Origin of the sequence: Janthinobacterium sp. AD80, assembly GCF_002878455.1 — a bacterium.
Taxonomy (GTDB): Bacteria; Pseudomonadota; Gammaproteobacteria; order Burkholderiales; family Burkholderiaceae_D; genus Janthinobacterium.
This window is the reverse complement of record NZ_NRDQ01000011.1, coordinates 1-57,671: the sequence shown is the minus strand read 5'-3', so window position 1 is coordinate 57,671 and position 57,671 is coordinate 1. Positions and strand designations below refer to the sequence as shown.

Annotated in this window: 37 protein-coding genes, 1 tRNA gene, 1 pseudogene and 1 riboswitch (1 of these 40 running past the window's edge); of the genes and pseudogenes, 23 read left to right on the top strand and 16 right to left on the bottom strand. The window is 61.9% G+C overall.

Features of this window, described 5'->3' with window-relative positions; all coding sequences use genetic code 11:
* The 4 genes in view from JaAD80_RS03040 to JaAD80_RS03025 are tightly spaced (at most 30 nt apart) and all read right to left on the bottom strand, a layout consistent with a single transcriptional unit that may run on beyond the window.
* Positions 1-340, bottom strand: the beginning of a protein-coding gene (locus JaAD80_RS03040; protein WP_102292813.1) for an ABC transporter permease. It extends 896 nt beyond the left edge of the window; 340 of the gene's 1,236 nt are visible here — the first part of the coding sequence; it begins with the start codon at positions 338-340; the stop codon falls past the left edge of the window.
* A 29-nt stretch (positions 341-369) separates the two neighbouring features.
* Positions 370-1,680: an ABC transporter permease gene (locus tag JaAD80_RS03035; RefSeq protein ID WP_102292812.1), complete on the bottom strand. Its 1,311-nt coding sequence runs from the start codon at positions 1,678-1,680 to the stop codon at positions 370-372.
* A 10-nt stretch (positions 1,681-1,690) separates the two neighbouring features.
* Positions 1,691-2,419, bottom strand: a complete 729-nt coding sequence (locus JaAD80_RS03030) for an ABC transporter ATP-binding protein (RefSeq protein ID WP_102292811.1) — start codon at positions 2,417-2,419, stop codon at positions 1,691-1,693.
* Positions 2,420-2,449: 30 nt separating this feature from the next.
* A complete protein-coding gene (locus JaAD80_RS03025) occupies positions 2,450-3,718 on the bottom strand; it encodes an efflux RND transporter periplasmic adaptor subunit (RefSeq protein ID WP_102292820.1) in 1,269 nt (422 codons plus the stop codon).
* Positions 3,719-3,936: 218 nt separating this feature from the next.
* Between JaAD80_RS03025 and JaAD80_RS03020 the strand changes: the two genes are divergently transcribed.
* Positions 3,937-5,553, top strand: a complete 1,617-nt coding sequence (locus JaAD80_RS03020) for a DNA mismatch repair protein MutS (RefSeq protein WP_102292819.1) — start codon at positions 3,937-3,939, stop codon at positions 5,551-5,553.
* 9 nt (positions 5,554-5,562) lie between these two features.
* Here JaAD80_RS03020 and JaAD80_RS03015 read toward each other — a convergent pair whose 3' ends face one another.
* Complete coding sequence (locus JaAD80_RS03015) at positions 5,563-7,488, bottom strand: phosphoethanolamine transferase (RefSeq protein WP_180979270.1); 1,926 nt, start codon at positions 7,486-7,488, stop codon at positions 5,563-5,565.
* An 18-nt stretch (positions 7,489-7,506) separates the two neighbouring features.
* Here JaAD80_RS03015 and JaAD80_RS30515 point away from each other — a divergent pair, with 18 nt between their 5' ends.
* The 16 genes from JaAD80_RS30515 to JaAD80_RS02940 all read left to right on the top strand — a co-directional run bounded on the left by JaAD80_RS30515 (position 7,507) and on the right by JaAD80_RS02940 (position 27,269).
* Positions 7,507-7,677: a hypothetical protein gene (locus JaAD80_RS30515; RefSeq protein WP_180979269.1), complete on the top strand. Its 171-nt coding sequence runs from the start codon at positions 7,507-7,509 to the stop codon at positions 7,675-7,677.
* Between the two features lie 225 nt (positions 7,678-7,902).
* Complete coding sequence (gene rpsL / locus JaAD80_RS03010; protein ID WP_010394376.1) at positions 7,903-8,286, top strand: 30S ribosomal protein S12; 384 nt, start codon at positions 7,903-7,905, stop codon at positions 8,284-8,286.
* A 152-nt stretch (positions 8,287-8,438) separates the two neighbouring features.
* Entirely contained in the window at positions 8,439-8,909 is a 471-nt protein-coding gene (gene rpsG, locus JaAD80_RS03005) for a 30S ribosomal protein S7 (protein ID WP_010394377.1), read from the top strand.
* Positions 8,910-9,017: 108 nt separating this feature from the next.
* Positions 9,018-11,123, top strand: a complete 2,106-nt coding sequence (gene fusA / locus JaAD80_RS03000; RefSeq protein ID WP_102292810.1) for an elongation factor G — start codon at positions 9,018-9,020, stop codon at positions 11,121-11,123.
* A 72-nt stretch (positions 11,124-11,195) separates the two neighbouring features.
* On the top strand, positions 11,196-12,386 hold the full coding sequence (tuf, locus tag JaAD80_RS02995; protein WP_077398776.1) for an elongation factor Tu: 1,191 nt from the start codon (positions 11,196-11,198) through the stop codon (positions 12,384-12,386).
* A 66-nt stretch (positions 12,387-12,452) separates the two neighbouring features.
* Positions 12,453-12,528 (top strand) — tRNA-Trp (locus tag JaAD80_RS02990).
* 32 nt (positions 12,529-12,560) lie between these two features.
* Positions 12,561-12,944: a preprotein translocase subunit SecE gene (secE, locus tag JaAD80_RS02985; protein WP_010394308.1), complete on the top strand. Its 384-nt coding sequence runs from the start codon at positions 12,561-12,563 to the stop codon at positions 12,942-12,944.
* A complete protein-coding gene (gene nusG / locus JaAD80_RS02980) occupies positions 12,944-13,570 on the top strand; it encodes a transcription termination/antitermination protein NusG (protein WP_092719293.1) in 627 nt (208 codons plus the stop codon). Before secE ends, nusG begins: the two co-directional genes overlap by 1 nt.
* A 219-nt stretch (positions 13,571-13,789) precedes the next feature.
* A complete protein-coding gene (gene rplK / locus JaAD80_RS02975) occupies positions 13,790-14,224 on the top strand; it encodes a 50S ribosomal protein L11 (RefSeq protein ID WP_034753131.1) in 435 nt (144 codons plus the stop codon).
* Entirely contained in the window at positions 14,224-14,919 is a 696-nt protein-coding gene (rplA, locus tag JaAD80_RS02970; RefSeq protein WP_034753134.1) for a 50S ribosomal protein L1, read from the top strand. The genes rplK and rplA overlap by 1 nt, the downstream gene beginning before the upstream one ends.
* Positions 14,920-15,237: 318 nt before the next feature.
* Entirely contained in the window at positions 15,238-15,777 is a 540-nt protein-coding gene (rplJ, locus tag JaAD80_RS02965; RefSeq protein ID WP_034753621.1) for a 50S ribosomal protein L10, read from the top strand.
* 67 nt (positions 15,778-15,844) lie between these two features.
* Positions 15,845-16,216, top strand: a complete 372-nt coding sequence (gene rplL, locus JaAD80_RS02960; protein WP_070223390.1) for a 50S ribosomal protein L7/L12 — start codon at positions 15,845-15,847, stop codon at positions 16,214-16,216.
* Positions 16,217-16,460: 244 nt separating this feature from the next.
* Complete coding sequence (rpoB, locus tag JaAD80_RS02955) at positions 16,461-20,567, top strand: DNA-directed RNA polymerase subunit beta (protein ID WP_102292809.1); 4,107 nt, start codon at positions 16,461-16,463, stop codon at positions 20,565-20,567.
* Positions 20,568-20,676: 109 nt separating this feature from the next.
* Complete coding sequence (rpoC, locus tag JaAD80_RS02950; protein WP_102292808.1) at positions 20,677-24,918, top strand: DNA-directed RNA polymerase subunit beta'; 4,242 nt, start codon at positions 20,677-20,679, stop codon at positions 24,916-24,918.
* A 798-nt stretch (positions 24,919-25,716) separates the two neighbouring features.
* Complete coding sequence (locus JaAD80_RS02945) at positions 25,717-26,349, top strand: transcriptional regulator (RefSeq protein WP_102292807.1); 633 nt, start codon at positions 25,717-25,719, stop codon at positions 26,347-26,349.
* Positions 26,350-26,429: 80 nt separating this feature from the next.
* A complete protein-coding gene (locus JaAD80_RS02940) occupies positions 26,430-27,269 on the top strand; it encodes an HDOD domain-containing protein (RefSeq protein WP_102292817.1) in 840 nt (279 codons plus the stop codon).
* A 70-nt stretch (positions 27,270-27,339) separates the two neighbouring features.
* Here the strand turns inward: JaAD80_RS02940 and JaAD80_RS02935 are convergent, their stop codons facing one another.
* The 6 genes from JaAD80_RS02935 to JaAD80_RS02910 all read right to left on the bottom strand — a co-directional run bounded on the left by JaAD80_RS02935 (position 27,340) and on the right by JaAD80_RS02910 (position 34,449).
* Positions 27,340-28,515, bottom strand: a complete 1,176-nt coding sequence (locus tag JaAD80_RS02935; protein ID WP_102292806.1) for a zinc-dependent alcohol dehydrogenase — start codon at positions 28,513-28,515, stop codon at positions 27,340-27,342.
* Complete coding sequence (locus JaAD80_RS02930; protein ID WP_102292805.1) at positions 28,512-29,636, bottom strand: SRPBCC family protein; 1,125 nt, start codon at positions 29,634-29,636, stop codon at positions 28,512-28,514. Before JaAD80_RS02930 ends, JaAD80_RS02935 begins: the two co-directional genes overlap by 4 nt.
* Before the next feature lie 194 nt (positions 29,637-29,830).
* Entirely contained in the window at positions 29,831-31,660 is a 1,830-nt protein-coding gene (locus tag JaAD80_RS02925) for a DUF885 family protein (RefSeq protein WP_102292804.1), read from the bottom strand.
* Between the two features lie 134 nt (positions 31,661-31,794).
* Entirely contained in the window at positions 31,795-32,799 is a 1,005-nt protein-coding gene (locus JaAD80_RS02920) for a M48 family metallopeptidase (protein WP_180979268.1), read from the bottom strand.
* Positions 32,800-32,889: 90 nt separating this feature from the next.
* Positions 32,890-34,056 (bottom strand): HPP family protein, encoded by a 1,167-nt coding sequence (locus JaAD80_RS02915; RefSeq protein WP_102292802.1) that lies wholly within the window; start codon positions 34,054-34,056, stop codon positions 32,890-32,892.
* A gap of 96 nt (positions 34,057-34,152) precedes the next feature.
* Positions 34,153-34,449, bottom strand: a complete 297-nt coding sequence (locus tag JaAD80_RS02910; RefSeq protein ID WP_180979267.1) for a DUF3349 domain-containing protein — start codon at positions 34,447-34,449, stop codon at positions 34,153-34,155.
* A 148-nt stretch (positions 34,450-34,597) separates the two neighbouring features.
* On the opposite strand from JaAD80_RS02910, the gene JaAD80_RS02905 reads away from it, so the two are divergent.
* Positions 34,598-35,107, top strand: a complete 510-nt coding sequence (locus JaAD80_RS02905; RefSeq protein WP_219726773.1) for a co-chaperone YbbN — start codon at positions 34,598-34,600, stop codon at positions 35,105-35,107.
* A gap of 18 nt (positions 35,108-35,125) precedes the next feature.
* Here the strand turns inward: JaAD80_RS02905 and JaAD80_RS02900 are convergent, their stop codons facing one another.
* On the bottom strand, positions 35,126-37,114 hold the full coding sequence (locus JaAD80_RS02900) for a methyl-accepting chemotaxis protein (RefSeq protein WP_102292800.1): 1,989 nt from the start codon (positions 37,112-37,114) through the stop codon (positions 35,126-35,128).
* 191 nt (positions 37,115-37,305) lie between these two features.
* On the bottom strand, positions 37,306-37,803 hold the full coding sequence (locus tag JaAD80_RS02895; RefSeq protein ID WP_070223410.1) for an Lrp/AsnC family transcriptional regulator: 498 nt from the start codon (positions 37,801-37,803) through the stop codon (positions 37,306-37,308).
* Between the two features lie 153 nt (positions 37,804-37,956).
* On the opposite strand from JaAD80_RS02895, the gene JaAD80_RS02890 reads away from it, so the two are divergent.
* Both JaAD80_RS02890 and JaAD80_RS02885 read left to right on the top strand, forming a co-directional pair.
* Positions 37,957-39,996, top strand: a complete 2,040-nt coding sequence (locus JaAD80_RS02890; protein WP_102292799.1) for an aminotransferase class V-fold PLP-dependent enzyme — start codon at positions 37,957-37,959, stop codon at positions 39,994-39,996.
* Between the two features lie 405 nt (positions 39,997-40,401).
* Positions 40,402-49,029 carry a GH36-type glycosyl hydrolase domain-containing protein gene (locus JaAD80_RS02885; RefSeq protein WP_374755219.1) on the top strand — a complete coding sequence of 2,876 codons (8,628 nt, stop codon included), beginning with the start codon at positions 40,402-40,404 and terminating at the stop codon, positions 49,027-49,029.
* Here the strand turns inward: JaAD80_RS02885 and JaAD80_RS02880 are convergent.
* Positions 49,015-49,296, bottom strand: a complete 282-nt coding sequence (locus tag JaAD80_RS02880) for a hypothetical protein (RefSeq protein WP_102292798.1) — start codon at positions 49,294-49,296, stop codon at positions 49,015-49,017. The two genes, JaAD80_RS02885 and JaAD80_RS02880, sit on opposite strands and share 15 nt — an antisense overlap.
* A gap of 112 nt (positions 49,297-49,408) precedes the next feature.
* A complete protein-coding gene (locus JaAD80_RS02875) occupies positions 49,409-49,984 on the bottom strand; it encodes a TMEM165/GDT1 family protein (protein ID WP_102292797.1) in 576 nt (191 codons plus the stop codon).
* A gap of 9 nt (positions 49,985-49,993) precedes the next feature.
* A riboswitch (yybP-ykoY riboswitch) is annotated at positions 49,994-50,175 on the bottom strand.
* Between the two features lie 146 nt (positions 50,176-50,321).
* On the opposite strand from JaAD80_RS02875, the pseudogene JaAD80_RS02870 reads away from it, so the two are divergent.
* The 3 genes and pseudogenes from JaAD80_RS02870 to JaAD80_RS02860 all read left to right on the top strand — a co-directional run bounded on the left by JaAD80_RS02870 (position 50,322) and on the right by JaAD80_RS02860 (position 56,372).
* Positions 50,322-52,729: pseudogene (locus tag JaAD80_RS02870) on the top strand (M1 family metallopeptidase).
* A 118-nt stretch (positions 52,730-52,847) separates the two neighbouring features.
* Positions 52,848-54,707 (top strand): M1 family metallopeptidase, encoded by a 1,860-nt coding sequence (locus JaAD80_RS02865; RefSeq protein ID WP_102292796.1) that lies wholly within the window; start codon positions 52,848-52,850, stop codon positions 54,705-54,707.
* A gap of 21 nt (positions 54,708-54,728) precedes the next feature.
* A complete protein-coding gene (locus JaAD80_RS02860; protein ID WP_102292795.1) occupies positions 54,729-56,372 on the top strand; it encodes a serine hydrolase in 1,644 nt (547 codons plus the stop codon).
* A 537-nt stretch (positions 56,373-56,909) separates the two neighbouring features.
* Here the strand turns inward: JaAD80_RS02860 and JaAD80_RS02855 are convergent.
* The gene (locus JaAD80_RS02855) at positions 56,910-57,671 is read right to left on the bottom strand and encodes a class I SAM-dependent methyltransferase (RefSeq protein WP_102292794.1); all 762 of its coding nucleotides are present in this window, start codon (positions 57,669-57,671) and stop codon (positions 56,910-56,912) included.

Genomic DNA, 57,671 nt, shown 5'->3' with positions numbered 1-57,671 from the left:
GGCTGGCGGCGAAGCCGCTGTTGCTGCCGTTGCGCGACAGCGGCACCTGGCTCACCTGCGCCACGGAGACGACGCCGGGCACGGCGCGCGCGGCGGCGGCCAGGCGTTTTTGCAGGGCCAGTTCTTCATTGTGGCCGAGCGGGCGCAGGTTGCGCGCCAGCAGGTGGAAGACGTCGCCCTCGGCCGCCACGCCGCTGGGGCGTGCCGCCACTTCCTGGCGCACGTTGACGATATGCAGGGCATTGGCCAGGATGGCCAGGCTCAGGGCCACTTGCACGGCAACCAGGATGGCGCCGGTTTTGCTGCGCATCAGCGCAGACAGGATGGGTCGGATTTCCATGGTGTCCTATTCGTGTGCGGTGTGTGCGGTCATTGGGATTTGAGCTGGATGGCCGGCGTCACCTGGCAGGCGCGCCAGGTCGGCAGCAAGCCGGCCAGGATGGCGGCGGCGACCGAAATGACGAAGGTCATGGCCAGCATCACCCAATCCATGTGCGCGGCGACGGTCAGCTGTTTCGACTGCATGCCGATGAGTGCCAGCGCGCCGAAGGACAGCAGCAGGCCCAGCACGCCGCCGGCCAGGCCGATGACGGTCGTCTCGATGAGGAACTGGCGGAAGATGTCGCCGCGCGAGGCGCCCAGCGCGCGGCGGATGCCCACCTCGGAAGCGCGCACGGAAAACTTCGCCAGCAGCAGGCCGATGGTGTTGACCAGGCACAGGGCCAGGAAACCGAAGGCCAGCCAGGCCGACAGCTTGTTGTCGTTGCCAACCACGCGCAGGTGCGCCAGCCATTCATCGATGGTAAACAGCTTGTTCGGCGCGGCCCGTTTCAGGCGGCCCAGCTTGCGCTGTTCCTGTGCGTAGCTGTCCAGGTAATTCTGCAGTTCGCCGCGCTGGCCATCGCTGGCCATCTCGAACCAGAACTGCATCCACGTGCATTCCGAATCGAGCGTGCCCTGGAATCCCGGTTCGCGGTTGCCGCTGCAATTCATGCTGCCGTTGTGGCCCGTCTGGTGGCGGATGGCGCTGCTGAACGGGATGAAATAACTGTCTTCGCTGCCGAAGGCGCCGCTGCCGATGATGCGGTGGATGCGCGGCACGGGATCCCATTTGTCGAGCACGCCCGTGATCTGGTACTGGAAGCCCATGAAGGTCATGCGCTGGCCAACCGGGTTGCTGTCGCCATACAGTTTTTCCGCCAGCTTGCGCGACAGGACGATGACGTCGGCGCCGGCCGCATCGTCGGCCGCGCTCCATGGCTGGCCGTACAGGAACGGCGTCTCGAACATGGGGAAGAAGTCGCGGTAGGCGGCGATGCCCTGCGAACTGAAGGCGCCGATATCCTTGCGCTCCGGTTCGATGGCGCCGCTCACGCCGTACATGACGCTGCGGCGCTCGCCGATTTTGCTGTTCTGGAAGTTGACGGCATCGCGGTAGCTGAGCTGCTTGTCGCCTGACTCGTTGCCCGGCGTGTAGCCGGTGAGCGAGCCGTTGTCGACCAGCGGCACGAACATGCGGCCATTTTTGTGCGGCAGCGGATTGCCCGACATGACGTGCAGGATGGTCAGGGTCGAAATGCTGGCGGCCACGCCGATGGCCAGGGTCAGCACCATCAGCGCCGTCAGGGCAGGGTTGCGGCGCAGGCTGCGCAGGCCAAGCAGGAAGTAGTACTGGAGCATGGATCTGTCCTCAGGCGGTGGCGGTGTGGCTGCCGGCCTTGGCCGGGCTGCTGGCCAGCGACGGCTCCTTGTGCACCAGGTCCGAGACCTGGCCATCGATGATGTGCACGTTGCGCTGGCTGCGCAGCGCCAGTTCCGGATCGTGGGTGACCATCAGGATGGTGGTGCCTTGCGCATTGATTTCTTCCAGCAGTTCCATCACGCCGCGCGCCATCTGCGTATCGAGGTTGCCGGTCGGTTCATCGGCCAGCAGCAGCTTGGGCGAGCCGGCCAGCGCGCGCGCGATCGCCACGCGCTGCTGCTGGCCGCCCGACAGCTCGGCCGGGTAGTGCTTCATGCGCGAGGCCAGGCCCACCTTGGCCAGCGCATCCTCGATGCGTTCGCGCCGCTCGGCGCTGTTGTAGCCGCGGTAGCGCAGGGGCACGTCGACATTGTCGAACAGCGACAGGTCGGGAATCAGGTTGAAGCCCTGGAAGATGAAACCGAGTTTTTCATTGCGCAGGCGCGAGCGGGCATTGTCGTTCATGCCTTTCACGTTGACGCCGTCGAGGATGTATTCGCCATCCGTGAATTCTTCCAGCAGGCCGGCGATGTTCAGGAAGCTCGTCTTGCCGGAGCCGGACGGCCCCGTGACGGTGACGAATTCGCCCTGCTTGACGTGGATCTCGAAGCCGCGCAGCGCGTGCGTTTCGATCATGTGGGTGCGGTAGACTTTGTTCAGGTTTTGCATGCGCAGCATGGCGTGCCTCTTTCTGGGATGGGATGCGGTTTATTGATTGATGGAGACGCGGGCGGCGTTGTCAAACGCTTCCGTACCGGCGACAACGACCTTGTCGCCCAGCTTCAGGCCACCGAGAATTTCCACCGACGAGACACTCGTGGCGCCCATCTTGATGGGCGTGCGGATGGCCACGCCATCGCGCACGACGTAGGCGAAACGGCCGCCGTCGGCTTCGACGAAGGGACCGCGCGCCAGCATCAGCACATTCGGTTTTTCATCGATCAGCAGGCGCGCCGTGACGCGCTGGTTCTGGCGCAGTCCGGCCGGCTGTTCGCCATTGAAGCGCACGCGCGCCAGCACCTGGTTCTTCACCACTTCCGGCGACAGCGCCGACAGCTTGCCGGTCGCCCTGATGGCGCCCGTCTCGATCTCCGCGCCCATGCCCAGGCCGATGTCGGCCACATACGTTTCCGGCACTTCCAGCTCCACTTCCAGCTGCGACAGGTCAACCAGGGTCATCAGCGCCGTATTGGCTTGCACCACGCTGCGATTGGCCACCGACAGGGTGCCGATGAAACCGTTCACGGGCGCGCGCACGGTCAGTTCGTCGACGCGGCGCTGGGCATTGTCGCGGCTCAGGCGCTGGCGTTCCAGTTCATTCGCCTTGGTCTTCAGCGCCAGGGTCACGTCCTCGCTTTCCAGACCTGCCGCCTGCGAGGCGTGCTTGCTGCGGATCTCGGCGGAATTCAAGGCATCCTTGGCCTTCTGGTAGTCGATCTTGGCGATGATGCCCACCTGCGCCACGCTCTCGTAGCGCTCCAGGGTGCGCTGCGCGGACAGGCGCTCGATCTCCGCCGTGTCCGCTTCGCGGCGCGCCAGCAGCTTCTGTTTCTTGGCCAGGATCTGCTGGCGCGCCACTTCCGCCTCCAGTTGCTGCACGCTTGACTGTTCGCGTTTCAGCGCATCGGACAGGTCCGGCGATTCCAGCACGGCGAGGATGTCGCCTTTCTTCACCGTGTCGCCCGCCTTGGCTTTCAAGGTGACGGTGGCCACCGTGGTGGAATACAGGGTGGGGCTGATGGCGGCCACCACGCGGCCATTCACGGCGGCGTCGCGGATCAGGGTGCCGCGCGTGACGTCGGCGATGCGCAAACGGCTGGCGTTGACGGAGTGTTCGCTGTTGCGCCAGCCGGCAAACACGGCGACGGCGCCGCCGATGACGATGACGGCACCGGCCAGCAGCAGGGCGCGTTTCTTGTGGCGCTGGCCCGGTGGCGCGCTCACTACGGCATCTTGGGAAGAAGTATCGCGGATCATGGTGGACATTTCGTGGACAATGGTTTTTTCAATGCACGATCCATGCCAATGCATAAGCCTTTGATTGGCAAGGAGAAAAAATCGCGTGTCCGGCTGTCCGGGGTGTCCGCGCCGGCCAGCGGGTGTCCGCGCGCGTCCTGCGGACAGGACAGGCGCAGGGATCTTGATAATCTGGCAATCGTCCTGATCTGTTGCCCGCAGTGATGGCGCGCGGCGCCATGCTGCTCACTTTCTGGAGCATGATGCCTGCCTCGCCCTTCAAACAGAGCCCGTTCGCCACGCAAAAACGCTGGCTGCGCCAGTTCGCCAGCCTGCCCGAGCCGGCCGAATTCGATTATCCGTTCGCCCCCAGCGACATCGCCATGCTGCAGCAGGTCGAAGGTGGCGCGCGCCAGCTCGATGGCCAGACGTGGGACGAAATGCTGCTCGACGACTACCATGCGCAGCTGGGCGAGCAGACCAGCATCCTCGGTCAGCAGCGCCTGCACCAGCGTCTGGCCAGCGGCACGGCGAACCCCGCGTCACGCGCGCGCATCGCGGCCCTGCTGGCCGCGCCGGGACAGCAGGCGGCGCTCGAACAGGCCATGCTGCCGCTGCGCACGGTCGACATGGAAGTGGCGGCGCTGCTGTGCGGCGCCGCACCCGCCGCAGTGCCCTGGTGGAGCCGCTGGCTGCTGCTGCCCACCTTGGCGTTGCTGGTGGCGCTGCTGGCCGCATGGCTGGTCGCGCCGCAGGCATGGGCCGTCGTGGTGCCTGTCTGGCTGTTCCTGATGGGGCTGCAGATGCGTTTTCATGAGCGCTGCAAGCCGTGGGAGCGCAGCGTGTTTACCCTGCAGCGCATACTGCTGGTGCATGGCCGCCTGGCCGCGCTCGACATGCCATTCACGGCGGCGCTGTGCGAAGGCGGCCGTGCGGCAGGCGCGATCAACCGCCAGATCACGCCGCTGCGCTGGATCAAGATGGTGCCAATGCTGAGTGAATATGACGACTGGCTCATGCTGGGCAATATCCGCCGCTATTTTCATAGCCTGCGCGTGGTGCGGCGCGAGCGCGCCTTCCTGCGCCAGAGCTTTTTGCTGCTGGCCGACCTGGAAGCGGACCTGGCCCTGGCGCGCCACCTGCGCGGCCGCGCGCAGTTCTGCTGGGCACAGGAAGCGGGCGCGCGGCAACTGTCGTTCGAGGCGATGGTGCACCCGCTGCTGGGCGGCGCCGTGCCGCTGTCCCTGCGCCTCGATGGCCGCGGCGCCTTCATCTCGGGACAGAATGCGATCGGCAAGAGCACCTTGCTGCGCGGCGTGGGCCTGAACCTGGTCAGCGCGCGCGCCTTCGGCTTTTGCTATGCGCAGGCGGCCAGCGTGCCGATGGCGCCGCTGTATTCAAGCATGCAGAACGAGGATACGCTCGATGGCGGCGAAAGTTTATATATCGCCGAACTGCGGCGCGCGCGCGAACTGCTGGCGCTGGCCGAGGACGGCACGCCGGCATTGTTCCTGATCGACGAGATTTTCCGTGGCACCAACCACCTCGAATCGGTGGCGGCAGCGGCGGCCGTGCTGCACAGCCTGGCGGCGCGGCACCTGGTGATCGTGTCCTCGCACAACCTGGTGCTGGGCCCCTTGCTGGAAGACTGCCTGGCGCCCTGGTGCGTGCGCCGCGACGCCGATGGCGCGCTGCTGCTGGCGCCCGGCGTGCTGCAGGCCACCAACGGCATCGCCCTGCTGGCGCAGCGGGGCTTTGATGCCGGCATCGCGGACAAGGCCGGGCGCGTCTTTGACTGGCTCAGCACCCACATGGCGCAGCCGGCCGATTGCGCGGGGGTGCTGGAGCGGGCTTGAGGGCAGCGCTTATTTGTCCTGCTTTTCCGGCGTGCTCTTGTCGATCACTTCGCGGCAGTCGCCGCGGATGATGGCGTTGTCGTAGTTGGTCCAGCCGTAGCTGTCGACGTAGCGCTTGTGCTGCTTGAAGCGCGGGCTGGCGATGCTCCATTCCGGCTGTTCGCCGGCGAAGCGGATGTCGCCCAGGTCAAGCAGGGTGTGGAACATGTTTTCCGTCGACAGGCGCGCCTTCTGATGGCGCTGCAGCTGCGCCACCTTGTCCGGGTAATGCTGCTGGAACTGCGGCGAATACCAGACAAAGGCGGGCACGTGGAACTCGAACTGCGTGTTATGCCCGTGGAAGGCCAGGCGGCAGGTGCCGTCGTACAGGGTCTGGCCGTGGTCGGCCACGTAGACGAGAGAACTGCGCAGGGCCATGCGCTGGCCATCGTCCTTCAGGATGCCGATCACGTTCGACAGGAACCAGTCCGTGTACAGGATCGAGCTGTCATAGCTGTTGTTGAGCTGCGGCTTGATGGCCGTATCCGTGTAGACGGGCTTGTCGACGCCGAACAGCGAGGGCTGCCATTTGTCGAACGCTTTCGGATAGCGCTGGCTGTAGTTCCAGTGGCTACCCAGGGTGTGCAGCACGATGAGCTTTTTCGGCGCCGGATCGGCCAGCGCGTTTTTCAGCGGGTCGAACAGGATCTGGTCGAAGTTCGAATTGTTGGTAAAGCCGCCCAGGTTCAGGAACTGCACCACGTCCGCTTCCTTGGCAAACACGGAAACGGGCGTGTCGAACTGGCCGAACGAGATCTGGTTCGACAGCCAGTAGGTCTTGAAGCCCGCCTCCTTGTAGGCCGTCAGGAAGGATTTTTCCGAAAAACCATCCTTCAGGCTTTGCGTGGCCGGCTTGCGCGAGATGATCACCGGCACGGACAAACGCGTGGCGGAAACGGCCGTGATGACGTCGGCCAGCGGCACCAGGTTGCTTTCCTGTTTCAGTAGGGGATTCGTGTCGCGCTCGTAGCCATTCAGGCTCCAGCGGTCGTAGCGCGACGATTCGCCGATCACCATCACCACCACTTCCGGCTGGGTATCGGGATTTTGCTGGTGCGCGCCGAAACGGAAAGTGCTGCTTTTCTGGCCCAGTTCGGCCAGGTATTTGCGTTCCTTGTAAAAGTCCAGGCCGCGCGCCATCAGGCCGAAGGGCCAGGCATTGCTGATGGTCTCGAAGGTGTAGGGCAGGCGTGCCCAGTGGGGCAGGCTGGGCCAGCCCAGGCCCGTCTCGTCGGCGCCGGCGATGCTGGCGTTTTCCGGCTTGCTGCTTTCCTCGTCTTCCTCGGCTGACTCGTCGTCGGCCGCGCTGGCGTCGCCGAAGCCGGAGGCGCCCGCCTTGGCGCTGGCCGCCGGCTTGTTGGCCTTGGCGGACGCGGCGGCGCTATGCAGGACCTTGGCGTCGAAACCGAATTCATAGCCATAGCCCCAGAAAGCGCCCAGCATCAGCAGCAGCGCGAAGGCGGCCGGGCGCGTCTTGCCGCGCCAGTCCAGGTCGCGCGTGCGCGTGGCCGCATGCCAGCTCAGGGCGCACCAGGCGATGACGCCCAGCATCACGGCGCCCATCAGCCAGACCTTCTGGCCCAGAAACTCCATCGCTTCCTTGGGGCTGGTTTCCACGATGATGCCCAGGTGGTGCGTGGAAATGCCCTGGCCATAGAAGATGAACAGGTAGATTTCCGTCGGCAGGGCGAGGAAGGCCGGTAGCAGCAGCCAGTGGAAATACGCGGGCCGCTTGAAGACGCACCAGACGGCCAGCCAGGCCAGCAGTTCGAACGTCAGCATCTGCCATGGATGCTCGAGCGGACGCCCCAGCAGCGCGGGAAGGAAGGGCACGGCCGTCAGCAGGGCGTAGGTCAGCAGCAGGAACAGATTGGCGGGACGGAGCAAGGGGCGCATAAGGGAGGGCAGCGAAAAATGTCCGCTATTATCATTCCTTTTGTCATCTTGTGGTCATACAAGAGCGGCCCCGGCAGCGGCGTGTCTGCAGAGAAAGAGTTTCAAATCGGCAAGTGGGTGATGACCGTGTCAGCGGGAAAAATTAGCCAAAACGCCACAAAATGGGCGGATCTTTGCCTTTTTTTATAGCAAAAAGCCGTAAACTGATTGACCCCCTGTAACACAAGGTCTAAACTAGCGAGTTCTCGATTTTATTCTGCACATCGTTTACGTGTTACTTGGCATTTCATGGCCGCTCCTAATCGAGTGGCTGCGGGCGCCGCCGGTGCGCAGCAGATGAAAGCGGGACGAGGTTTTAGTCGCCGGGCATCTTGCCCGGGTTATTAATCGTAGTTTTTTGTTGGATTTATAACGATGCCAACCATCAATCAATTGATTCGCAATCCACGCGTCGCTTTGACCGTGAAGAGCAAATCGCCGGCGCTGGAAAACAGCCCGCAAAAGCGTGGCGTCTGCACACGTGTTTACACCACGACTCCAAAGAAGCCAAACTCGGCTCTGCGTAAAGTCGCTAAAGTTCGCCTGACCAATGGTTTCGAAGTCATTTCGTACATTGGCGGTGAAGGCCATAACCTGCAAGAGCATAGTGTTGTGCTGTTGCGCGGCGGCCGCGTCAAGGATTTGCCGGGTGTGCGTTACCACATGGTTCGCGGTGCCCTGGATACCCAAGGCGTTAAAGACCGTAAGCAATCGCGTTCGAAGTACGGTACCAAGCGCGCTAAAGCAGGCAAGAAGTAATAAGTTGTACGCAGCAAACCCAAGTTTCGCTCAGTGGCAACTAGCTAAGTGAATGTAGTCGACCGCATCTGGTCGAGTAAGTGGAGGACTATGATGGTCGTCCGCGAGTGTGCGAAGAACGCGCGCTCAACTGAAGATTGAAAGGAATTGATATGCCACGTCGTCGTGAAGTACCCAAGCGCGAAATTTTGCCAGATCCAAAATTCGGCAACACTGATGTCGCTAAATTTGTAAACGTGCTGATGCTGTCCGGTAAGAAATCGGTTGCAGAAAACATCATCTACGGTGCCTTCGAGCACATCGCAGCAAAATCGGGCAAAGATCCGCTCGAAGTTTTTGCTACCGCAATCAACAACGCCAAGCCGTTGGTTGAGGTGAAATCCCGTCGCGTCGGTGGTGCAAACTACCAGGTGCCGGTCGAAGTTCGCCCAGTCCGTCGTATGGCCCTGTCCATGCGTTGGTTGCGTGAAGCTGCTAACAAGCGCAGCGAAAAATCGATGCCACAACGCCTCGGCGGTGAGCTGATGGAAGCGGCTGAAAGCCGCGGCGGCGCGATGAAAAAACGCGACGAAGTCCATCGTATGGCTGAAGCGAACAAAGCGTTCTCGCATTTCCGCTTCTAATATAAAGCCAGCTACCGCAAGGCGGCTGTCAAGCATCTGTTGTTCGAGGCCGGGCTCATTTTTGCAAAAAAATGCTGCTCGGTTTTGTCCATTCATTTAGGATTAATTATGGCCCGCAAGACCCCCATTGAGCGCTATCGTAATATCGGTATCTCCGCTCACATCGATGCAGGTAAGACGACCACGACCGAGCGCGTCCTGTTCTACACAGGCGTGAACCACAAGCTGGGCGAAGTCCATGATGGCGCTGCCACCACCGACTGGATGGCACAAGAGCAAGAGCGCGGTATCACGATTACCTCGGCTGCTGTTACGTGCTTCTGGAAAGGCATGGCTAACAACTTCCCAGCTCACCACATCAACATCATCGACACCCCAGGCCACGTTGACTTCACCATTGAAGTGGAACGTTCGATGCGTGTTCTGGATGGCGCTTGCATGGTTTACTGTGCAGTCGGCGGCGTGCAGCCACAATCGGAAACGGTATGGCGTCAGGCTAACAAGTATAAAGTGCCACGTCTGGCCTTCGTCAACAAGATGGACCGTACCGGCGCCAACTTCTTCAAGGTTTACGATCAGATGCGTTCGCGCCTGAAAGCTAACCCGGTGCCTATCCAGATGCCTATCGGCGCTGAAGACGTGTTCACCGGTGTTATCGATCTGGTCAAGATGAAGGCCGTCATTTGGGACGACGCTTCGCAAGGCATGAAGTTCGAATACGAAGACATTCCTGCACACCTGGCCGCTGATGCTGCCAAGTGGCGCGAGAACATGGTTGAAGCCGCTGCTGAAGCGTCGGAAGACCTGATGAACAAGTACCTGGAAGAAGGCGACCTGTCGGAAGACGAGATCAAGGCTGCCCTGCGTCAGCGTACCATCGCCAGCGAAATCGTTCCAATGTTGTGCGGTACCGCCTTTAAAAACAAGGGCGTGCAAGCCATGCTGGACGCGGTCATCGAGTACCTGCCATCGCCAGTGGACATTCCACCAGTCCCAGGTCTGGACGAAGATGAGCAGCCAGTCGAGCGTAAAGCTGACGACAACGAGAAATTCTCGGCGCTGGCATTCAAGATCGCAACCGATCCGTTCGTGGGTCAGCTGTGCTTCATCCGTTGCTACTCGGGTACCCTGAATTCGGGCGACTCGGTGTTGAACTCCGTGAAGCAGAAGAAAGAGCGTATCGGCCGTATCGTGCAGATGCAAGCGAACGAACGCGAAGAAATCAAGGAAATGCGCGCTGGCGACATCGCCGCTGTTGTGGGTCTGAAAGACACCACCACCGGCGATACGCTTTGCGACGACAAGGCAAGCGTGGTTCTGGAGCGCATGGTCTTCCCTGAGCCAGTGATTTCGCAAGCGGTTGAGCCAAAAACCAAGGCCGACCAGGAAAAAATGGGCCTGGCGCTGAACCGTCTGGCAGCAGAAGATCCATCGTTCCGCGTGCGTACCGATGAAGAATCGGGCCAGACCATCATCGCCGGTATGGGCGAGTTGCATCTGGACATCATCGTTGACCGCATGAAGCGCGAATTCAACGTTGAAGCCACCGTCGGCAAGCCACAAGTGGCTTACCGCGAAACGATCCGTAAAGTGTGCGAAGAGTCGGAAGGCAAATTCGTCAAGCAATCGGGTGGTCGTGGTCAATACGGTCACGTGGTTCTGAAGATCGAACCGCAAGAACCAGGCAAGGGCTTTGAATTCGTTGACGCGATCAAGGGCGGTACCGTTCCTCGCGAATACATCCCTGCAGTTGAAAAAGGTGTGCGCGACACGCTGACTTCGGGCGTGATGGCTGGCTACCCAGTCGTTGACGTGAAAGTCACGCTGTTCTTCGGTTCGTACCATGATGTTGACTCGAACGAAAATGCATTCCGCATGGCCGCTTCGATGGCATTCAAAGATGGCTGCCGCAAAGCATCGCCAGTCATCCTGGAGCCAATGATGGCCGTGGAAGTGGAAACGCCGGAAGACTACGCCGGTACCGTGATGGGCGATCTGTCGTCGCGTCGCGGCATGGTGCAAGGTATGGATGAAATTGCTGGCGGTGGCGGCAAGATCATCAAGGCCGAAGTACCGCTGTCGGAAATGTTCGGCTACGCTACATCGTTGCGTTCCTCGACCCAAGGTCGTGCGACTTACACGATGGAATTCAAGCACTATGCTGAAGCACCTAAGCATGTGACTGAAGCGATCGTAAGCTCGAAAGCTAAGTAATAGAAGTTCCGGGCCGGCTTTCACGAGAATGCCGGTCCCTACATTTAAATCATTGTTCTAAGGAAGAATAAAATGGCAAAAGGTAAATTCGAACGGACCAAGCCGCACGTCAACGTCGGCACCATCGGCCACGTCGACCACGGTAAAACCACGCTGACCGCTGCAATCGCAACGGTTCTGTCGAAGAAATTCGGCGGCGAAGCTAAAGCATACGACCAGATCGATGCAGCTCCAGAAGAAAAAGCGCGCGGTATCACGATCAACACCGCCCACGTCGAGTACGAAACGGAAACCCGTCACTACGCTCACGTTGACTGCCCAGGCCACGCCGACTACATCAAGAACATGATTACCGGTGCCGCGCAGATGGACGGCGCGATCCTGGTATGCTCCGCAGCTGACGGCCCAATGCCACAGACCCGCGAACACATCCTGCTGGCCCGCCAAGTTGGCGTTCCATACATCATCGTGTTCCTGAACAAGTGCGACCTGGTCGACGACGCAGAGCTGCTGGAACTGGTTGAAATGGAAGTGCGCGAGCTGTTGTCGAAGTACGAATTCCCAGGCGACGACCTGCCAATCATCAAAGGTTCGGCACGTATGGCGCTGGAAGGCAAAGAAGGCGAAATGGGCGTTGACGCAGTGCTGCGTCTGGCCGATGCGCTGGATGCTTACATCCCAACGCCAGAGCGCGCTGTTGACGGTGCATTCCTGATGCCAGTGGAAGACGTGTTCTCGATCTCGGGTCGCGGTACCGTTGTTACCGGTCGTATCGAGCGCGGCATTGTTAAAGTCGGCGAAGAGATCGAAATCGTTGGTATCACCGATACCGTCAAAACGACTTGCACCGGCGTGGAAATGTTCCGCAAGCTGCTGGACCAAGGTCAAGCTGGCGACAACGTTGGTCTGCTGCTGCGCGGCACCAAGCGTGAAGACGTGCAACGTGGTCAAGTTCTGGCGAAGCCAGGCTCGATCAAGCCACACGCCCACTTCACCGGCGAGATCTATGTTCTGTCGAAAGACGAAGGCGGCCGTCATACGCCATTCTTCAACAACTACCGTCCACAGTTCTACTTCCGCACGACGGACGTAACTGGTTCGATCGAGTTGCCAGCAGACAAAGAAATGGTCATGCCAGGCGATAACGTGTCGATCACCGTCAAGCTGATCAACCCGATCGCGATGGAAGAAGGTCTGCGCTTCGCTATCCGCGAAGGCGGCCGTACCGTTGGCGCCGGCGTGGTTGCAAAAATCATCGCATAAGGAAATGTTATGCTTCCACCCGGGGCGTCCTGGGTGGTAGAATAGCACTCCTCGAAAGTTTTACGTAGGGACGTAGCTCAATTGGCAGAGCGTCGGTCTCCAAAACCGAAGGTTGGGGGTTCGATGCCCTCCGTCCCTGCCACCGTCAAGGTGCAGGGCACCGAAAGTAGAAAAATGTCAAATCAATCCGTGCAAACCGTTAGCACGTCGAGTGACAAGATAAAAGTCGCGCTGGCAATAGTGGCTGCGATTGCAGGAGTAGTCGGGTTTTATTACCTGGCAGGCCAACCAGCTCTGGTGCGTGCAAGCGCGCTTGTGGCTGGTTTGGTTATTGCTGTTGCGCTCTTGTATGTCTCGACGACCGGCCGTGAATTTCTCAATTTCGCCAAAGAAGCTGTGCGCGAAACCAAGAAAGTCGTTTGGCCGACCCGCAAAGAAGCCACGCAGATCACTGCGATCGTGTTTGCCTTTGTGCTGGTCATGGCGATTTTCCTGTGGGGTACGGATAAATTGCTCGAGTTTTTGTTGTATGACGTAATTCTTGGTTGGAAAAAATAATGAGCGAAAATGTGCATGATGAAGCGGCGGACGAATCCGTTCCGGGCGACGCTCCGGCAGCGGATACTGGTGCAGCGCTGAGCGTGCCAGTGAGCAGCAAGCGCTGGTATGTCGTGCATGCTTATTCCGGCATGGAAAAAAGCGTCATGCGCGCACTGACCGAGCGCATCGAGCGCGCGGGCATGCAAGACCAGTTCGGCCAGATCCTCGTGCCGATCGAAGAAGTAGTTGAAGTCAAGAATGGTGTGAAGTCCGTCACCGAACGTCGTTTCTATCCTGGCTATGTGCTGGTGGAAATGGAAATGACGGACGAGAGCTGGCACTTGGTCAAGAATACCAGCAAGGTTACCGGCTTCATCGGTGGCAAATCGAACAAGCCGACGCCGATCTCCGCGCGCGAAATCGATGCCATCATGCGCCAGATGCAGGAAGGTGTTGAAAAGCCCCGTCCGAAGACCTTGTACGAAGTGGGCGAGCAAGTGCGCATCAAGGATGGTCCGTTCACCGATTTCAACGGCAATGTCGAAGAAGTCAACTACGAGAAATCCAAAGTACGCGTCTCGGTCACCATCTTCGGCCGCGCTACCCCGGTAGAGCTCGAATTCGGCCAGGTCGAAAAAGTTTAAAGACGGTTCACAAAACCGTAGCGAGCGGATGTGAGTTGTGGCTGAGAAGCGGAACTGTGCGAATGCACAGTGAGCATCGGAAGCTGCAAATCGCCCCGCGCAGCAGGTTTGAAAGCGCCACCAGGAGCGTTGCGGTAGTCTCAGCAGAATCCGGTCAGAGGAGCCCCGCCAGGGTAGGATCGGCGGGGCGCTACTACTCAATCCAAGATAGGAGCCATCATGGCAAAGAAAATCATTGGTTTTATCAAGCTGCAAGTGCCAGCTGGTAAAGCAAACCCATCCCCACCAATCGGTCCAGCTCTGGGTCAACGTGGTCTGAACATCATGGAATTCTGCAAGGCCTTCAATGCACAGACCCAAGGTCTGGAGCCAGGCATGCCAATTCCTGTCGTGATCACCGCGTTCGCTGACAAGTCCTTCACTTTCGTGATGAAGACGCCTCCAGCAACCTACCTGATCAAAAAAGCTGCTGCGATCACCAAAGGTTCGCCGAAGCCACATACCGACAAAGTCGGTACGCTGACCCGCGCACAAGCTGAAGAAATCGCTAAATTGAAAACCCCTGATCTGACCGCTGCCGACATGGATGCTGCTGTACGCACCATCGCTGGTTCCGCTCGTTCGATTGGTATCACGGTGGAAGGTGTTGTATAATGGCTAAGTTATCCAAACGTATCAAGGCTTTGAAAGCCAAAGTCGACCGTACCAAAGTGTACGCTTTCGACAACGCTGTCGCTCTGATCAAAGAGTGCGCAACGGCCAAGTTCAATGAATCGATCGACGTATCGGTACAACTGGGCGTAGATCCTAAGAAATCCGACCAAGTGGTGCGCGGCTCCGTCGTGCTGCCAGCTGGTACCGGCAAAACCGTACGCGTGGCAGTGTTCGCGTCGGGCGAAAAAGCGGAAGCGGCTAAAGCTGCTGGCGCCGACATCGTTGGTATGGAAGACCTGGCTGAGCAGATCAAAGCCGGCGACATGCCTTTCGACATCGTTATCGCTTCGCCAGATACCATGCGTATCGTTGGTACCCTGGGTCAGATCCTGGGCCCACGCGGCATGATGCCTAACCCGAAAGTTGGCACTGTTACTCCTGACGTCGCTACCGCCGTGAAAAACGCGAAAGCCGGTCAAGTTCAGTACCGTACCGACAAATCCGGTATCATCCACGCTACCATCGGCCGTAAATCGTTCGCTGACGCAGATCTGAAGTCGAATCTGGTCGCACTGATCGACGCGCTGAACAAAGCCAAGCCAGCATCGAGCAAAGGCGTGTACCTGCGCAAAGTTTCGCTGTCGTCGACCATGGGCGCTGGCGTCCGTGTTGACCAGGCTAGCCTGGCAGCTTAAGTAAAGAATCAAGTCCCGCGCGCCTTCGGGCGCTGCGGGCGCATCTTTGGGCTGTTTGCCCGGTGTTCGCACCAGGCAGGCAGACAATCAAAGACCGTTGGGCCGACTGCGATCGCACATGCAGAAGGTTAATAGGCTGGCCGGCAACGGCCAGTGCCCAACGCAGATGGTGTACCCGAACAAGTTTTGTAGTCCTCATGCTGCGTGAATGTATCCGCTCAGTTTAGTACTTCTTGACTTCGGACGCCGTGTTCGAACCGATGCAAGGCGCTCAACCACTCGGTTGTGATTGCCGAACATCATTTAAGGAGGTTGACCGTGAGTCTCAATCTGAATGACAAAAAGGCCGTCGTCGCCGAAGTTTCCGCACAAGTAGCAAATGCGCAAACGATCGTCGTGGCCGAATATCGTGGCATCCAGGTTGGTCACTTGACGCAACTGCGTGCTAAAGCGCGTGCCCAAGGCGTGTACCTGCGTGTGTTGAAAAACACTCTGGCTCGTCGCTCCGTTGAAGGTACCGCATTCGCCAGCCTGGCAGATGCCATGACCGGCCCGTTGATCTACTCGATCTCGGCCGATGCCGTTGCAGCAGCTAAAGTCATTGCTGACTTCGCTAAAACCAACGACAAACTGGTCATCAAAGCAGGTAACTACGCAGGCAAGCCGCTGGATACAGCTGCTGTCACCGCGTTGGCGAGCATTCCTAGCCGTGAAGTCCTCATTTCGCAGTTGTTGGGCGTTATGCTGGCTCCGGTTTCGGGCTTTGCACGTGGTCTGGCTGCCCTGGCAGCGAAAAAAGGCGAAGGCGCCGAAGCTCCTGCAGAAGCAGCAGCAGAAGAAGCCCCAGCAGCCGCTTAATTGCGCGCGCTTTTTTCTCTCAGTACCAATCTGATGTAACTAACGTAATAAATTTAGGAGTTTCAAAATGGCAATTAGCAAAGACGATATCCTGGAAGCAGTTAGCGCCATGTCCGTAATGGACCTGAACGACCTGGTTAAAGCATTCGAAGAAAAATTCGGCGTGTCCGCAGCAGCAATGGCTTCGGCCGGTCCTGCAGCTGGCCCAGCAGCAGCTGCTGAAGAGCAAACCGAGTTCAACGTTGTGCTGGACACCTTCGGCGCAAACAAAGTTGGCGTCATTAAAGCAGTTCGCGAAATCACCGGCCTGGGCTTGAAAGAAGCTAAAGACCTGGTCGATGGCGCACCAAAAACTGTGAAAGAAGCAGTGTCGAAAGCTGACGCTGAAGCTGCAGTTAAGAAACTGGTTGAAGCCGGCGCAACCGCTTCGATGAAGTAATATCTGTACTGGCGTCAGTTAGCGCCCGAGTCAAAGTCTGAGGTTTCCCCTCGCAAGGGGGGAAATCCGACTTTGGCTCCTTTGTCGTCTGCATCGTATTTGTCATGTAGTTGTAGCAGCAGTTTTTATTCGATTCAAGCCGGAAAGCAGAGCCTTGAGGTTTCGTCTGTGTCACACGCAGCGGTGCAAACGAACACTTGCAAAACCTGAATTTTCTATCCTTTCTGTCACTCACGGAGTGTCCATGCACTACTCATTTACTGAGAAGAAACGCATTCGCAAATCATTCGCGAAGCGCGCCAACGTTCACCACGTTCCGTTCCTGCTGGCGACCCAGCTCGAGTCTTATCATAGCTTCTTGCAAGAGGACATAGCACCGTCCGGCCGCAAGAATGATGGCCTGCAGTCGGCTTTCACCTCGATTTTCCCTATCGTTTCGCACAATGGTTTTGCGCGTCTCGAATTCTTGTCGTACGTTCTGGGCGATCCTGCCTTTGACGTCAAAGAATGTCAACAACGTGGCCTGACGTTCGCGTCGCCGCTGCGCGCGAAAGTGCGCCTGGTGATCCTGGACAAGGAATCGCCAACCAAGCCCGTCGTCAAAGAGATGAAGGAACAGGAAGTCTACATGGGCGAATTGCCGCTCATGACGACCACCGGTTCGTTCGTGATCAACGGCACGGAGCGCGTGATCGTTTCCCAGTTGCACCGTTCGCCTGGCGTGTTCTTCGAGCACGACCGCGGCAAGACTCACTCGTCCGGTAAACTGCTGTTCTCCGCGCGTATCATTCCTTACCGCGGTTCGTGGCTGGACTTCGAGTTCGACCCGAAAGACATCCTGTTCTTCCGCGTCGACCGCCGCCGCAAGATGCCAGTGACGATCCTGCTCAAAGCCATCGGCATGTCGCATGAGCAAATCCTGGCGAACTTCTTCGTCTTCGACAATTTCAACCTGCGCTCCGAAGGCGCGGAGATGGAATTCGTCTCCGAGCGTCTGCGCGGCGAAGTGGCGCGTTTCGACATCGTCGACAAGTCGGGCAAGACCCTGGTGCTGAAAGACAAGCGTATCAACGCCAAGCACGTGCGTGATATCGAAGCTGCCGGCATCAAGCACATTTCCGTACCGGAAGACTACCTGCTGGGCCGCGTATTGGCGAAGAATATCGTCGATGGCGACACCGGTGAAGTCGTCGCTTCCGCGAACGATGAGCTGACGGAAGATCTGTTGGGCCGCCTGCGCGATGCCAACATTTCCGAAATCCAGACCTTGTACACGAACGACCTGGATCAGGGCGCCTACATCTCGCAAACCCTGCGTATCGACGACACCGCCGATCAGATGGCTGCGAAAGTGGCGATCTACCGCATGATGCGTCCAGGCGAGCCGCCAACGGAAGACTCCGTTGAAGCGCTGTTCAATGGCCTGTTCTACAACTCGGACCGCTACGACCTGTCGGCCGTGGGCCGCATGAAGTTCAACCGCCGCATTGGCCGCGATGAACTGACGGGCGCCATGACCCTGTCGAACGAAGACGTGCTGGCCGTGATCAAGATCCTGGTGGAACTGCGCAATGGCCGCGGCGAAGTCGACGATATCGATCACCTGGGTAACCGTCGCGTACGTTGCGTGGGCGAACTGGCAGAGAATCAATTCCGCGCCGGCCTGGTGCGTGTTGAGCGCGCCGTCAAGGAACGCCTCGGCCAAGCCGAAGCGGACAACCTGATGCCGCACGACCTGATCAACTCGAAGCCGATTTCGGCCGCGATTCGCGAGTTCTTCGGTTCGTCCCAGCTGTCGCAGTTCATGGACCAAACCAATCCTCTGTCGGAAATTACCCACAAGCGCCGCGTATCGGCTCTGGGACCCGGCGGTCTGACACGCGAACGCGCCGGCTTTGAAGTGCGCGACGTGCATCCGACCCACTACGGCCGCGTCTGCCCGATCGAGACACCGGAAGGTCCGAACATTGGTCTGATCAACTCGCTGGCTCTGTATGCCCGCCTGAATGAATACGGCTTCCTGGAAACCCCGTACCGCAAGGTCGAAGGTTCCAAGATTACCGATCAGATCGACTACCTGTCCGCCATCGAAGAAGGCCGCTATATCATCGCTCAGGCGAATGCGACCATCAACGACGCCGGCATGCTGTCCGATGAACTGGTCTCGGCCCGTGAAGCCGGCGAAACCATCCTGGTATCCCCAGAGCGCATCCAGTACATGGACGTGGCGCCGGGCCAGATCGTTTCCGTCGCTGCCTCGCTGATTCCGTTCCTCGAACACGATGATGCGAACCGTGCATTGATGGGCGCCAACATGCAACGCCAGGCTGTGCCTTGCTTGCGTCCGGAAAAAGCGCTGGTCGGTACCGGTATCGAACGCACCGTTGCGGTCGACTCGGGCACCACCGTGCAAGCCTTGCGTGGCGGTATCGTCGATTACATCGATGCGGGCCGTGTCGTGATTCGCGTCAACGATGACGAAGCGCAAGCTGGTGAAGTGGGCGTCGACATCTACAACCTGATCAAGTACACCCGTTCGAACCAGAACACCAACATCAACCAGCGTCCTATCGTGCAAGTGGGCGACCGTGTTGCCAAGCGCGACGTGATCGCCGACGGCGCATCGACCGACCTGGGTGAATTGGCGCTGGGCCAGAACATGACCGTGGCCTTCATGCCATGGAATGGTCTGAACTTCGAAGATTCGATCCTGATCTCGGAAAACGTCGTCAAGGACGACCGCTACACCTCGATTCACATCGAAGAGTTGTCGGTGGTGGCTCGTGACACGAAACTGGGCGCGGAAGAAATTACGCGCGACATCTCGAACCTGGCTGAAAACCAGCTGGCTCGTCTGGATGAATCCGGTATCGTCTACATCGGTGCCGAAGTGCAAGCCGGCGACACCCTGGTTGGTAAAGTGACGCCGAAGGGCGAAACCCAGCTGACCCCGGAAGAGAAGCTGCTGCGCGCGATTTTCGGCGAAAAAGCTTCGGACGTGAAAGACACGTCGCTGCGCGTGCCTTCGGGCATGATCGGTACCGTGATCGACGTGCAAGTCTTCACCCGTGAAGGCATTGTGCGCGACAAGCGTGCCCAGCAAATTATCGATGACGAACTGAAACGCTTCCGTCTGGATCTGAACGACCAGATGCGTATCGTCGAAGGCGATGCCTTCCAGCGTCTGGAAAAAATGCTGATCGGCAAAGTTGTCAACGGCGGCCCTAAAAAGCTGGCCAAAGGCGCCAAGATCACCAAGGAATACCTGGCCGATCTGGATAAATACCACTGGTTCGACATCCGCCCTGCGGACGACGATGCAGCGGTAGCGCTGGAAGCGATCAAGGAATCGATCAACGAGAAGCGTCACCAGTTCGATCTGGCCTTCGAAGAGAAGCGCAAGAAACTGACGCAAGGCGACGAGCTGCAACCAGGCGTGCAAAAAATGGTCAAGGTGTACCTGGCCGTGAAACGCCGCCTGCAGTCGGGCGACAAGATGGCAGGTCGCCACGGTAACAAGGGTGTGGTTTCCCGTATTGTTCCTGTGGAAGACATGCCATACATGGCCGACGGCACGCCAGCCGACGTTGTGCTGAACCCGCTGGGCGTTCCTTCGCGGATGAACGTTGGTCAGATTCTCGAGACTCACTTGGGCTGGGCTGCCAAGGGTCTGGGTATCCGCATCGGCGAAATGCTGAAGGCGCAAACCAAGGTCGAGCAAGTGCGCAAGTACCTGACGACGATCTACAACGACAACGGCCGTGCCGAAGAGCTGGATAACTTCGACGACGAAGAGATCATGAAGCTGGCGGAAAACCTGAAAAAAGGTGTTCCATTCGCTACGCCAGTGTTCGACGGTGCCAATGAAGAAGAGATTCGCCGCATGCTGGACTTGGCGTATCCGGACGACATCGCCAAGAACCTGGGCATGACCGCTTCGAAGAACCAGGTGACCATGTATGACGGTCGCACCGGTGAAGCGTTCGAGCGCAAGGTCACTGTCGGCGTCATGCACATGCTGAAACTGCATCACTTGGTCGATGACAAGATGCATGCGCGTTCGACCGGTCCTTACTCGCTGGTAACGCAGCAGCCACTGGGCGGTAAAGCCCAGTTCGGTGGCCAGCGTTTCGGTGAGATGGAAGTCTGGGCACTGGAAGCGTATGGCGCGTCGTATGTCTTGCAAGAGATGTTGACGGTCAAGTCCGATGACGTGAATGGCCGTACCAAAGTGTACGAGAACCTCGTCAAGGGCGACCACGTGATCGACGCCGGCATGCCGGAATCGTTCAACGTGCTGGTCAAGGAAATCCGTTCGCTGGGTATCGATATCGACCTCGAACGCAACTAAAAGACAGCCATCTGTCATTTGGTGTGAGTAGTACAAAGCCCGGCTGGGAAACCATGCCGGGCAATGTAGTCTCAGGAATATAGAAATTTAATCACCTCTGGAGTGATACATGAAAGCACTGCTCGATCTATTCAAGCAAGTACAGACCAACGAGACCTTCGATGCAATCAAGATCGGTCTCGCTTCGCCTGAGAAAATCCGTTCGTGGTCCTACGGCGAAGTCAAAAAGCCGGAAACCATCAACTACCGTACCTTCAAGCCTGAACGCGATGGCCTGTTCTGCGCCAAGATCTTTGGCCCGATCAAGGACTACGAATGCCTGTGCGGCAAGTACAAGCGCCTGAAACACCGCGGCGTGATCTGCGAAAAGTGCGGCGTCGAAGTGACGCTGGCCAAAGTGCGCCGCGAGCGCATGGGCCACATCGAGCTGGCTTCGCCTACCGCGCACATCTGGTTCCTGAAATCGCTGCCGTCGCGTCTGGGCATGGTCCTGGACATGACCCTGCGGGACATCGAACGCGTGCTGTACTTTGAAGCATACGTCGTGACCGATCCAGGCATGACCCCGCTGAAGAAGTGCCAGATCATGTCGGAAGACGACTACGCCGCCAAGTACGAAGAGTACGGCGACGACTTCACCGCCTTCATGGGCGCCGAAGGTATCCGTGAACTGCTGCGCTCGATCGACATCCACCGCGATGCCGAAACCCTGCGCGTGGAACTGAAGGAATCGAAATCCGAAGCGAAGATCAAGAAATACGCCAAGCGCCTGAAAGTGCTGGAGGCGTTCCAACGTTCGGGCATCAAGCCTGACTGGATGATCATGGAAGTGCTGCCAGTGCTGCCGCCGGAACTGCGTCCGCTGGTACCGCTGGATGGCGGCCGTTTCGCGACCTCGGATCTGAACGATCTGTATCGCCGCGTCATCAACCGTAACAACCGTCTGAAACGCCTGATGGAGCTGCGCGCTCCAGAGATCATCACGCGCAACGAAAAGCGCATGCTGCAAGAAGCGGTCGATTCGCTGCTGGACAACGGCCGTCGCGGCAAAGCGATGACCGGCGCCAACAAGCGTCCGCTGAAGTCCTTGGCAGAGATGATCAAAGGTAAAGGCGGCCGTTTCCGTCAAAACTTGCTGGGCAAACGCGTCGATTACTCCGGTCGTTCGGTCATCGTCGTGGGCCCGCAATTGAAACTGCATCAGTGCGGCTTGCCGAAACTGATGGCGCTGGAACTGTTCAAGCCATTCATTTTCAATAAACTGGAACTGATGGGCCTGGCAACGACGATCAAGGCCGCTAAAAAGCTGGTCGAGATTCAAGAGCCGGTCGTGTGGGACATCCTGGAAGACGTGATCCGTGAACATCCGATCATGTTGAACCGCGCACCTACCTTGCACCGTCTGGGTATCCAGGCGTTCGAGCCAGTGCTGATTGAAGGCAAGGCCATCCAGCTGCATCCGCTCGTTTGCGCCGCATTCAACGCCGACTTTGACGGTGACCAAATGGCGGTCCACGTTCCTCTGTCGATCGAAGCGCAGATGGAAGCACGCACCCTGATGCTGGCATCGAACAACATCCTGTTCCCATCGAACGGCGAACCGTCGATCGTGCCTTCGCAGGATATCGTGCTGGGTCTGTATTACGCGACCCGCGAAGCGATCAATGCGAAGAACGAAGGGATGATGTTCCCTGACGTATCGGAAGTGATCCGCGCCTACGACAACAAGGAAGTCGAACTGACGACCCGCGTTACCGTGCGTATTACCGAGTACCCGAAAAACGCCGAAACGGGCGAATTCGAGAAGACGGTAACGCGTTACGAAACGACGATCGGCCGTGCGATCCTGTCGGAAATTCTGCCTAAAGGCCTGCCGTTCTCCGTCCTGAACCGCGCGCTGAAAAAGAAAGAAATTTCCAAGCTGATCAACACGTCGTTCCGCAAGTGCGGCCTGCGCGCCACCGTGGTGTTCGCAGACAAACTGATGCAATCGGGTTTCCGCCTGGCGACACGCGCCGGTATCTCGATCTGCGTCGACGACATGCTGGTACCTCCTCAAAAAGTCACCCTGATCGCGACGGCCGAATCGGAAGTCAAGCAGATCGAACAGCAATACGCTTCGGGTCTGGTGACCGCCGGCGAACGTTACAACAAGGTCGTCGATATCTGGGGCAAGACCTCCGATGAAGTCGGCAAGGCCATGATGGACCAGCTGAAAGTCGAAGACGTGATCCGCCGCGATGGCACCAAGTCGACGCAAGAATCGTTCAACGCCATTTACATGATGGCCGACTCCGGCGCGCGCGGTTCCGCAGCCCAGATTCGCCAGTTGGCCGGTATGCGTGGTCTGATGGCCAAACCGGATGGCTCGATTATCGAAACGCCGATTACCGCGAACTTCCGCGAAGGTCTGAACGTTTTGCAGTACTTCATTTCGACCCACGGTGCACGTAAAGGTCTGGCCGATACGGCGCTGAAAACGGCGAACTCCGGTTACCTGACGCGTCGTCTGGTGGACGTGACGCAAGATCTGGTGGTGATTGAGGACGATTGCGGCACCATGAACGGTACCGTCATGAAGGCCCTGGTTGAAGGTGGTGAAGTCATCGAACCGTTGCGTGACCGTATCCTCGGCCGCGTGGTGGTGCATGACGTCGTCAATCCTGAAACCCAGGAAACCCTGTATGACGCCGGTACCCTGATGGACGAAGACATGGTCGAAGAGATCGAGCGTCTGTCCATCGATGAAGTCAAGGTCCGTACGCCACTGACTTGCGACACGCGCTTCGGCCTGTGCGCCAAGTGCTATGGCCGCGACCTGGGCCGCGGCATGCTGGTCAACGCCGGCGAAGCCGTCGGTGTGGTGGCAGCGCAGTCGATTGGTGAGCCGGGTACCCAGCTGACCATGCGTACCTTCCACATTGGTGGTGCGGCATCGCGTGCGGCAGTGGCATCGTCGGTGGAAGCCAAGTCGAACGGTACCATCCGCTTCACGGCAACCATGCGTTACGTGACGAACGGCAAGGGCGCGCAAATCGTCATTTCCCGTTCCGGCGAAGTGCTGATTACCGACGACCATGGCCGTGAGCGTGAGCGTCATAAAGTACCGTACGGTGCGACCCTGATCGTCAAGGACGGCATGGTCATCAAGGCCGGTACGGCCCTGGCAACGTGGGATCCGCTGACCCGTCCGATCATTACCGAATACGCCGGTCAAGTGCGTTTCGAGAACGTCGAAGAAGGCGTCACCGTAGCCCGTCAGGTCGACGAAGTGACCGGTCTGTCCACCCTGGTGGCGATCGATGCGAAACGTCGCGGTTCGCTGACCAAGACCCTGCGTCCGCAAGTCAAGCTGATCAACGACGCGAACGAAGAAGTCAAGATCGCCGGCACCGAACACTCGGTGGCGATCGGCTTCCAGGTCGGCGCGCTGATCATGGTCAAGGACGGTCAACAGGTATCGGTGGGTGAAGTGCTGGCACGTATCCCGACCGAATCGCAAAAAACGCGCGATATTACCGGTGGTCTGCCACGCGTTGCGGAACTGTTCGAAGCGCGCTCGCCGAAAGATGCCGGTATGCTGGCGGAAGTCACGGGTACGGTTGCGTTCGGTAAAGAAACCAAGGGCAAGCAGCGTCTGGAAATCACGGACATGGACGGCAACAAGCATGAGTTCCTGATTACCAAGGACAAACAAGTGCTGGTGCATGACGGCCAAGTCGTGAACAAGGGCGAGATGATCGTGGACGGCCCGGCCGATCCGCAAGACATCCTGCGCCTGCTGGGTATCGAAGCGCTGGCACGCTACATCGTTGACGAAGTGCAGGACGTGTACCGTCTGCAAGGCGTGAAGATCAATGACAAGCACATCGAAGTGATCGTGCGTCAGATGCTGCGCCGTGTTCAGATCGTCAATGCCGGCGACACCAACTACATCGTTGGCGAGCAGGTAGAGCGTTCGGAACTGCTGGACGAGAACGATCGCGTGACGTCGGAGAACAAGATTCCTGCGACCTACGAGAACGTCTTGCTGGGTATTACCAAGGCATCGCTGTCGACCGATTCGTTCATCTCGGCCGCATCGTTCCAGGAAACCACCCGCGTGCTGACCGAAGCGGCGATCATGGGCAAGCGCGATGGTCTGCGCGGCCTGAAAGAGAACGTCATCGTCGGTCGTCTGATTCCTGGCGGTACGGGCCTGGCCTTCCACCGCGCACGCAAAGAGAAAGAAGCGTGGGAAGTGGAAGAGCGTCAAGCACTGCTGCTGGCAGAGAAAGCCTCGCTGGCTGGCGAAGCTGCCGAAGCGCTCCAGGATATCGAAATCCAGCAACACCACGGCGACGAAGCGTAATCTGCGCTGCTAGCTGACAAGAACGGCATCAGGGAGAAATCCCTGGTGCCGTTTTTTTATGTGCGCGGTTAAAACCTTTCGGCGCACACGCAAAGAGAAGGAAGCGTGGGAGGTGGAAGAGCGGCAAGCACTGCTGCCGCCGATAAACCCACACTGGCCGGTGAAACCACCGAAGCTTTGCGCGCCATCGAAATCCAGCAATACCACGGCGACGAAGCGTAATCAAGCACGCTGCTAGTTGACAGAAACGGCATCAGGGAGAAATTCCTGGTGCCGTTTTTTTATGTGCGCTGTTAAAACCTTTCGGCGCGCACGCAAAGAGAGGGAAGTGCTTTGGCATTCGCTTTTCAGGACGGCCATTTGATAAAAGATGGATCAATTGGGTAAAGACGGCTTATCCATAAATTGAACATTGAGATTATGTAATTGGCGATGCTGATGGAATTTCATTGTGAGAATGTATTAATGAAAAGTTCAATAAAATGGACAAGCGGTTTGCGCATCGCGACAGCTTATTGGCGGCAATATATCCGCGCGTTTATCGGATGCTGCCGGCCCATGTTGCATGCTGAAACGTGGTGCTTTGCGGCCAGACGCGGTATGCGCAGTGAGCGCTTACAAGCGCGCATGGCGCTGCAAGTTTTTTGACCATGTGACGCCGCCACCGTTCGGCGTTTTTGGCGCGGCGCGCTCAGGCGCGGTTGAGGGAGAAACGACGTGGTGTCGCACTGTTGCGCCATGGCCGGCGATTCCCGCTGACGCGCCAGTTTCCAGTTTATTCATGCTAAGATTTGGCGCATGATTGCCCAAGCCCTGTTTACTCCCGCCCAGCAGAAACTGCTGGGATTGCTCTTTGTCCGCGTGAATGAAGGCTTTCATTTGAACGAGATCATGCGCCTGACTGGCCTGGGCAGCGCTTCGGCACAGCGCGAGTTGCGTCGTCTGCACGAGTCGGGCCTGATCACGTCCGAGCGCATCGGCAATGTGCGGCGCTTCTGGCCAAACAAGGAAAGTCTGGTATATCCGGAGTTGAGTGGCCTGGTGCAAAAGACCTTTGGCCTGGTCGGTGTGCTCAGCACCACCCTGGCGCCGCTGCGCGCGCAGCTGCAGCTGGCCTTCGTGTATGGCGCCATGGCGAAAGGACAGGATTTGCCGGGCAGTGCCGTCGACCTGCTGCTGATTGGCGAGGAAGCCAATTACGGTGATTTATTAACGGGATTGGCTCCGGCCGAGCGAACCTTGCGGCGTAAAATCAATCCCAACTTATATACGCTGGCCGATTATCGGCGCCGCTTGCGCGAAGGCCAGCCATTCTTGCTGCAGGTATTGCAGCAGCCTAAGCTGTTTGTAATTGGCGATGAAACGGAGTTGCAGGCATTGGCATTAAAAGACGACACCTTGCAGCCAAATGGCATGCCAGCTGTTTTTTAAGCGGACTGGCCTGGCAAACACTTTCTGCTATAAAGTGAAATTGTTTGCTGGAATAATATCTGAGGCGGATTGATCGTATGATGAATAAATTACAGGCGTTTGGCTTGATCGTTTCCCAGGCGGTGCGGGGAGAACTGACCTTCCCCACCAGCGTGAATTCCGCCTTGCAATTGCAACTGGCCCTGGCCGAACCGGACTGCCATATTGACCATGCGATCAAGCTGGTCCTGGCCGAACCGCTGCTGGCGGCGCGCACCGTGGCCTTGGCCAACTCGGCCGTCTACAGCCGCGGCGACGCCCCGCCCGTGACCAGCGTACGCGCCGCCGTCATGCGCATGGGCTACCGCAACTTGTATGCGCTGGTGGCGGCCATGGTGGTGCGCCAGTTCGGCAGCAAGATCATCGATCCCGTGCTGCGCCAGAAGGCGACCCAGCTGTGGGAACATACTGCCCATGTGGCGGCGCTGGCGCATGTGATTGCCCGCCGCATCACCAACGTCGATCCCGATACCGCCCTGTTTGCGGGCATCGTGCATGAAGTAGGCGGCTTTTACCTGCTGTCGCGCGCCGACGAGTTTCCCGGCCTGCTCGATGACGACGCCGACCACTGGATGGAATCGGCCGAAGAGATCATTTCGCGCGAAGTCATGAAGAAGCTGCTGATTCCGCTGGCCGTTAGCGAGGCCATCGAGGGCTTGCGCGACGGCTTGCTGTCCATCCCGCCCGACTCCCTGCTCGACACCTTGTTATTGGCCAAGCAACTCTCGCCCGTGGCCTCGCCACTGCAGGCGACTTTCGTGGAAATGCTCACGCCGTCCGACTCCGTCATCGATTTCATTATCGACAACGAGACCCTGCAAAGCATCCTGGCCGAATCAAACGAGGAAGTGCGTTCGATGAGCGCCGCGCTGCTGGTCTGATAGGCTGCCGGCGCCAGGCCAGGCTTAGCCGGCGTCCGCAGGTTCGCGCCATGCGGTCCGGACAAGGCGCTTACTGTCCCGGATGCAGCACCACCTTGATGCATTGCTCCTGTTTCTTCTGGAAGATGTCGTAGCCATGCGGCGCTTCGTCCAGGCGCAGATGATGGGAAATGATGGCGCCGGGATCAAGTTCGCCCCGCTGTATGCGTTCCAGCAGGGGCTGCATGTAGCGCTGCACATGCGTTTGCCCCGTCTTGATGGTCAGTGAACGGTTCATGATGGAGCCGAATGGAATCTTGTCGCTGAAGCCGCCATAGACCCCGGGCACCGAGACCACGCCGCCGTTGCGGCAAGCCATCAAGGCTTCGCGCAAGGCCGTGGGACGGTCCGACTCCAGCTTCATCGTTTGCTTGAGGCGGTCGTAGAGATAGCTGATGCCGGAACCGTGGGCTTCCATGCCGACCGCATCGATGCAGGCGTCGGGACCCCGTCCACCCGTCATTTCACGCAGCGCATCGGGCACGTCCACCGCATCGAAATGCAGGGTTTCCGCTCCGGACAGTTCGCGCGCCATGCGCAGTCGTTCAGGATAATGGTCGATGGCGATGACCCTCTCCGCGCCGAGCAGGAGGGCGCTCTGGATGGCGAACTGTCCCACGGGGCCGCAGCCCCACACGGCCACCACCTGGCCCGGTGCGATGTCGCAGGCCTCGGCCGCCATGTAGCCGGTCGGCAGTATGTCCGAGAGGAACAGCACCTGTTCATCCTTCAGCTCGTCCGGCACCTTGATGGGGCCGACGTCCGCGAAGGGCACGCGCACGTATTCCGCCTGGCCACCCGCGTAGCCGCCCGTCAGGTGGGAATAGCCAAAGATGCCGGCGCCCGAGTGGCCCCACATCTTTTCCGCCATGTAGGCGTTCGGATTGGAGTTCTCGCACACCGAATACAGCTGCTGTTCGCAGAAAAAGCAGCGTCCGCAGGCGATGGGAAACGGCACCACGACCCGGTCTCCCACCTCGAGCTTGCGCACGGCGGCACCCACTTCCACTACCTCGCCCATGAACTCATGGCCGAGGATGTCGCCTTGCTCCATGGTTGGCACGACGCCATTGTAGAGGTGCAGGTCGGAGCCGCAGATGGCCGTGGAGCTGACCTTGATGATGGCGTCGCCCGGATTGAGGATGGCGGGATCGGGCACCTGCTCGACCCGCACGTCGCGCTTGCCGTGCCAGCAATTGGCTTTCATGACAGACCTCCGTTCGTTTGCGTACCGGCAGCATGTGCCTTGTTGCCGGCGTTGTTGCCAGCCTTGTTTGCAGCCTTGTCCAGCAGCCGCGTCTTGAAGCTGCGTTTGCCCGATGGCTGGCCCTCTGTGGTGCTGACTTCGCCCGTTTCCATCCACTGCTTGAAGCGGCGCAAGGTGGTGTCGATCTTGTAGGCGGGCGCCTGGCTGAAGAGGCCGGCGATGGCTGCGCCTGCCTTGCCGACGGGCGCCTGCATGTGCAGTTGCAGGGTGACCACCGTGCCGTGCCCGCCTGGCGCCGGCGCCAGTTCAAGCGCGCCCGTTTCCGCATGGTTCTCGGCCGCGCGCCAGCGCATGCCCTGGCCCGGACGCTCTTGCGTCAGTTCGCCTATCCAGACGCCCTCGACACTGTTCCAGCGCGAGCGGCGCGCATCGATCACCTGCACCGACTGCAGGCCGGGCATGAAGCGGGGCAGGTTTTCCAGGTCGCGCCAGGCGCGGTAGCAATCATCGGCGGAGCGGTTGACGATCACGCTCTTTTGCAGCGCCAGCCCCTCTTCGCCAGGTCCCGGCAGTTCGCTCAGCTTGCGCGGCGCCAGCTGCGTGCTGGCGAGATAGTCGATGGCCGTCACGCCGGCCACCACCGCTGCCGTGGTCGCCAGTCGCGCGCGCGCATTGCGCCGGCTGGTCATGGCCACGCCCAGCAGCGACAGATCCATGGCGTCGCCAGCCACGCGCGACCAGCGCCATGCCGGACGGGTCTCGCCACGCAGCAGGCCCACGCCGCAGGCCAGTTCGCGTAGGCCGATGACGCGTATCCAGAGGGGGGAAACACCCGTCAGGCCGCTGGCCCGCGCCAGGCTGCGCGGTGCCAGCAGCTGGGCCAGGCCCAGGCCGATGCTGAGCCAGCCAAGCGCGCTGATCATGGCCGTGTTGCCGCGCGCGCGCTCCTGGGGAATGTGCCGCTGCATGTGCCCGTCCGGCTGACCCCGCGCGCTGGTGTAATGAAGAATGCCGTCGTGCCCATTCTCGAATGCGGCGGATGTTTCCGCCGGCATGGCCGGCTGCTGTTGCCATGTTGGCGGACGCGCCGTGGCGCCGTCGCTCCTGTCTTCGTTTTGCATGCTGCCTCCCTTCTGTGTGTGAGAATTAGGCAGCGTTGTCTGGCAGGCGTTCCGGCAGGCGTGCGTGGGATGCGCTGTTTTATGCACGCTTCTGTGCCAGATCAAGTATCGGCGCGAAAAAAAGCGGCGGCCCTGGCTGGGGCCGCCGCTATTGCAGAACGGGCTAGCTTACCGGGCTAGCGTACTTGGTGCGTTTACTTCTGCTGCGCGATCCAGCGGTCGACCTTGGCTTCCAGCAGTTTCAACGGCAGGGTGCCATCGCCGAGCACCACTTCGTGGAACTTCGGCAGGCTGAACTTGTCGCCCAGCGCCTGCTGCGCGCGTTGGCGCAGTTCAACGATTTTCAGGGCGCCGATCTTGTAGCCGAGCGCCTGGCCCGGCCACGCCATGTAGCGTTCCGTCTCGCTTCTGGCCACGGCGTCGTAGCCGAGCGTATCGCGCATGTACTTGATGGTCTGCTCGCGCGTCCAGCCCTTGGTGTGCAAGCCCGTGTCGACCACCAGGCGCACGGCGCGCAGCATCTCGTCGTTCAGGTGGCCGAAATACTGGGCCGGATCGTCGAACAGGCCCATTTCCTTGCCCAGGGTTTCCGCGTACAGGGCCCAGCCTTCCGTGAAGGCATTGTTGCCGCCGAAGCGGCGGAAGTTCGGCAAGTCCATCTCCTGCACCAGCGCCAGGTGGAAATGGTGGCCAGGCTTGCCTTCATGCAGGAACAGGGTGGTCATGCCCGTGTCGCCATACAGTGTCGGATCCGTGACAACAGACCAGAAAACGCCCGGACGCGAACCGTCGGCGGCCGGCGCCGTGTAGTGGTCGGCGGCCGTGTCGCGGCTCAGTTCAGGTTCCAGGCGCAAGTCCAGCGGCGCCTTCGGCACCAAGGTGAACAGGGCGGGCAATTTGCTGTCAAGCAGCACGTTCATCTTGCGGTAGACGTCCAGCACTTCCTGGTCCGTCTTGAACGGGCGGTATTTCGCCTGCTGCGAGACCCACACGGGCAAGCCGGCGGCCGGGCCGTTGTAGCCCATCTTCGGTCCGACGATGGCGTATTGTTCCTGGATGCGCGCCACTTCCTTCAAGCCGATGGCGTGGATCTGTTCCGGCTGCATGTCCGTGGTGGTGCTGCTGGCCACGCGCGCCTGGTACCAGGCGGCGCCATCGGGCAGGGCGCTCCAGCCACTGCTGCTGCGGCCCGCCGGCAGGTAGTCGCGTTCCATGAAGGTGGCCAGGCGCTGCAGGGCCGGCATCAGCTTGGCTTCGATGATGACGGTGTAGGTTTGCGTCAGGCGCGCCTTGTCGGCGGCGGAAAAGCTGGCAGGCAAGTTCTTGATGGGCGTGTAGTAAACGCTGTCCTGCGGCGTGGCGCTGACGAGTTTTTTAAATTGCGGCAAGGCCGATTCCGTCAGCGCTTTCGGCAGCACGATGCCCTTCTGCATGCCGACTTGCATGTTGGCGATGGCCTGGTCGATCCAGCCCGGCAACTGGCCGATACGGCTCAGGTAAGCGTCGTATTCCTTGACCGTGGTCAGCGGCTGCGATGCCTCGCCGCCCGCATAGTTGGCCAGGGTGACGGGCATGCTGTCCATCTGGTTCAGCGGCAGCAGGTGTTCGGGGAAGCGCTCGAAGCTCAGCGCCGTCGCCAGTTCATAGTCGAGAATGTCGTAGTTGATCTGGTCCTGCTGCGACAGCTGCGCGCGGGCGATGGCGCGCAAGGTTTTCTGGTACTGGTGATACAACGCAAACTGTTTTGCCCGCGCGGCAGGCACGATGGCGGAACCGATCTGGTCGTCAAAACGGTTGTCGCCGCTTTCGGTGGCGCCGATCGGCTCGAAACGGGCCAGCGCATCGTAGTACTGGTCGGCCAGCACTTGCAGCTGCTGTTTGGCTTGTGGCGCGCTGGTGGCAGGCGCGGCGGGCGCGACGGCGGCCTTGGCTGCGGCCGGGGCCGCTTGCGCCATGGGCGCGTAGGCGAGTAGCAGGGAGACGGCCAGGGTGCCGAGGGTGCCGGCGGCAATACGATGCTTCATGCGCGATGTCCTTTGTAAGGAGGGAATGAACGGGGCGTAGCGGAGTCGGGGTGGCCGGTCGCGAAGGAGCAGCCGGGGCGTAAGCATACGCGATTGCCTGCTGCGTTTGGATAAATTGTACGAGAGGAATGTTGCTATTTTGCCGTAGGCGGCAGGGCCGCTTTCATGCCCTGCCAGTGGCTGCTGCTCAAGGGACGGCAGGCGGGGCAGGGGGTGGCGGCGATCAGGCTGCGGATTTGCTGCGCGCGCGCCGCCGTCTGCGGGTGCGAGGAAATCCAGCCCGGTACCTTCGCCTGGTCCTTGTCATCGAGCTTCTGGAAAAAGCGCAGCATGCCATCGGGACGGATCTGCGCGCGCTGCAGGGCGAGCAAGCCCAGGCGGTCGGCTTCTTCTTCCATGTCGCGGCTGAAATACAGGGTACCGGCCTGGTGCGCCAGCATGGCGGCCACGGCGCTGATATCGCCGATGGTCACGCCCACCAGCGCGCCCCAGCCCAGGCTGCTGATCATTTGCCGCAGCGAATGGCGCTGTTCCACGTGCTGCACTTCATGCGCCAGCACGCCGGCCAGCTCGCCCGGATCGGCCGCCTGGCGCAGCAAGCCCGTATGCACGACGATGATGCCGCCGGGCATGGCAAACGCGTTGACGCTCTCATCGTTCTTGACCAGCCAGCGGTAGGAGTAGCGCGAGCCGGCCGTCAGTTGCTGGCCGATGTCCTGCACCGTCTGCTGCGCGGCCCCCTTCTCGACGATGCCGCCCTGCGCGCGCACCTGCGCCAGGGCCAGCTCGCCCAGCTGCTTTTCCGTCGACAGGGGAATCAGGCCGGCCAGCGCGCCGATGGCATTGCCGCCTTGCCACCACAGCAAGGCGGCGGCAACGACGCCCGCGCCCGTCAAGGCTGCCAGCCAGCCCGACACTTGCCGGCGGTTGCGCTGGCGCTCGTTCCACAGGCGCTGCAGCTGCGGCTGCAGCGCGGCCGGCGCCTCGTTCAGGACGATGGCGATGTCGCCGGCTGCCAGCGGCTTGAGCGACGCTTGCCGGCCCTGGCCGTCGAGCCAGTTGAGGAACAGTTCCGGGCCATCGACGCCGCCCACGCTGACGATCAGCTGCCCGACGTCAACGGTGACGCCGGGGCGCATCGACGGCCAGCTGGCTGCCGAAGAAATGCGCGCTGACGGGCGTGCCGGCCGGACCGCCATCGGGGCCGGTCAGCAGCGCCTGGAACGCCGTCATGCGGCGGCCTCGGCAAAGCGGCTTTCGTACAGGGCCGCCATCAGGTCGGACTGGCTGATGATGCCGGCCAGGCGCTCTTCGTCATCGAGGATGGGAATATGGTGGTAGCCGGCGTCGGCCATCAGGGGCACCAGGTCGATGATGGGCGTGCCCAGGCGGGCCGTATGCGGTGACGGCGTCATCAGCTGCCCCACCACTTCCGGCTTGTCGGTATGCGACAGGCCGCTGCGCTGCAGCAGGCTGCGCAGGCGCTGGCGCATGCCCTGGTAATCGTCGAGGCCGCCATGACGCAAAAAATCCGTCTGCGTGATGATGCCGATGACGCGGCGCGCGCGGTTGACGACGGGCAGGGCGCCCACCTCGTGCTCGCGCATGGTACGCCAGGCAACATCCAAGAGCGTGCCGAATTCCACGCTGAGCACGTCCTTCGACATGATGTCGGCGCAGGTGATGACGCCGAAGCGCCGCTGGTAGGCGCGCATTTCCGTCTGCAAAAAGATGGCCTGCAAATCATCGCGGCTGATGTCCAGCACTTCGCCGTGCTGGCGCAGCACGGCATCGAGATCGTCCGGCGAAAAGCCCAGGCGCGCGCTGGGCAAGTCATCCTTGGTGGCGTGCGGATGCGGCGCCACCAGTTGCTGGATGTGCGGATAGCGGCGTCCCGTCAGGTTGTTGTACAGCACGGCGCAAGCGACCAGCACGGCGGAATTGAACAGTACGGTGATGAAGACGAATTCAAAGCCGGCCGCATGCACGCTGGCGCCGCCCACCACGGTGGTGAGCGCCACGGCGCCGCCCGGCGGGTGCAAACAGCGCAGGGCGAACATCGCGCCGATGGCCAGGCAGGCGGCCAGCGCCGCCACGCCCACGCTGGGCCCCAGCCATTTTACGCAGGCCACGCCCACCAGGCCGGACACCACATTGCCGCCCACCACCGACCATGGCTGCGCCAGGGGGCTGGCAGGCAGGCAGAACAGCAGTACGGCCGAGGCGCCCATGGGGGCGATCAGGTAGACGCTGGCACTGTCGGGCGCCAGCAGGAAATGGCAGATGAGGCCAGTGAGCAGCAAGCCGCAGATGGCGCCCGCGCAGGCGCGCGCCTGTTCGCGGCGGCTGCCGTTGTTCGGTTGCGGCAGCCAGCGTGCCAGGAAAGATGTCGTCATGATGGGGAGGGCGCGTTCCAGACGCGTTGCTCGGTTAAGCCCGTCATTATCCCATGCGTGCCGTTTTGCTGCCGGCAAGTGCCCATCCTGCCGGTATCAATCTTCCGCGCAGACGGCCTGCAGGCCGTGCTGGTTCAGCAGTTCCCTGATGCTGTCGGTGGCGGCGGTGCCGGGCTTGCTGCCGGCACACGCATGGATGTCATTGAGCACGCGCGCCGCATCCTTGCCCGTGGCGTCCGCCATCAGCTGTGCCAGATGGCGGTCGGAAAAGTGTTCATATAACAAGGCCAGCACGGGTCCATACGCCGTGTCGGGGATGCCGGGCGGGAAGGCGCTGCGCAGCATGCGTGCGGCGCTCCACAGTGGTTGCGGCAGCTGGTTTTGCTTGGTCAATGCATGCTCCTGGTCTTGCTTATGCGTTTTTCGTATAAGCACAGTGCAATTAAATTGTGGATATTTCCTGTAGGCAGGCATATTCTAAATGGCCATGCCTGCTGGCATCTGTTCAGTTGGCCTCACGCTTATTTCACAGGAGTTCCGCATGCGCGCTTCCATCCTTTCTACCGTTCTCGCCAGTGTGCTGCTGGCCGGCACCGCTGTTGCTGCCGCGCCAACACCAAGCAATCCCGTCGCCACGCCGCACCTGCCGTACAACGCGGCCGCCGATGCCAAGGCCGACGTGGCCCATGCGCTGGCCGAGGCCAAGGCTGCCCACGTGCCCGTGCTGCTGATCTTTGGCGCCAACTGGTGCGAGGATTGCCGCGCGCTCGACCGGGCCTTGAAGGAAGGCAAGAACGCGGAGCTGATGCAGCAGCAGTTCAAGGTGGTCAAGGTGGACGTGGGCAATTTCGACCATAACCTCGATGTGGCGCACGCCTATGGCAACCCGCTCAAGAAGGGCATTCCGGCCGCCGTGCTGGTGTCGAGCGACAACAACCAGGTGCTGTATGCCACCAAGGGCGGCGAACTGGCGAATGCGCGCCGCATGAGCGAGAGCGGCATTTATGACTTCTTCAAGCAGGCGGCCAGCGTCAAGGCGCCCGCGATGTAATGACGTGAAGCGGCAGCCTTAAAACTCTTCCCATGCATCGCTGCCCGGCGCGGCCGGCGTGCGCGTGGTGGCGATCGACGCACGCACAGCCTTGGGCGGCGTGGGCCGGCTGGCCGCTGGCTGCGCTGCCTGTCCCGTTTCTTCCAGCTTGAACACGCTGACCACCTGCGCCAGCCGGCCGGCCTGATCCTGCAGTGACTGGGCCGCGGCTGCCGCTTCTTCCACCAGGGCCGCATTTTGCTGGGTCGCATCATCCATCTGCGTGACGGTGGCGTTGACTTGCGCGATGCCCTGGCTTTGCTCCTGGCTGGCCGAGGCGATTTCTCCCATCAGGTCGGCGACGCGCTGCACGGAGACGACGATGTCCTGCATGGTGGCGCCGGCCGAGTCGACCAGCTTGCTGCCTGCTTCCACCTTGCTGCCCGAATCGACGATCAAGTCCTTGATTTCCTTCGCCGCCGCCGCCGAGCGCTGCGCCAGGTTGCGCACCTCGGTGGCCACCACGGCAAAGCCGCGACCCTGTTCGCCTGCGCGCGCCGCCTCGACGGCCGCATTCAGGGCGAGGATATTGGTCTGGAAGGCAATGCCGTCGATGACGCCGATAATGTCAGCGATCTTGCGCGAACTTTCGGTAATTTCGCCCATCGTCTGCACCACTTGCCCCACCACGTCGCCACCCTTGACGGCGTGGCCCGAGGCCGACACCACCAGCTGGTTGGCCTGGCGCGCATTGTCCGCATTCTGTTTCACGGTCGACGTGAGTTCTTCCATGGCCGCCGCCGTTTCTTCCAGACTTGATGCCTGGGCTTCCGTGCGCGCCGACAGGTCCAGGTTGCCCGAAGCGATCTGGCTCGATGCGCTGGCAATGGCCCCGGTACTGTCGCGAACTTCGCGTATCGTCACGTTCAGCGATGCGACGAAACGGTTGAAGGCGGCGGCCAGCGCGCCGACTTCGTCCTCCGATTCGACGGGCATGCGGCGGCTCAAGTCGCCATTCCCGCTGGCGATTTCGCTGAGCATGCCGGCTGCGCGCGCGACGGGCGCGGCGATGGCGCGGCTGATCACGTAAATGATGACCAGGGCGATGCCGCCGCCGACCAGGCCAGCGATCAGCGCGGCGATCAGGGCCGAGCGCGTGACATTGCCCAGCACTTCCGTTTCCGGCACTTCGGCCATCACATACAGATTCAATTCCGGCACGAAGGAGGCGGCGACGAACTGGCGCCCGGCCGGCGCGTCGTAGATGGCGGAGACATATTTGTTGCCCGTCAACAGGCTCTTGCTCAAGGCTTCGCTAAAGCCGGGCAGATCCTTCAATGCATGCTTGCCGTCGGCCAGCTTTGTATCGCGGTGCACCAGCACGATGCCGTTGGCGCGCGCCAGATAGACGTGGCCAGTCTGGCCGATCTTGTAGCTGCGAATGGTTTCGGCCAGCGCATTGATGGACAGGCCCAGTCCGGCGGCGATCTGCTTGCCGCCCGCCGTCTGGCCGCGCGCATTCAGGTACAGCATCAGGTCGCTGGAGTTTTCCGCCTTGTCGATGTCGAGCGTGTAAGCCTTGTCGCCGGCCAGCAAGCCATAGAACCACTGGTCGGCAGCCTGGTTCTTGTCCAGGGTGCGCAGCAAGCCGTCCGTGGTGAAATACTTGCCCGTGCTGGCCGAGGCCCAGTTGATCGAGGCGGCCTTGTTCTTTTTCTTGACGACCTTGGCGTAGCGCTGGAAGGTGGCGATGCCGCTGTCGGGCAGGCCCGCATCTTCCCAGTCCTGCAGGTAAACATCGTTGGCCATGGTTTGCACCACGGACAGGGGCTGGCTGATCTGGCGCAGCACGTCGTTGCGGATTTCACCCACCTGCGCCGGCAATTCCTGGCCGACGACGCGTTCGCGCACGTAATCGCTGCTCATGCGCACGCTGAGAAAAGACGAGATCGCCATAAAGAGCAGCAGGCACAAGCCCATGCTGAACAGGAGTTTTTTCTGGATGGAGAGACGGCGAAGCAGAGACATGAAAGACCTTGGAGGATGGCCTGCACAATATTAGGCAGAAAAGCGGGCAGGCAAGGTGCCAGTATACCGGCCGCGCCGCGCGCACCGCCGCACCAATGCTGCTTACCGCTCATTCATGTTGCATTGCGGCAACGTGAAAAACAGTCAATCATGGCGTTTTTTCATGCTTGCGCGCCCTGCGGGGAAATCCGTCAGGCCGGCAAGCCGTGGGCGATCAATTCCAGCGGCAGTTCCGTGCTGCACTTGATCTGCTCCATGGAAAAGGCGGACGATACGCCCGTCAGCTGTGCCGCCTTGATGAGTTTTTTATAAAACGTGTCGTAGCCCTTGATGTCGGTGGTGACGACTTTCAGCAGGTAATCGATGTCGCCGCTCATGCGGTGAAATTCCTGCACTTCCGGCAAGACGATGACGGCGGCGGCAAAGCGGCGCAGCCATTTTTCATCGTGCTGTCCCGTGCGCACGCTGACGAAGACGGTGACGGGCAAGCCCACTTTTTGCCGGTTGACGATGGCCACGCGGCTTTCGATATAGCCGTCTTCCTCCAGCCGCTTGACCCGCTTCCAGCAGGGCGTGCTGGACAGGCCGATCTTCTCGCTGAGGGCGGCGATCGACAGGGTGCCGTCCTGCTGCAGGGCGGCCAGGATGGCACAGTCGAATTTGTCGAGGGAGGCGTTAGGGGAATTCATTTCGCTATTTTCCATTTTTGTAGCATGTACATGCTGCATGGTAGCGTATTTGCAGCATTGTTTGGCATATCTTCATGGGCCGCTGCCGCTAGACTGTAGATATGTTTCAGCCGCTAGCGCTGCCCCTTTTTATAGAATGCCCGGACTGCCATCATGCAAGAAATCTACCTCGACAGCAATGCCACTACCTGCGTGCTGCCTGCCGCCGTTGCCGCCGCCAGACAGGCGATGGAGCAGGGCTTTGGCAACCCCAGCAGCACCCACGCGACGGGCTTGCAGGCCAAGGCCATGATGGATGGCGTGCGCCAGCGGGCGCGCCGCCTGCTGGACGCGGGCGAGGGGCGATTGATGTTCAACAGCGGCGCCACCGAGGGCATCCAGACGGCCGTGCTGTCCGCCCTGTGCGCGCTGCGCGAGCGGCGCGATGCGGGCCAGCGCATCGGCAGCCTGCTGTTGTATGGCGCCACCGAGCACAAGGCCGTGCCGGAAAGCCTGGCGCACTGGAATCGTCTGCTGGGCCTGAACCTGGAAGTGCGCAAGCTGCCCGTCGATGCACACGGGCGCCACGATCTGCAGGCCCTCGGTGCGCTGATCGGCGACGCCGCCATGCTGTGCACCATGGCGGCGAATAATGAAACGGGCGTCATCAGCGATTTGTCGGCCATCGCCCAGCTGCTGCGACAGCGTGGCGCGGACGCCTACTGGATGGTCGATTGCGTGCAGGCGCTGGGCAAGCTGGCCTTGAACCTGGCCGCCACGCGTATCGATTACGCGCCGTTTTCCGGCCACAAACTGTATGCGCCCAAGGGCATCGGCATGCTGTACGTGCGTGCCGGCGCGCCATTTACGCCGCTGATGATGGGCGGCGGCCAGGAGGCTGGCCAGCGCTCGGGCACGGAAAACATGGCCGGCATCGCCGCGCTGGGCGCCGTGCTGGCCGCGCTGGAAGACGGCACGACCTTCCGTAGCCACGCCGACCTGGCCGCGTTCCGCGCGCAGCTGGTGACCAGCCTGGAGCACGCCTTCCCCGGCATCGTCTTCAACATGCCGTTCGACTTGTCCTTGCCGACCACGCTCAATTTTTCCGTGCCTGGCCTGTCCTCGAAGGAATTGCTGGACCTGTTCGACGCCGCGCGCGTGCGCGTCAGTTCGGGCAGCGCCTGTTCCGCCGCCAAGGCCCTCCCCAGTTATGTGCTCGAAGCGATGCACGTGCCGCAGTGGCGCGCCAGTTCCGCCATCCGTTTGTCGTTCGGCCCCCTGATCGACGCGGCGACGGTTGACGCCGCCTGCGCGCGCATCGAGCGCTGCGGCGAAGCATTGCGCAGCAGCTGCTTGCTGCCGTCGGCACTGGCGCCATCGCCGCACGACGGCGCGCAGGACGGCGTCATTCAGCTCAGTGTCGACGGCCAGTGCACCTGGCTGCTCAGCGACGCGGCCAGCGCCACCTGTGTCGTCATCGATCCCGCCGCCGCGCTGGTGCCGCGCCTGGCCGCCTTCATCCGTTGCCAGCAGCTCGATTTGCGCGCCATCGTGCATACGGCGCGGCCCGTTGACAACGGCGCGGCACGCCTGGCGCTGCTGCAGGAACTGTCCATCGAGCAGGTGGGCGACCTGGGCGCCAGCGGCGAACTGGCGCTGGGACAGCAGCGCCTGCGCCGTGTGGAATATGGCGACACGCACGTCTACCTGCTGGAGCAACGCTTCGCTTTCACCGGCGCCCTGGCGCCGCACCGCATCGCCTCGCTGCTTGATGCGGGCCTGGTGACACAGGACACGATACTGTGCGCGGCGCACGACGACGGCACCATCTGCGGCACCGCGCGCGCCATGCATGCCGGCGCGGCGCCCGCCGCCGAACTGCAGCTCGACGCGGCTGGCTTGCCGGCCTTTTTGCGTCAGCACCCCGACGCCGTCCTCGTCGATGTGCGCGAGGCCTACGAACATGCGGCTTGCGCCGGCGGCGTTTTCGCCGGCTGCGAAGTGCGCAGCGTGCCCTTGAGCCGGCTGGCGGGGCAGGTGGCCGCCTGGCTGCAGCAGCCGCAGCGTCCGCTGGTCTTTTTCTGCCGCAGCGGCAACCGCAGCGCGCGCGCTAGCGCCTGCCTGCGCCGTCTGGGCCATGCGGCGGCATGGCAGCTCAACGGTGGCATGGCCATGGCGGAAGCGACGCATCATCCGCTGGCCATCGCTGCCTGAGATCGCCAGTAGTTCCTGCATGACCTTGCACCGCGCGCTCCCAGGCGCGGTGCGGTCGTGGGTTTTCGCCAGTTCATTTCCTCCTGGCAATCTTTCCCCCGTTCACCCCGCCACTTTCTTTGCCGACACACGCCTAAAACGCCGGGTGTGTACGCTAGCGCACGGTCTTGCGCGCGGCGCGCCCCTACGATGAAGTTCAGAAAATCTCCCTATACCCTGAGATTCGTCGCAACGCTCCGGCGCTTCGCTTTCCGTTTTCGCCAGTGTCCGATCGTGTTCTTCCAGACTGGGCCAGCGTGACGGCGGCCGCTGGCTGCCTGCGCGCACCTAGCGAGGCCCAAGTTGAAAGAGTACACAGCAGTCGTCACGCAGCAAATCAAGGCACAGATTTCCAAAGCCAGGGGAATCTTCCGCGACCATACCCTTGCACCCGATACCTTCGACGCCGCGCGCGACGATGCCTTGCCCTTGCGCTCGGAATTGTTCAGCGCCATGCAGATGGCCGCCCATGGCAAGCACGTGGCCGCCGGCCATGCGGTGGGACGGCATCATGGCCGCGACCGCCTGCTGGCGCGCCTGGCCGACAACGCGGCCCTGATCACGGCCACCGTCAATGAATTGACGGCCACGGTGAAAAGCGGGCGCCAGGTCACGCCCGCCTCGGAATGGCTGCTGGATAATTTTTACCTGATCGAAGAACAGATCCGCACCACGCGGCGCCACCTGCCGAAGAACTACAGCAAGGAGCTGCCTCGGCTGACCTCCGGCACGGATGCCGGTTGTCCGCGCGTGTATAAAATCGCGCTGGAAATCATCTCGCATGGCGATGGCAGGGTCGACCTGGAAAACCTGTGCCACTTCGTCGAGGCTTACCAGGACGTGGCCACGCTCACGCTTGGTGAACTGTGGGCCGTGCCCATCATGCTGCGCCTGGCGCTGATCGAGAACCTGCGCCGCGTGGCCGTGCGCGTGGCCGACGACCGCATGCAGCGCGACCTGGCCAATACCTGGGCCGACCAGATGACGGAAATAGCCGAGCGCAATCCCAGCGGCTTGATCCTGCTGGTGGCCGACATGGCGCGCTCGAATCCGCCCATCACCAGTGCCTTCGTGGCGGAATTGTCGCGCCGCCTGCAGGGGCAAAGTCCGTCGCTCACCCTGGCCCTGTCGTGGCTGACGCACAAGCTGGCCGAATCGGGCCTCACCATCGAGCAGCAGATCCAGTCCGAGATCGGGCAGCAGGCGGCCGACCAGGTCTCGATCGCCAACAGCATCGGCAGCCTGCGTTTTCTCGGCACCATGGACTGGCAGGAATTCGTCGAGACCATGAGCGTGGTCGAGCAAACCCTGCGCCTGGACCCGGCCGGCACGTATGGCTTGATGGATTTCGCCACGCGCGACAGCTACCGCCACGCCATCGAACGCATCGCCAAGCGCAGCGCGCGCAGCGAAGTGGAAGTGGCCGAGATGGTGGTGCAATTGGCGCACACGCATGGCAATGGCAACGATGCGCGGCGCGGCCACATCGGCTTCTACCTGGTCGGACGGGGCGTGCTGGTGCTGGAAAAGCAGGCCGGCGCCAAATTGCCGTTTGTCGAGGCGCTGCAGCATACGGCACGCGCCGCGCCGCTGGCCGTCTACCTGGGCGCGATCGCCTTTCTGACCCTGGCCACCAGCGCGCTGCTGCTCGAACGCGCCGTGCGCCACGGCGTGCAGGGCTGGCCATTGGCGGCGCTGGGCGTGCTGGCGCTGCTGGGCAGCAGCCAGCTGTCCGTGGCCGTGGTGAACTGGCTGGCGACCCTGATGACGTCGCCGCACCCGCTGCCGCGCATGGATTACCAGGGCGGCATTCCGTCGGACGCGCGCGGTATTGTCGTCGTGCCGACCCTGATCTACAGCCAGGAAAACGTGGCGGCCCTGTGCGAGGCGCTGGAAGTGCGCTACCTGGCCAACCGCGATCCGAACCTGCGCTTTTGCCTGCTGACGGACTTTGTCGACGCGCAGGCGCAAACCTTGCCGGGCGACGACGCCCTGCTCCGCCAGGCGCAGGAGACCATCCGCGCACTGAATGACAAATACCGCGTGGAAGGCGTCGAGTACAAGGACAACGGCGACCCGGCCGACCCCGATGCATTGGGCCACGTGGGACCGTTCCTGTTGCTGCACCGTCCGCGCCTGTGGAATTCGCAGCAGAATGCGTGGATGGGGCAGGAGCGCAAGCGTGGCAAGCTCTCCGACCTGCACGCGTTTTTGCGCGGCGGCGCGCGCGACAAATTCTCGCTGGTGGAAGGTGAGTTGCGCGGCCTGCGCACCATCAAGTACGTGATCACGCTCGACACGGATACACTGCTGCCGCGCGACGCGGCGCGCGAATTCATCGCCACCATGATGCACCCGCTGAACCGTCCCGTGCTGGACGCGGCCGGCACCCGCGTGGTGGCCGGCTACGGCATCCTGCAGCCGCGCGTGGCCGTGGCGCTGCCCAGCGCGAACGCCTCGCGCTACGAGCTGCTGTGCGGCGGCGAACCCGGTATCGACCCGTACACGCGCACCGTTTCCGACCTGTACCAGGACGTATTCTATGAAGGCTCCTTCATCGGCAAGGGCATCTATGACCTCGACATGTTCGAGCGCGTGCTGGGCCAGCGCCTGCCCGACAATAAAATCCTCAGCCACGATCTGCTGGAGGGCTGTTACCTGCGCGCGGGCCTCTTGAGCGACTCGCAGCTGTACGAGGAATATCCGGCCCGCTACGACGCCGACGTGAGCCGCCGCCAGCGCTGGATCCGCGGCGACTGGCAGCTGATCGGCTGGCTGCTGGGCCGTGTGCCGGGCCGCGCCGGCAAGCGCGAACGCAACCCGCTGTCGATGCTGTCGCGCTGGAAGCTGTTCGACAATCTGCGCCGCAGCGTGGTGGCGCCTGCCACGACCTTGTCGCTGCTGCTGGTGTGGGGCTTCCTGCCGCACGTGGCCTTCTGGAGCGCGGCCGTGCTGGCCATCATCTTCCTGCCGCCCGTGTTTTCAGCCCTGTACGATTTGCTGCGCAAGCCGCGCGATACCCTGTGGCGCCAGCACCTGGCCGCGTTCGAGCGGCGCTGCGGCGTGCAGTTCTCGCATGCCATGCTGACCCTCGTCTTCCTGCCGTACGAAGCGTGGATCAGCCTGGACGCCATCGTGCGCACCCTGTGGCGCCTAGGCGTGTCGCACAAGCACTTGCTCGACTGGCGCGCCTCGAACCTGCACAGCTCCTCCGGCTCGCAGGCGGACAGCTGGCGCGCCATGTGGTGCTCGCCCGCGCTGGCGCTGGCCACCTTCGGCGCCTTGCTCCACTGGCGCCCGGAAGCCTTGCCGGCCGCCGCCGTGGTGCTGCTGCTGTGGTTCGCCGCCCCCGCCATCGCCTGGTGGATCAGCCGCCCGATCGAGCGCGCCGTGGCGCGCCTGTCGGCCGATCAGGGCCGCTTCCTGCACGGCGTGGCGCGCAAGACCTGGGCCTATTTCGACACCTTCGTCGGGCCAGACGACCACTGGCTGCCGCCCGATAACATGCAGGAGCATCCGACCCTGGTGGTGGCGCACCGCACCTCGCCGACCAATATCGGCCTGGCGCTGCTGGCCAACCTGACGGCCTATGATTTCGGCTACATCAGCATGGGCCAGCTGATCGAGCGCAGCCGCGCCACCCTGCACACCATGGGCGAGCTGGAACGCTTCCAGGGCCACTTCTATAACTGGTACGACACGCAGACGCTCAAGGCGCTGCAGCCGATGTACATCTCGACGGTAGACAGCGGCAACCTGGCCGGCCATCTGCTGACCCTGCAGCCGGGACTGGTGGAACTGTATGACGCGCCCATCATCGGCGCGCAAGTGGTGCAGGGCATCCGCACGACGGCGCAGGTGCTGCAGGAATGCATCGCCGCCGAAGGCGAAGGCAAGGCCATGCGCGAGAGCATGGCGCTGCTGCAGGCGCAGGCCGCGCCGGCCAGCCTGGCCGAATGGCATGCCTATCTCGCCGCCGCGAATGGCGCCGCCGACGCCTTGCTGTCGCTGACCTTGCACAGCGAGGATGGCGAACTGTCGATGTGGACTGGCGCCCTGGCGCGCCAGTGCCGCGCGGCGCTGGCCGAGTTGCTGCAACTGGCGCCCTGGGCGGCGCAAGCGGGCGTCGACGCGGCGCTGATGCGCGTACCGACCCTGCGTGAACTGGCCAACCTGGAGAGCATGGAAGGCGTGCCGTCCGAGCTGGCGGCGCTGCTGGCGCAGGGCCGCGAACAGGCCGCGCGCTACATGCGCGACATCGCCCATGCGGCGGGCCAGGCGCGCGACTTCGCGCAGATCGAATACGGCTTCCTGTACAACCCGTCGACAAAACTGCTGGCCATCGGCTACAACGTCAGCGAACGGCGCCTGGACCCCAGCTACTACGATTTGCTGGCGTCCGAAGTGCGCCTGGCCAGCTTCATCGCCATCGCTCAGGGCCAGCTGCCGCAGGAGCACTGGTTCGCGCTGGGCCGCCAGCTGTGCATGGTGGCGGGCCAGCCCGTGTTGCTGTCGTGGAGCGGCTCGATGTTCGAGTACCTGATGCCGCTCCTGGTGATGCCGAACTACCCGAATACCCTGCTCGACCAGACCTACCATTCCGTCATCGATGCGCAGATCGATTACGGCCGCCAGCGCGACGTGCCGTGGGGGATTTCCGAGTCCGGCTACAACACCGTCGACGCCAGCCTGAACTATCAATACCGCGCCTTCGGCGTACCGGGACTGGGCCTGAAGCGGGGCCTGGCCGACGACCTGGTGGTGGCGCCATATGCCAGCATGATGGGCCTGATGGTGCGGCCGGAGGCGTCGTGCCAGAACCTGCAGCGCATGCAGGCGGCCGGCTACATGGGCCGCTATGGCTTCTTCGAAGCCATCGATTTCACCACCGCGCGCCTGCCGCGCGGGCAGGGCAGCGCCATCATCCGCTCGTTCATGGTGCACCACCAGGGCATGGGCTTCCTGGCCCTCAGCTACCTGCTGCACGACCGCCCCATGCAGCGCCGTTTCGAGTCCGATCCGCTGCTGCAATCGGCCTTGCTGGTGCTGCAGGAGCGCACGCCGCAGGCGGGCGCGTTTTACTCGAATACGGCCGAACTGGCGGTGCTGCGCAGCGGCGCGCCCGAGCAGGCCATGCCGATGCGCATCCTCACGCAGGCCAACAGCGCCGTGCCGGAAACGCAGCTGCTGTCGAATGGCCGCTACCACGTCATGGTGAGCAATGCGGGCGGCAGCTACAGCCGCTGGAAAGACCTGTCCGTGACGCGCTGGCGCGAAGACAGCACGCGCGATAACTGGGGCAATTTCTGCTACCTGCGCGACCTCGACGACGGTGCAGTCTGGTCCACCATGTACCAGCCGACCCTGGCTGAGCCGAAGAAATACGAGGTGATCTTTTCCGAGGGCCGGGCCGAGTTCCGCCGCGCCGATCATGGCCTGGACCTGTACACGGAAATCGTCGTCTCGCCCGAGGACGACATCGAGATTCGCCGCACGCGCATCAGCAATAATTCGAACCGCCAGCGGCGCATCGAGATCACCAGTTTTGCCGAAGTGGTGATGGCGCCGGCGGCGGCCGATGCGGCCCATCCTGCCTTCAGCAAGCTGTTCGTGCAGACGGAAATCCTCGCGCATGAAAAGGCGATTTTATGTACGCGCCGGCCCCGCTCGAAAGAGGAGCAGATGCCGTGGCTGCTGCATGTGATGACGGTGCATGATATCGAGCGCTACGAAGTGTCGTTCGAGACGGACCGCGCGCGCTTCATTGGCCGTGGCAACACGGCGCAATTGCCGCAGGCGTTGCAGGAAAGCGGCCCGCTCAGCGGCGGCCATGGTTCGGTGCTCGACCCTGTCGTGGCCATCCGCTATGTCATCACCCTGGAACCCGACCAGGCCGTCACCGTCGACAGCGTCACCGGCATGGCCGAACAGCGCGACGCGGCCCTGCACCTGATCGACAAATACCAGGACCGCCACCTGGCCGACCGCGTGTTCGAACTGGCCTGGACGCACAGCCAGGTGGTGCTGCGCCAGCTCAACGCCAGCGAAGCCGATGCGCAGCTGTATGCGCGCCTGGCCAATGCCGTGATTTATCCGAATGCGGCCCTGCGCGCCGAGGCCAGCATCCTGATCAAGAACCAGCGCGGCCAGTCGGGCCTGTGGGCGTATGCCATCTCGGGCGACCTGCCGATCGTGCTGCTGCAGATACGCGACGCGGCCAATATCGAGCTGGCGCGCCAGATGGTACAGGCGCATGCCTATTGGCGCCTGAAAGGGCTGATCGTCGACCTGGTGATCTGGTACGAAGAGCAGTCGGGCTACCGCCAGCTGCTGCACGACCAGATCATGGGCCTGATCGCCTCGGGCATCGATGCGCAGGCGATCGACCGACCGGGCGGCATCTTCGTGCGCCTGGCTGAGCAGATCGCCAATGAAGACCGCATCTTGCTGCAATCGGTGGCGCGCGCCATCATCAGCGACTTGCGCGGCACCCTGGCCGAGCAGGTCAAGCGTCCGCCCAGCCCCGTGCTGCGCATGCCGCCACTGCTGCAGGAACCGGCGCGTGAACATGCCGGCGTGCCGCACCGGGCGCCCGCGCGCGAACTGATCCTGGAAAATGGCCTCGGCGGCTTCACGCCGGACGGGCGCGAATACGTGATCACCACGGGCGCGGATCAACAGACGCCGGCGCCGTGGTCGAACGTGCTGGCCAACGCGCAATTCGGCACGGTGGTGTCGGAAGGCGGGCAGGCGTATACCTGGAGCGAGAACGCGCATGAATTCCGCCTCACGCCATGGCAGAACGACCCTGTCTCCGACTTGTCCGGCGAGGCGTTTTATGTGCGCGACGAGCAGAGTGGCCAGTTCTGGTCGCCCTCATCCCTGCCGGCACGCGGCAGCGGCGACTACGTCACGCGCCACGGTTTCGGCTACAGCGTGTTCGAGCACAGCGAAGCGGGCATCGCCACTGAATTGTGCACCTACGTGGCGCTGGACGCGGCCGTCAAATATTCGGTGATCAAGGTACGCAACGACAGCGGCGTGCCGCGCCGGCTGTCCGTCACCGGCTATGTGGAATGGGTACTGGCTGACCTGCGCGCCAAGTCCGGCATGCACGTGGCCACCGAAGTCGACACGATCAGCGGCGCGCTGTTCGCGCGCAACAACTACAACACGGAATTTTCGGGCCGGGTGGGCTTTTTCAATACGGATGCCAGCATCCGTTCCATCACTTGCGACCGCAATGAATTCATCGGCCGCAACGGCAGCCTGGCGCAGCCGGCCGCCTTGCGCCGGGTACGCCTGTCCGGCAAGGCGGGCACGGGACTGGACCCGTGCGCGGCGATCCAGGTGCCATTTGAATTGCAGCCGGGGCAGGAGCGTGAAATCGTCTTCATCCTCGGCGTGGGCGGGCGCCGCAATGCCGACGCCAGCACCATGGTGCAGCGCCATGCGGGCAAGGAGGCGGCCCGCGCGACCCTGGAAAAAGTGCGCGCGCACTGGGAAACGACCCTGGGCGCCGTGCGCATCGAGACGCCCGATCCTTCACTTGACGTGATCGCCAACGGCTGGCTGATGTACCAGACCATCGCCTGCCGCCTGTGGGCGCGCAGCGGTTATTACCAGTCGGGCGGCGCCTATGGTTTCCGCGACCAGCTGCAGGACGCGATGGCCATGATCCATACGGCGCCGCAGCTGCTGCGCAAGCACCTGCTGCTGTGCGCGGCGCACCAGTTTGTCGAGGGCGACGTGCAGCACTGGTGGCATCCGCCTTCGGACCGCGGCGTGCGCACGCATTGCTCCGACGACTATCTGTGGCTGCCGCTGGCCGCCTGCCGCTATGTGATCGCCACGGGCGACGTCAACGTGCTGTCGGAAGTGGCGCCCTTCATCGAGGGGCGCGCCGTCAAGCAGGAAGAGGATTCGTATTACGACCTGCCCGTGCGTTCGGGCGAGTCTGCCGACCTGTACGAACACTGCGTGCGCGCCATCCGCCACGGCCTGCGAATGGGCGTGCACGGCTTGCCGCTGATCGGTTCCTGCGACTGGAATGACGGCATGGACAAGGTGGGCGAACACGGCAAGGGCGAGAGCGTGTGGCTGGCCTTCTTCCTGTATGAAGTGCTGCAGCGCTTTGCCGAAGTGGCCGTGCTGCGCGGCGATGCGCCGTTTGCCCAGTTCTGCCGCGATGAAGCCGTGAAACTGGCGGCCAATGTCGAGGAACATGCATGGGATGGCGAGTGGTACCGGCGCGCGTATTTCGACGACGGCACGCCATTGGGATCGCACAGGAACGAGGAATGCCAGATCGATTCGATTTCGCAAAGCTGGGGCGTGCTGTCGGGCGCCGCCAACAAGGAACGGGTCGCCGGCGCCATGCGCCAGGTCGACGCGCGCCTGGTGCGGCGTGACTCCGGCGTGATCCAGCTGCTCGATCCGCCGTTCGACAAATCCGATCTCAATCCCGGCTATATCCGCGGCTATGTGCCGGGCGTGCGCGAGAACGGCGGCCAGTACACGCATGCGGCCATCTGGACGGCGATGGCGTTTGCGCGCATGGGCGAGAGTGAAAAAGCGTGGGAGCTGCTGCGCATGATCAACCCCGTGCGCCACGGCGTTGATGCGCAGGCGGTGGCGCGCTACAAGGTCGAACCGTACGTGGTGACGGCCGACGTGTATGCCGTGGCACCGCACGTGGGGCGCGGCGGCTGGAGCTGGTACACGGGGTCATCGGGCTGGCTGTACCGCCTGATCGTCGAGTCCCTGCTTGGCCTGACGCGCGAAGCGGACGTGCTGCGCCTGGCGCCGAACATGCCGGCGGAATGGCGCAGCTTCAAGCTGCATTACCGCTTTGGCGCCAGCAGCTATGCGATCACGGTGGAACAGGCGCAGGGACGCGCCGCGGGATTGTCCGTCGATGGCGTGGCGCAGGCTGGCGACAGCATCGCCCTGCGCGACGAGGGCCGCGAGTACGCGGTGCTACTGCTGTTGTAGCGCGGGAGGGCCTTGCCGTGGCGCGTCGTGCTGTACATCGTCTTGCCGCGACTGCTCGTGCTGCCATTTGTCGTGCCCGGGACGGCGCCGCCCCGCCAGCAGGATCAGGCCCGCGGCAAACAGCAGCAGGTCGCGCGTGCGTACTTCCGGGACGGTTTGCCGTGCGCCGGATGGCGCCCGATGCTGCGTGGATGCGGCGCTGGTGGCCGGCAAGATGCTGGCGCAGGCGGCCAGGCATAGTGCCGCCGCTCTTCCTGTGAACTGCATACATTCCTTAAAAAAGCGCGCTGGCCAGTCAGGCCCGGCGCGCCGGTGTTCATGTCGACGACATTGTAATTATGCACATGAACATTGTAAATAAGGAATTTTCAATGTTGTTCTAGAATCCCAGCGCCGCCCCCGCGCCCAGCAGGGTGGCCACGCCCAGCACGGCAAACACCAGTGCCGCGATGCCATGCACGAGGGGCAGCGACACGCGGTTGGCGATCTTGTCGCCCAGGTAGACGGCCGGCACGTTGGCCAGCATCATGCCGAAGGTGGTGCCCAGCACGACGGAAACAATGTCGTGGTAGCGCGCCGCCAGCGCGACGGTGGCCACCTGCGTCTTGTCGCCCATTTCCGCCATGAAGAAGGCGATCAGGGTGGTCAGGAAGACGCCATATTTGGCCAGCCTGGTCTCGTCCTCATCGAGCTTGTCGGGGATCAGGGTCCAGGCGGCCATGGCAAGGAAAGACACGCCGAGCACCCAGCGCAGCACGTCCGGCCCCAGCATGCTGGTGATCCAGGCGCCGACGGCGGCGGCAAATGCGTGGTTGGCGATGGTGGCGACGAAAATGGCCAGCACGATGGGCAGGGGCTTGCGGAATTTGGCAGCCAGTAAAAAGGCCAGGAGTTGGGTTTTGTCGCCGATTTCAGCGAGACCGACGATGCCGGTGGAGATGAGGAATGCTTCCATGAGAGTGCAAGAGGTACGTGGGCCGGACGAATTAACCAATGATCCACGGGCGACTCCGGCCCATGCGGCCGCCCTGGATCAATGGTCTCGTCAAGTTCTGCAACCACCTGCACCATGGCCTGCGGGCCAATCATGTTGATACAGGTTCCCGCGGCATGACCGCGGAACGACTACTCCCCAATGTTCGAGGCGCATCATACGCCAATGCCTGCCGGCGCGCCAGTGCCGGCGGGCCGCCGCGCGGCAGGCTGTGTGGGGTGGCGACAACACTGAGCGTTTTGAAAACAGACTCGACTTAGAATGCAGTTCTGTCCACGACTCCCAGATGGAATGCGCCATGCCGCTCCTCGTTCGCCTGTTTGCCTTGTGTTGCGCGCTGCTCGCCAGTGCTCCCAGTGTCTCCGCCGCCGCCGCGCCCTTCGACGACAAGTTCCGCCAGCTGGAAGAACTGCTGCCCACGCCAAACAGCTACCGCACCGCCTCCGGCGCGCCGGGCCACGCCTACTGGCAGCAACGCGCCGACTACGTGATCCGCGCAACCCTCGACGAAGCGCGCCGCGCCATCACGGCCAGCGAGCAGATCACCTATCACAACCGCTCGCCCGACAGCCTCGCCTACCTGTGGCTGCAGCTGGACCAGAATGGCTTGCGCAAGGATGCCGACCAGCGCCGCGTATTGAGCGCCCCCTCGCGCCAGGCCTGGCTCAGCGGCAGCGAGGACGAGGCGCTCAAATTCGAGGACCTGCGGGCCATTCATGCGGGCCGCGAATTCGATGGCGGCTTCAAGCTCATCGCCGTGAAAGCGGCCAGCGGCAAGCCGCTGCCGTACGTCATCAACCAGACCATGCTGCGCATCGATTTGCCGGTGGAGCTGGCGCCTGGCCAGAGCGTCACGTTCAACATCGACTGGTCGTATCAGATCAATGACCAGAAGGTGCTGGTCGAGCGTTCCGGCTATGAATATTTTGAAGAGGACAAGAACACGATCTTCCAGATCGCGCAGTGGTTCCCGCGCATGGCCGCCTACTACGATGCTGTCGGCTGGCAGCACAAGCAGTTCCTCGGTTCCGGCGAATTCACGCTGGAATTTGGCGACTACGAGTTGTACCTGACGGTGCCGTCCGACCACGTGGTGGCCGCCACGGGCGAACTGCAAAATCCTGCGGCCGTCCTGAGCGCGGCGCAGCGCGAGCGCCTGGCGAAGGCAAAAAACAGCAATACGCCGCTGCTGGTGATTACGCCGCAGGAAGCGCTGGCGGCGGAGAAAGGCAGGGCGGCGGGCATGAAAACCTGGCATTTCAAGGCGGCCAATGTGCGCGACGTGGCATGGGCGTCGAGCCGCAAGTTCATCTGGGATGCGCAGGGCCTCGACAGCGGCGGCAAGCGCGTGATGGCCATGTCGTATTATCCGAACGAGGGCAATCCGCTGTGGCAGCAGTACAGCACGCGCGCCGTGGTGCACGCCATCGAGCAGTACAACAAGTACAGCTTTGACTATCCGTATCCGAATGCGCTGTCCGTGAATGGCGCCGTGGGCGGCATGGAGTATCCGATGATCGCGTTCAATGGCGGGCGCCCCGTGAAGGACAAGAAGACGGGCGAGCTCACCTACTCGAAGACGACCAAATATGACTTGATCGGCGTGATCATCCACGAAGTAGGCCACAATTACTTTCCCATGATCGTCAACTCCGACGAGCGCCAGTGGACGTGGATGGACGAAGGCTTGAACTCCTTCCTGCAGTACCTGGCCGAGCAGGCGTGGGAAGAGCATTTCCCGTCCTGGAATGGCGAGCCGCGCAAGATTGTCGACTACATGCGCAGCCAGAACCAGGTGCCCATCATGACCAATTCCGAGTCCTTGCTGCAGTTTTCAGCGAATGCCTACGACAAGCCGGCCACGGCCCTCAACATCCTGCGCGAAACCATCCTCGGGCGCGAATTGTTCGACTTCGCCTTCAGACAATATGCCTTGCGCTGGAAGTTCAAGCGGCCCACCCCGGCCGACTTTTTCCGTACCATGGAAGACGCTTCCGGCACGGACCTGGACTGGTTCTGGCGCGGCTGGTTTTATACCACCGACGCGTCGACATCAGTATCGACGGCATCAGCGAATACGGCGTGAGCACGAAGAATCCCGAGATCGAAAAGGCGTGGAAGAAGGCGCAGAAAGAGGCCCAGCCCATCTCGATCTCGGACCAGCGCAACAAGGCGCTGCCGAAGAAGGTCGACATCGATCCCGCGCTGAAGGATTTCTACAACCAGCATGACGATTTCACGGTCACCAACAAGGACCGCAACAGCTATGCGGAAGAGCAGGAAGGGCTGGAACCGTGGGAGAGAAAGCTGCTGGAACAGCGCAACATGGGCAAGCATCTGTACCTGGTCGATTTCTCGAACATCGGCGGTCTGGTGATGCCGCTGATCCTGGAAATCGAACTGAAAAGCGGCAAGAAGATCATCGAGCGCGTGCCGGCCGAAGTGTGGCGCTATGCGCCGCACAAGATCAGCAAGGTGATCATCACCGACGAGCCGATGGTGGGCCTGGTGCAGGACCCGTACTGGGAGACGGCGGACATCGACACGAGCAACAACGCCTGGCCGAGAAAAATCACGCCGTCGCGCCTGGAGCTGTTCAAGCAGGACCGCGACAAGAACAACCTGATGAAGGATTTTAATACGCCGCTGAAGGCGCCGGAGACCAAGGCCGAGACTAAGGCCGAGGCCAGGCCGGAAGCGAAATAGGAAAACAGCGCCGGCCAGTCCGGCGCTTTTTTCTGCCGGCCTGCGCCGGAAGTGCTATTCTGCGCGACGCCCCGGCGCACACGGACCGGGGCCTTCGCAAATCATTCAAAAGACGACCATGCAAACTATGACCTATCTGCGCGCGCTGGGCTGTGCGCTCCTTTGCCAGGTGACCCTGGCCGCGCACGCCGACCCCTTGAGCTATGCGCGCTACGACCAGGTGCGCACGCGCGACCTGCAGCTGGACCTGAAAGCGGACTTCAAGCAAAAGACCCTGTCCGGCTATGCCGAGCTGTCCTTGAACTGGATCGATCCGGCCGCGCGCACCCTGGTGCTCGACACGCGCGACCTGGCGATCGCCAAGGTGCAGGTGCAGGACAAGCGCGGCGCCTGGCAGATGGCGCCATACCAGCTGGACAAGGCCGACCCGGAAAAGGGCCAGGCGCTGCGCATCACCACCACGGGCCAGCCCGAGAAGGTGCGCGTCTACTATCACACGGCGCCGAACGCCATCGCCCTGCAGTGGCTCACGCCGCAACAGACCATGTCGGGCAAGCTGCCCTTCATGTTCAGCCAGTCGCAAAGCATCAACGCCCGCTCGTGGGTGCCGTCGCAGGATACGCCGGCCGTGCGTTTTACGTATAGCGCGCGCATCGATGCGCCTGCGGGGATGCGCGTCGTCATGAGCGCCGAAAACGATGAAAAGGCGACGGGCAAGGGCGGCTGGAAATTCAAGATGCCGCAGCCGATTCCTTCCTACCTGCTGGCCATTGCCATCGGCGAACTGGAAGTGCGCAAACTCGGCCCACGCTCCGCCGTGTATGCGGAACCGCCGCGCATCAAGGCGGCCGAATACGAGCTGGCCGATACGGAAAAAATGATCCAGGCGGCCGAAGCGCTGTATGGCCCATATGGCTGGGGACGCTATGACATGATCGTGCTGCCGCCATCGTTCCCTTACGGCGGCATGGAAAACCCGCGCCTGACCTTCCTCACGCCGACCATGATCGCGGGCGACCGCAGCCTGGTCGACCTGATCGCGCATGAACTGGCCCACTCGTGGTCGGGCAACCTGGTCACCAACGCTTCGTGGAAGCACATGTGGCTCAACGAAGGCTTCACCACCTACGTCACGACGCGCATCGTCGAGCAGCTGTATGGCAGCGAAGTGGCGCAGATGGGCGTGCAGGTAGACCAGGAAGAACTGGCCGCTGCGATCCGCGAACTGCCGGCGGCGAAAACGGCGCTGATCACACGCGACGCGGACGCCAATCCGGCCGAGACCTATACGGATGACGGCATCATCTATCCGAAAGGCGCCTGGTTCCTGGCCACCATGGAGCGCCGTGCCGGCCGCGCCGTGTTCGACCCGTTCCTGCGCGGCTGGTTCGACCAGCACGCGTTCCAGAGCGTGACGACGGAGCAGTTCATCAGCTATTTGCGCAAGAATTTGCTGGCGCAGCATCCGGACGTGATGCCGGAAGCGGAACTCGATGAATGGCTGTATGGCACGGGCGTGCCGGCCAGCGCGCAGCGCGTCGTCTCGCCGCGCCTGGCGCTGCTGGACCAGCACCGCGACGCCTGGCTGAAAGGCGAACTGGCGACCAAGGACCTGGGCATGGACAAGTGGATCGCCATCGAATCGATGCACTTCCTGAACGACATCAACAACAAGGCCAGCGCGGCGCAATTGCGCGAACTGGACCAGGTCTACGGCGTGGGCAAGAGCGGCAACAATGAGGTGGCCTATCGCTTCTACCTGGCCGCCGTGAACGCCGGCTACGACGTGCAGCAGCCCCTGCAGGCATTCCTCATGAGCGTGGGCCGCCAGAAATTCGTCGTGCCACTGTACAGCGCCCTGATGAAGACGCCGCAAGGCCACGCCTGGGCCAAGGACGTGTATGCGAAGGCGCGTGAACGCTACCACCCGGTGACGCAGGAAAGCGTCGACCGCCTGATGGCCGCGCAAGCGCGTTGAACCTGACTGGACACCATGAACATGCAAAACATGCACCGTATCGCCGCCGCCATCGTGCTGGCGTTTTCCAGCCTTAGCGTGCCGGCGCTGGCATTTGACGCCGCGCCAGCCCTCTCCGCCGCGCCAGCAGCGGCGCCGGCGTCCGCCTTTGACCTGGAGCGCGACGTCAACAGCGCGCTGAAAATTTTCGATGTGCCGGGTATCGCCATTGCCATCGTCAAGGATGGCAAGGTCGTTGCCGCCCAGGGCTTTGGCGTGCGCAAACTGGGCGAGCCGGCCGCCGTCGATGCGAAGACCCTGTTCGAGGTGGCATCGAACTCGAAGGGCTTCACGGCCGCCGCGCTGGCCATGCTGGTCGACGAGGGCAAGCTGGCCTGGGACGATCCCGTCACCAAGCACCTGCCCGGCTTCCAGATGCACGACTCCTACGTCACGGGCGCCATGACCATCCGCGACCTGCTGACGCACCGCAGTGGCCTGGGCCTGGGGGCCGGCGACTTGCTGTGGTGGCCGACCACCACCTTCAGTACCGACGAGATCATCGAGAAGCTGCGCTACATCCGCCCGGCCACGAGTTTCCGCAACAGCTACGCCTACGATAACCTGCTGTACATCGTGGCCGGCAAGATCATCGCCGACAAGGCGGGCAAGAGCTGGGGCGAGGCCATGCACGAACGCATCCTCGCGCCGCTGGGCATGACGGCCACCACCACCAGCCTGGCTGAAAACGCGGGCAATCCCGACGTCGCCAATGCGCACAGCAAGATCAACGGCAAGATCGCCGCCGTGAAATCGATGCCTGTGCCGAACGCCGTGGGCGCCGTCGGCATCAACACGAATGCGGAAGATATCGCCAAGTGGATGATGCTGCTGCTCGACGAAGGCAAGATCGCCGGCGCGACGGACAAGGATGGCAAGCCGGCGCGCCTGATCAGCGAAAAGCAGGCGCGTGAACTGTGGACGGCGCAAACGCCGGTCAAGATCCCTGAACCGAAACCTGCGCTGGCCGCAACCAAACCGAACTTCAGCGCGTATGGCCTGGGCTTCCAGCTGCGCGACTACAAGGGCATGAAAGTGGCCATGCACGGCGGCGCGCTGCAGGGCTTTTATTCGCGCGTGCTGATGGTGCCGGAAGCGAAACTGGGCGTGGCCATTCTCACCAACGCGGAAAATGGCGGCTCGATGACGGCGATGCAGTGGCGCATCCTCGACCATTACCTGCAGGCGGCGCCATCGGACTGGATCGGCCTGGTGTCCAGGGTGGAGCAGGACCAGCATGCGGAAGAAGTGAAAAAGCAGGCCAAGGCGTCGAGCGCGCGCGCGGCAAAATCGCAGCCTTCGCTGCCGCTGGCGGCATATGACGGCGAGTATGAAGACGCCTGGTATGGCAAGGTCACTATCCGTCCCGAGGGCAAGAAGCACATCCTGAGCTTTACGCGCACGCCGGACCTGACGGGCGAGCTGGAACACTGGCAGCACGACACCTTCATCGTGCGCTGGAAGGAGCGCAACTTCAACGCCGATGCGTATGTGACGTTCTCGCTCAACCCGGACGGCAGCATCGACCGCGTGAAGATGGCGCCCGTGTCGGCCGAGACGGACTTCAGCTACGACTTCCAGGATTTGAGCCTGGTTCCCGTGAAACCGAAGGAAGCGAAGAAATAAGGCTTCGCTACCAAAACCGCAGCCTGGCCTGCGGTTTTTTTCGGCCCATGCCGTGCAAGTGCGCGACGCAAGGCCGGCAGGCCGCTTTTTATTGCTTGAAAAGGGTCAAAGAAGGAACGTAATCTTGTTTTCTTGTTTGCGTATTTGCTAATTTTTTGTGGTGGTACTATTTTTATGCGCCATACGATTCATCTGCCGACAGACGTTTTCTGACGGCTGGCGTGTTTGTCTTCCAGTGGTTTTTTATAACGACTCAACTCTTTGGGAATGGGATAAAAATGATCAATGTAAAAAAAAGCCGTGTTTGTCTTCTGCGCCGCCGTTGGCCTGGCCGGTGCCTTGAGCACGGCGTACGCGCAGCCGACGCGCCGCGAGTGCATTCAGGCCTTGATTGACTGTACCGAAAATGGCACTGCGAGCCAGTGCACGCTGGTCGCACGCTCTTGCGGCGTGTACGGCATTTACCTGTAAGACACGCCGCGCGCACGAGCAAATGGCGGAGCGCCGCCATTTGCTGTCGCTCCCCGTTTTCCTTGCTCAGGGCTTGACGAACTTCAGGGTCATGCGGTCGCTCTCGCCGATGGCCGTGTACTTGTCGCGCTCCACGTCCTTGTTGGCGTAGGTGGGCGGCAGCGCCCAGACGCCGCCCTGGTGGTCGGCCTTGTCCTTCGGATTGGCGTTGATGTCCGACTTCGCCGCCAGTTTGAATCCTGCGCCTTCGGCCAGCTTGATCACATACGCTTCATGCATGTAGCCGCTGCTGGCCGTGGCGTCCTGCGCCTTGCCGGCCGGCAGGCGGTGCTCGACGACGCCGAACACGCCGCCCGGTTTCAGGCTGTCATACACTTGCTTGAACAGCGTCTGCATGCCGTCTTCGCCGATCGGTATCCAGTTGTGGATATTGCGGAAGGTGAGCACCATGTCGGCCGTGCCTTTCGGCGCGATGCGGTAGGTGGCGGGCGGCGCGAAGGCGCCGATTTCCACCTTGCCGAAGGCGGCAGGGTTGGCGTCGAGCTTTTGCTGGAAGCGCGCCGCGCCACGGCGTGCGCCTTCGCTGGCGGACTGCGGGTCGTTGCCGGCGGCGATCAGCTTGCCGTTCTCGCGCAGGTAGGGCGCCAGGATTTCCGTGTACCAGCCGCCGCCGGGCGCCAGTTCCACCACCGTCATGTTCGGCTTGATGCCGAAGAAGGTCAGCGTTTCATACGGGTGGCGGGCGCTGTCGCGTACCGCGTTGGCGGGCGTGCGCGCGCTGCCGGCAATGGCCGCCTTCAGGGCCGCGTCGCCCGCATCGGCCGCCAG

Excerpts from the sequence above, each read along its gene's own strand:
- JaAD80_RS03035 (WP_102292812.1), bottom strand. The coding sequence starts at position 1,680 with ATGCTCCAGTACTACTTCCTGCTTGGCCTGCGCAGCCTGCGCCGCAAC.
- JaAD80_RS03030 (WP_102292811.1), bottom strand. The coding sequence starts at position 2,419 with ATGCTGCGCATGCAAAACCTGAACAAAGTCTACCGCACCCACATGATC.
- JaAD80_RS03025 (WP_102292820.1), bottom strand. The coding sequence starts at position 3,718 with ATGATCCGCGATACTTCTTCCCAAGATGCCGTAGTGAGCGCGCCACCG.
- JaAD80_RS03020 (WP_102292819.1), top strand. The coding sequence starts at position 3,937 with ATGCTGCTCACTTTCTGGAGCATGATGCCTGCCTCGCCCTTCAAACAG.
- JaAD80_RS03015 (WP_180979270.1), bottom strand. The coding sequence starts at position 7,488 with ATGCGCCCCTTGCTCCGTCCCGCCAATCTGTTCCTGCTGCTGACCTAC.
- JaAD80_RS30515 (WP_180979269.1), top strand. The coding sequence starts at position 7,507 with ATGTCCGCTATTATCATTCCTTTTGTCATCTTGTGGTCATACAAGAGC.
- rpsL (WP_010394376.1), top strand. The coding sequence starts at position 7,903 with ATGCCAACCATCAATCAATTGATTCGCAATCCACGCGTCGCTTTGACC.
- rpsG (WP_010394377.1), top strand. The coding sequence starts at position 8,439 with ATGCCACGTCGTCGTGAAGTACCCAAGCGCGAAATTTTGCCAGATCCA.
- fusA (WP_102292810.1), top strand. The coding sequence starts at position 9,018 with ATGGCCCGCAAGACCCCCATTGAGCGCTATCGTAATATCGGTATCTCC.
- tuf (WP_077398776.1), top strand. The coding sequence starts at position 11,196 with ATGGCAAAAGGTAAATTCGAACGGACCAAGCCGCACGTCAACGTCGGC.
- secE (WP_010394308.1), top strand. The coding sequence starts at position 12,561 with ATGTCAAATCAATCCGTGCAAACCGTTAGCACGTCGAGTGACAAGATA.
- nusG (WP_092719293.1), top strand. The coding sequence starts at position 12,944 with ATGAGCGAAAATGTGCATGATGAAGCGGCGGACGAATCCGTTCCGGGC.
- rplK (WP_034753131.1), top strand. The coding sequence starts at position 13,790 with ATGGCAAAGAAAATCATTGGTTTTATCAAGCTGCAAGTGCCAGCTGGT.
- rplA (WP_034753134.1), top strand. The coding sequence starts at position 14,224 with ATGGCTAAGTTATCCAAACGTATCAAGGCTTTGAAAGCCAAAGTCGAC.
- rplL (WP_070223390.1), top strand. The coding sequence starts at position 15,845 with ATGGCAATTAGCAAAGACGATATCCTGGAAGCAGTTAGCGCCATGTCC.
- rpoB (WP_102292809.1), top strand. The coding sequence starts at position 16,461 with ATGCACTACTCATTTACTGAGAAGAAACGCATTCGCAAATCATTCGCG.
- rpoC (WP_102292808.1), top strand. The coding sequence starts at position 20,677 with ATGAAAGCACTGCTCGATCTATTCAAGCAAGTACAGACCAACGAGACC.
- JaAD80_RS02945 (WP_102292807.1), top strand. The coding sequence starts at position 25,717 with ATGATTGCCCAAGCCCTGTTTACTCCCGCCCAGCAGAAACTGCTGGGA.
- JaAD80_RS02940 (WP_102292817.1), top strand. The coding sequence starts at position 26,430 with ATGAATAAATTACAGGCGTTTGGCTTGATCGTTTCCCAGGCGGTGCGG.
- JaAD80_RS02935 (WP_102292806.1), bottom strand. The coding sequence starts at position 28,515 with ATGAAAGCCAATTGCTGGCACGGCAAGCGCGACGTGCGGGTCGAGCAG.
- JaAD80_RS02930 (WP_102292805.1), bottom strand. The coding sequence starts at position 29,636 with ATGCAAAACGAAGACAGGAGCGACGGCGCCACGGCGCGTCCGCCAACA.
- JaAD80_RS02925 (WP_102292804.1), bottom strand. The coding sequence starts at position 31,660 with ATGAAGCATCGTATTGCCGCCGGCACCCTCGGCACCCTGGCCGTCTCC.
- JaAD80_RS02920 (WP_180979268.1), bottom strand. The coding sequence starts at position 32,799 with ATGCGCCCCGGCGTCACCGTTGACGTCGGGCAGCTGATCGTCAGCGTG.
- JaAD80_RS02915 (WP_102292802.1), bottom strand. The coding sequence starts at position 34,056 with ATGACGACATCTTTCCTGGCACGCTGGCTGCCGCAACCGAACAACGGC.
- JaAD80_RS02905 (WP_219726773.1), top strand. The coding sequence starts at position 34,598 with ATGCGCGCTTCCATCCTTTCTACCGTTCTCGCCAGTGTGCTGCTGGCC.
- JaAD80_RS02900 (WP_102292800.1), bottom strand. The coding sequence starts at position 37,114 with ATGTCTCTGCTTCGCCGTCTCTCCATCCAGAAAAAACTCCTGTTCAGC.
- JaAD80_RS02895 (WP_070223410.1), bottom strand. The coding sequence starts at position 37,803 with ATGAATTCCCCTAACGCCTCCCTCGACAAATTCGACTGTGCCATCCTG.
- JaAD80_RS02890 (WP_102292799.1), top strand. The coding sequence starts at position 37,957 with ATGCAAGAAATCTACCTCGACAGCAATGCCACTACCTGCGTGCTGCCT.
- JaAD80_RS02880 (WP_102292798.1), bottom strand. The coding sequence starts at position 49,296 with ATGCAGTTCACAGGAAGAGCGGCGGCACTATGCCTGGCCGCCTGCGCC.
- JaAD80_RS02875 (WP_102292797.1), bottom strand. The coding sequence starts at position 49,984 with ATGGAAGCATTCCTCATCTCCACCGGCATCGTCGGTCTCGCTGAAATC.
- JaAD80_RS02865 (WP_102292796.1), top strand. The coding sequence starts at position 52,848 with ATGCAAACTATGACCTATCTGCGCGCGCTGGGCTGTGCGCTCCTTTGC.
- JaAD80_RS02860 (WP_102292795.1), top strand. The coding sequence starts at position 54,729 with ATGCAAAACATGCACCGTATCGCCGCCGCCATCGTGCTGGCGTTTTCC.